The organism is Streptomyces sp. NBC_00057 (assembly GCF_045041165.1).
GTDB lineage: Bacteria > Actinomycetota > Actinomycetes > Streptomycetales > Streptomycetaceae > Streptomyces.
The window spans coordinates 344,706-400,115 of sequence record NZ_CP108256.1 but is presented as its reverse complement, the minus strand read 5'-3'; the positions used below and the strand labels follow the sequence as shown (position 1 = coordinate 400,115).

Sequence of the window (55,410 nt, the reverse complement as noted above, 5' to 3'; positions counted from 1 at the left end):
CAGGCCCGCTGCTCAGCGCTGCTGGACACAGGGTTTACGTGGTTTGCGCGATCGCGAAGGCTCCGCTTCGGCAAGGCCCACGGGGAGTCGAAACACACCGCTTGTCACAATCCGTCAGAGGCTGGCGGTGGCCCTGACAGCCACTCCTTGCCGTCCTGTCGCGTTCGCACTCCTGCTCAGTCCTTGCGAGGGGGATTTCGGCTGGTCACGGCCGCCTCTTTCCTCACCCGAGCTCGGTCAAGGGACCACGCGCCCAGACCCACCAGTACGGCCGCCCCGGCTCCGTACACCGGCAGCCACAGGGTCGTAGTGGCTGACAGGCAGTCGGCAACAGCATCGTGGGTCTGGACCTCCTGCGCGTGAGCCATGGCGGCACTGTCGCGACCAACCAGGTTCGCCAGCGCGGCCTCCGTGCGGATGCCTTCGTACCTGCCGAGCTCAGGGCACCCGCTACGAGTGCCGGGCATCGGAAACAGCCATGCCCAGCGCTGCAGCGCGGGGGCCAGTGTGATCGCTACGCACAGGCCGACAACCAGCGAATACGCGGCCAGATTCCGCATGTACGTGGATCCGAGGCCAGGGATCCACGTCGGCAGTCGGTAAAAGGAGAAAATCAATGCAAGAAGCGTCACTCCGATGTACGTGAAGAACCATTGCCAGGAACCCTGCGCGAGTGCGGCCGTCAGCACGGCGGCGAGCGCAATGCCGATGACCCCCGGCTGACCGGGAGTGTCATGGCCCGCCCTGATCCTCTCCCATCGCAATGGCCTCTCAGTCGAACGCACCAGAACCATCAACCGCATGAGGGCCATGCTCACCAGCATCTTCCCGGAGCTGGAGCGGTCCTTCGATTTCGCCCGATCCGACGGCCCGCTGGTCTTGCTTTCCGGATACCAGACACCAGCAGCCATTCGGCGGATGGGCGAGATCAGGCTCACGGCCTGGCTCGCCAAGCGCGGCGTGAGGAAAGCGGCAACCATCGCAGAGAAGGCAGTGACGGCCGCTAAGGCACAGGACTCAGCTATTGGCGGAGAGGACTTGGCGGCCGAGCTGGTAGCCGAAATGGCCAGAAGATCACGCAGATAAACGTCCGCCTGAAGGAACTGGAAAGCGAGATCAAAGAAATTCTCTCCCTGCACCCCCAGGTGCCCGTTGTCCTTTCCATGCCCGGATTCGGCGAGCTCCTTGCGGCTGAACTTTTCGCAGCGATCGGTGATATTTCCAGATTCCCGAGTGCTGGACGGCTCGCTGTCGCATCAGGAATGGCCCCCGTCTCCAGGGACTCCGGCTCGAATACGGGGAACCGCCAGCGCCCTACCCAGTACAGCCGGCCCCTACAACGGGCCTTCTTCCTGGCCAGCCAGTCCTCGTGCCTGACCGCGGGGACGTGGGAGAGGGAGATGTATCTGCGCAAGTACCAGGGCTACACGCACGACAGGGGCCGTCATAAGAAGGCTGTCATCGCTGTCGCCCGCCAACGAGTCTCCATCCTGTGGGCCATGCTCCGGGATGGCCGGCTCTATGAGAGGGAGTACAACCCCCGCGAGAAGGCGGCCGACGAGGCTCAGGCGGCTTGACTAAACTCATTAAGAGTCGTGGACGTAGGTCACGCCGTGGGTGTGGTGGTAGGTCACCGGGATACCCGGTCGGGTCGGCGCTGCTCGGCCCAGCAGGATCCGCCGGTCGGGCGCAGGCCGAGCGGCCCGAACTCGTCGAACGTGAAAACGCGGTCACGGAAGCGGTTCAGCACGTGCTCGATCCGGTCCAGCTTGGCATCGAGGTCAGGATCGGTGGACTCCTTCCAGGTCTTGGTCCGCCGGAAAGTGACGCCACGTCGGGCGAGTAGACAGCGCAGGACCTCACGACCGAAGCGGATCACCGCCCGTGGACTCTGCGGAGGTAGGCGGCGAGCTCGGCCGGGCGAGTGGTGGTCGTCTGAACCACGAGGTCCTCGGCCTCAGGACTGAACTGGCGGGGACGGCCTCCCGCCCCCCAGCGAGGGTCCAGGCAGGCCAGGCCGATCTCGTTGAAGCGGTGAATGACGCCGCGCACAGTGTCTTCGTCGGCCGCCACCAGCTGGGCGATCGCTGGCACGCGGTTCCCGTCGGCCGAGGCCGACAGCATCATCGCGCGCCGGTAACGCACCGAGTTGGTGCTGCCCCGCCGCGCGATTTGCTGCAGCCGCGGCCCTTCCTGCTCGGCCAGTCTGCGGACCTTGACCGGCTCTGCCACCACGCACCAGATCGGATGTGTCCTCACATCCAACCGGCCCACAGCTCTTGACCGCGAAGCGCAACCCGGTGAAGCATCCCGGTCAGAGCACCAGAAAGCTCTCAGCGAACCCAAACGCGTCGACGTTGCTTTCGCCTTTCTCAGCGCGACCCGTCTGTGCAGCAGGATGCCGAGGCTGTCCATGGCGTCTGTGTAGCCGTTGTTGGCGGCTTGACGCCGGACGGCTTCGGCTTCCTCAGTGCGACCCGTCTCGTGCAGCAGAAGTCCGAGGTTGTTCGCGGCAGCCGGGGGTCCGGTCGGCGGCGCGTCGGCAGTAGGTTTCGGCTAGCCTTCCCAGCAGGGCCGGACCCGCGGCTGTCGCGGGACCGGCCCTGCTGTGCTCCTCAGGCCCGTGGCGGGCCGAAGTATCCGTCCGTGGCGTCAGCCCGCCATCGGCAGGATCCTCCGCGACGGCACCGAGCCCAGTTCCTCCACGGCCACCGCCTCCCCGCTGTCCGCGTCGACATAACTGACACGGACGACCGGGTCGCCACCGGCGGCGCGGCCGGCCGTGGCGTCGAGTGCGAACACCACCGCGACCGGGCGCGCGTTCTCCCGGTCCCCGTACACACCCGAGTACTGGAGAATGCGCCAGCCGTCGTCCTCCCAGCGGTCCGGCAAGGCAGACCGGACCACTGGCGCGGCGGCCTGCCAGGCCAGGGAGTTCTCCAGGAGTTCGACGCTCGCCGCGACCAGCACTTGGTTCCCGGCGGCGGTGCCGAGGAGCGGGTGCCCGAAGACATGTAGTCTCGTCCGACGCAGTGGCAGCAGCCACCACCGGTCGAGGTCCGCCGACAGGGCGACCAGAACCGCCGCCGCCCCGGCCAGGAAGACAAGGGCACCGCCAGGCCGCTCTGAGACTGCCGGCCACCAGGTACCCTGTGCCACCGCCACCGTGGCCCCGCCGTTGAGCACGACCGCCGCCCGCGCGAACGCCCGCCAGGTGATGCGAGTGTCCTCACTTGCCGAGCAGCCGCAGGAGGACTCCGGCTCCACGGCCCGGCCGTAGCCGAGGTAGGCGAGGAAGCCCGCCCCGAGGACCGCGGCGGCGGCCCCCGGTACCGGGTTCGCCGGAATCACCAGCAGACCTGCGGCGATCAGGAGTTCACCTGCGCCGGTCGCGCGCAGCACCGTCGTGGCCCGCTCACTGCTGCGCAGCATCCGGGCCAGCACCGTCTTCGGCGCCAGCTGTGCGGTGCCCCGGCGGAACACCTTGCCCGCTCCGGTCCACCCGAGCAGGCCCGCGAGGACCAGCGGAGCGAGGCTCGTTGTCAGTGACAGCGTCTCTTTCTCTCTCTGTGTCCTTGGGCCTGCATCAGTGCCCGACGGAGATGCGGACGACGTCCACGGAGTTGTCGGACGGCCGCCAGGCACCGAGCACCTGGGCGCGCTGTCCGATGCGCAGCCGGGACAGGTCGGACGTCAGCGCGCGGCCCGCGTAGGAGGCGCTGGCGTACGGGGCGACGTGGCCGACCAGTTCGTGCTGCCCGAGGGCGAGGTGCAGCCGGTTCTTCGCGATGCCGCGGATCTGCGTGTCCAGATTCACGATGTTCACCCACATTGCGTCGCCGGCCACGGTGCCGTCTGGCATCTTGACGCCGCGTGCGTAGAGCCCGTCGCCGACCTCGATCACTTCGGCCGTGGTGGCGCGCACTTTCCACACGCTGGTGACGTTGGTCATCTGCACCCGGGAGTGGCCGCCATTGGATCCGGCCACCTCCAGGATGGTGCCGGTGATGCCCGTGATGCGGCCCTCCACGAAGGTGGACTTGGCTATCGCGGGGTCGAGCGAGGGTTCCGCGGCGAAGGCGGCCTCGGCGTCGAGGCCGTAGAGCGCGGTCGCGCCGCCGAGGGCGGCATTGGTGAGGAAGCGCCGCCGGCGCATGCCGTCGGCCCGGTCGTGTCGTGCGGTCATGTCGGTCCTCCTCACTCGTAGATGTAGACCGGCAGCTTGCCCGAGCTCAGGTTGCCGATCGCCGAGAAGGCGGCCGGGGTCAGGTCGAGGACCCGGTTGGTGCGACAGGTGCCGTTGCAGCAAGTCGCCTCACCACACAAGTCCTTGGTGCGCGGGCCGCAGTCGGTGATCGTGATGCACACCGTCGCGCCGGGGCACTGGTGCTTGACGTTTATCACCGCACCGCAGCCGCGTCCGGGAATGTTCTCGCCACAGAGGTCGGGCCGGGTGATGTTCCAGCACGTCTGTGAGGCGTTGGGCCACGCGCCGTGGTGTGCGCTGGAATGGCAGTTGCCGCAGGCGCTGCCGCCGGCACTGGAGCATGGCCCCCAGGCGTTGCCGTAGCAGAACCAGCTGGTTTCACCGGCCCACAGGCTGGTTGATCCGCAAGCCAGCGTGTTGCCCCTCCTAGGAAATGGCAAGTGCATGACAAGCGCTGCATCGCCCGTCGGCAGGCACATCTGAAGAGGGGACGCCCGTGTTGCGGCTGGGGATGGTTGTGCGAGCGAAGCAACCCAATGATGCGCGTAGACAAGCGGGTTGCATAGATGGCCTCGTTCCGCAGGTCGAGGGCCTCGCTCCGCGTCGATCGATGGTGGCGAACCTGTCCGCTCGGCGCGCCGCCGCTTAACCTCCTGGTCCTGCACGACGGCCCAGGTGGCCGGCGAACCACTCTCTGGCCAGGTCCGCCACCTTCCCGAGAGCACCGGGCTCCTCGAACAGGTGAGTGGCGCCGGGGACCACGGCCAGTCGGCTCTCGCAGCGCAGCAGTGCCTGGGCCTGGCGGTTGAGGTCCAGCACCACCTCGTCATCGCCTCCGACGATGAGTAGCGTGGGCGCGGTCACCGTCGGCAGGCGGGGCCCGGCCAGATCGGGCCTGCCGCCGCGCGAGACGACCGCGACGGCCGGGGAATCCGGCTCTGCGGCCGCCCACAACGCGGCGGCTGCGCCGGTACTGGCGCCGAAGTAGCCGACCGCGAGGCCATGGGTCTCGGACCGCTCGAGCAGCCAGCGGGTGGCGTCGGCCAAGCGGCGGGCCAGCAAAGCGGTGTCGAAGACGTGAGCGCGGTCCAGTTCTTCCTCCGCCGTGAGAAGGTCGAACAGCAGCGTGGCCAGGCCGCCCTTGTTCAGCGAGGTCGAGACGAAGCGGTTGCGCGGGCTGTGCCGGCTGCTGCCGCTGCCGTGGGCGAACACGACGATGCCCGTGGCTCCTTCGGGGACAGACAACTGCCCGTGGAGCCGGACCGGTCCGGCGTGCACGACGACTTCCGAATCCGCGGCCGTCATAGCCGCTCCTCCCACGGTTGCTGGTCTACGTGCTGTTGCTCGATGGCCTCAAGAAGGTGGGCCCTTTTGCTCGACGATGTCCGAAAGCTGCAGGACGGCAATCTTTCATCCCTGCTCTCGGCCTCGACCGGATTTCCTGCCGACCCCTGCACCTACGCCCCACGCTACTCGCGTTCCGCCGAGGCGCGGGAGCCCACCTGGTCGGAGCATGCTCGAAGGTCCGGCGAGTCCGCGTGCTGCCGCCGAACCACGCGGGAGCGGGGAGGAGCCACTCTCGAGGACACCGGCCGCGCACACCCCTCACCGATCAGGCCCTCCGGGAAGCTGCGTCCCTCCCTCCCGCTCCGTGCCGGCTCATCCCTTGACGACGCCCAGCGGCACCAGACGGGCGACCAGCCGGGCGAGTCCGGCGCCCTCGGTGACGGCGGCGACCGCGTCGACGTCCTTGTACGCCTCCGGCGCCTCCTCGGCGAGACCACGCCACGAGGAGGGGCGCACGGCGATGCCCCGGGCCTCCAGCTCGCCGCGAAGCTGCTCCCCACGGACCATGCGCAGCGCGTGGTGGCGGCTCCAGACCCGGCCGGCGCCGTGGCAGGCGGAGTGGAAGGCGTCGTTACCGGGCAGGCCGACCATCACGTACGAGGCGGTGCCCATCGTCCCGGGGACCAGTACCGGCTGGCCCGCCTGGACGAGGTCCTCCGGCAGGCTCGGGTCGCCGGGCGGCAGCGCCCGCGTCGCGCCCTTGCGGTGGACGCACAGTGGACGTGCCACACCGTCCACTTCGTGGGTCTCGAGTTTGGCTGTGTTGTGTGAGATGTCGTAGATCAGCTCCAGACCGACTCCCGCAGCCGTCGTGAAGGCGTGGCGGGTGGCTTCGGACAGCAGCTGGCGGTTGGCCCGGCCGTAGTTGGCGGCCGCCGCCATCGCCCCCAGGTAGGCGTGACCCCGGGGCGAGTCGACCGGTGTGCAGGCCAGCTGCCGGTCCGGGACCTGGATGCGGTGCCGGTGCAGTTCCTGGTCCATCACGCGGACGTGGTCGGTGCACACCTGGTGTCCCAGGCCGCGCGAGCCGCAGTGGATCATGACGCACACCTGGCCCACCCGCAGTCCGAAGGCCGCCGCGGTGGCCGTGTCATAGATCTGATCGACCGCCTGGACCTCCAGGAAGTGATTGCCCGAGCCGAGGCTTCCCACCTGGTGGAGGCCGCGCTCGACGGCCCGCTTGCTCACCTGCCCCGGGGCCGCGCCGTCCAGGACGCCGTAGTCCTCGCAGCGCGCGAGGTCGCGCGGCACACCGTGCCCGTGCTCGACCGCGTACCGAGCGCCGCCGACCAGCAGCTCGTCCATCTCCCCGGCCCCCGACAGCTTCCACAGGCCGCCACGCCCCATGCCGCGCGGGATGGTGCTGTCGAGGATGTCCATCAGCCGCCGCATCCGGTCGTGACCGAGCGACTCGCGGTCGATATCGGCGGCCAGCAGCCGTACGCCGCAGGAGATGTCGAACCCGACGCCGCCGGGGGAGATGACCCCGCCGCGGGAAATGTCGGTGGCGGCCACCCCGCCGATCGGGAAGCCGTAGCCCCAGTGGACGTCGGGCATGGCGAAGGAGGCACGGACGATGCCGGGCAGCGTCGCCACGTTCGCCACCTGCTCCATCGCCTTGTCCCCAGCCGCCTGCGGCAGCAGCGCCCGCGAGGCGAATACCACCCCGGGTACGCGCATCGGCTCCCGCTGCTCTATACGGAAGCGGTACGGGCTCTTCTCCACCAGTGCGATGTCCACGTCCCTCACCTCCAGTCGACCGTCAGTCGTCCGGTCCGATCGGCGACGGCGGTGCCGAACTCGGAGCAGGCGGTGGTGAGCCGCTCGCGGATCCACTCCCGGTCCTCGCCGCGCGCCAGGCGGGTGTGGCAGTAGTCCAGGGCCAGCGGCATCGCCTCCACCCGGACGGGAACCAGGTGCGCGGCATCCGGGCCGTCCAAGGTCACCAGGAAGAGGAGCCCCAGGTCGTTGCGTAGGACCGGATCGACGGCGTAGTCGTCGACGAAGTCGCCCAGGTCGTAGAGGATCCGGTCGGCGATCCCGTGGAAGACATGGGCGGAGTGCCCGGCGATCAGCGTCGCTCCCGCCGCCAGCAGCTCCGGGGCCGCGGCGGAGATGTGGCGCGGCGGCCGGGAGGTCATGTTGGGGCCCCAGTGCGGAGTGACCAGCACGACATCCGCCGCCGCAGCGGCCCGGCTCACGGACTCCGTCAGCCAGCCGGGCACCCCCGCGTGGAGATCGGCCCAGGCCGCACCGGGACTGTCCTCCCCGGCCGCGTACTCCCGTGGATGATCCGTGACGCCCACCACCGCAAGCCGCACACCGCCCGCTTCGAGCACCGCGAACTCCCGGGCCGCGCGTACGTTCGCCCCGGCGCCGACCGCGTGGACGCCCGCCCCGACCAGCAGGGTTCGGGTGTCGGCCATGGCGTCGAACCCGTAGTCCAGGGCGTGGTTGTTGGCGAGCGTCACACAGTTCACCCCCAGTTCGGCGAGCACCTTCGCGGCGGCGGAGGGAGCGCGGAAGAAGAAAGCCTTTCGAGGGTCGGGCCAGCGCCGACCGCGGTCGGAGACACAGCACTCCAGGTTGAGCACGAACAGGTCCGCCTCCGCGAGCACCTTCCTGACCCCCGTGGAGACCAGCGTCCCCGGCACCGGCGAGCGGCGCAGCTCCTCGGCGACGCTTCGCCCGAGCATGGTGTCGCCTGCCAGTGCCACCGTCAGCGTCATGATCCTGTCCTTTCCCCGCCCTGCACTCAGACGTCGAGGGTCACCCGGCAGGTCCAGCCGCCAGGGCCGCCGCGCAGTTGCAGGTCGTGCAGCGAAACGGCCTTCGGTACCGCACCGATCGGCACGGCGGTGCCGGCGTCGGCCATCCGGAAGCGGACTGACAGGCCCCGACCGTCCCCCGCCGACCGGATCGACCCCACCTCAACAGCGAGCGGGATCTCACCGTCGGCATCCATTCGGTAGACGACCTCCTCCAGGACGGACACCAGCAGATCCTCGTCGGATTCCGCCGTGACCACGTATTCGCGTTCACCGACAACCGCGGCCCCGGACGTGTCGGCGAAGCCCTCCAGCACCGCGCGCACCGCCTCGCCGATGCACCCCTCGGCCGTCGGCGACCATGCCTCCACCCGCATGTCCGCGGTGTGTGGCACAGCCCGGTGTCCACTCGCGCCGCGCTGCTTCCCCACAGGTTCCCGACCGTCCACGGTCGGCGCCTCTCCGCCGTCTTTCGGATGCACAGCCTGATGCCGAGTTCTCCGAGCCGCAGCCCATGTCCCCTCCAGAGTCGTCCCGTACACCGCTTCAGGGCAACCTGCACGAGGCGCGACCACCCGTCGGCGGTGCACACACTTTCCCCTCATCGTTACCGCAGACAATCGAAAGGCGACATACAGTAGTTGTCTCGCGGTCGTCGCGAAGGAGTGCACGCATGCGACGCTGAGGGCCGCGTGGGCGGGGGCGGAGGAGGAGTGCGCGGGCGGCTTGTGACTCGGGTGAGTCGGGCACAGGCGATGTGTCAATTTGTTCGGCTCGGCCGGCTTTTCCCAGGGCCGGCGAAGGTCGGTGGCCAGCGGGCGGGCGAGCCGGAGCTGGGCACAGGCGGCGATCACCAGCCAGGTCCACCGGTCGGCCGCCTCCGAGCTGCGAAGCCGGGGCTTGGTCCAGCCGAGCGTCTGCTTGAACAGGCGGAACGTGTGCTCGATGTCGAAGCGGCGGAGGAAGGACTGCCAGCAACGGTCGACATCCGCCTCGGTGGCGCCGGTGCCTGACCACCACAGCCATACCGGCTTGTTCACCCCGCCGCTGGGCAGCTTCTCCACGACCAGGCGGACGATGGTCCCTTCGATGATGGGCAGCGGTCCGTCGTGGTCGAGCCAGGCCGCCCGGCGGGTGAGCCGCGGGTGCAGTCGGTCCCACGCTTGAGCGGTCGCCTTCCCGTAGAGCCGGGTGTCGGTGGTCGTCACGGCCTGTTCGGTGCCCCAGGTGCTGGGATCACCGAAGATGAACTCGCCGCCGTGCTTGGGCGGCCGGCCGCCCTTGGGGTCGTAGACCCGCGGCGGTGTCGGCCGTCGCATCACGCGGTCGGATCGCAGCCGGCCGAGGATCTCGACAGGCAGCCCCGCCAGCAGGTAGGCGATGCGCGGGGCGTCGTATCCGGCGTCCAGCACGACCAGGACCTCCGGGTCACCCGGTTTCCACTGGCCGGCGGCGACGAGCCGTTCGACGACCTCGCGGATCTGCACCGTGGTCACTGCCGCGACGTCGGCGCCGGGCTTCAGGCGGACCGCGTCCAGTACCGCCGTCCAGGACGTGCGGCCGGTCTCCAGCGCGGCCACGACCGAGTACGGCCAGCCGGGCACCATTTGGTGCTTGCCTTCACCTCGGCCGAATGTGTGGCAAAGAGGCCCGGTCGGCACTGGTGTTGGCATCCGGCCGCAGCCACGGCGACACATCCACGGCCAGCACAAGCCTGCCGTCCGCTGCCCTCGGCAATGGCAGCCCGGTCAGGGCTCGACGCAGTCGGCCAACATCGATCCGCCCCTGGTTGAGCCCGCCGTAGAGGGCTCCGTGTCCGCGGCGGTGTTCAGGCGCGAGCGCGAGGTCGACCAGCGTTCGCACCGGCCCGTCCGTGCATAACAGCGCGTCGCATAACTTGAACAACGCGTCGCCCCGCGCGGTCATGCACGCGTACAACTCCGACCGGAAGTGTGACACTTCCGCGAACGCATCCTGCAAGACGCTCTGATGCACCAAACTCACGACCACGGCCTTCGCGCTGTTCCTCGAGGCCCCGTTCGAGTCGGCCTGAGCCGAGAGCCGAACAGCCTGAAACGCCGTTGTTCCTGATCTTCAACGTTGTCATGATCGTGAAATGAGCGGCGATAGAACGAACGACATCCACCAATGGGGGCGATCCCTGTTCGAGCGGCAGCAACACCCAGTGACATGGGCTGGCCACGTCCTTGAGGCGGCTTCGCTGAGCCTGGGAAGGACTACTGAAATCGAAGCAGCCCTGAAGATGGCCGCCGACCAAACCCAGTGGAGTCGTGGCCGCGAATTATTCGACCGCGTCCGCCGAAGCAGTCTGGGCAGCGAAGGCCGACTCGCGGAACATCTGCTCTTCCGGCTCGCTGAGCTGGTCGGCAAGCTCGCACACAACGTTGCGGGGCCCTATCCGTACTTCGACCATCACGCCGGTTGGCAGATCGGGCCCATTGCGTATCGCCTCGCCATCGAAGTGGACGATTCGGCGCTCCAGGACCGGCTCGCTTCCGCGCTGGGAAGCTGGCCAGCGACAGGACCTGGGACCGCACCGTAACTGGCCTGCGACGTTAAACAACAAGTGTACGTCCAGCAGTCCGGACGTCTTCCCAGCTCAGAAGGGATGTGGGGATGTCACCGGACGTCAAGCTCAGGGTAGCCAGCCGGTGTGAGTCCGGTCCGGGGAGACGCCAGGGTCCTCGGTAGCTGACTCCCGGCGTCACTCGAAATGGTGGCGTCGAAGTGGAGTGACAAGCGCCCTTCGGGGGCGTGCAACCGGTCAGTCCGCAACATGAAGTGAAGCCTGCAGCGTCGATATTTAACCCCCGCCCGTGGGCGGGCCAAGGAGGAGCCGAGCCTGTGCTTGTTTGGCGAAGGCCACGGAAGGCGATCTTGGACCTGGAGCGGTCGCCGAGGAACCTCCCGGCGTAAGGGGCGTGGAATGGTCGGAAGGTTGTTCTGGGAACTGGAGAGGGCCTCCTCGGCCCCGGGGATTTGCGGCCCGGGAAGCGTGGCCTGCCTATAACCGGCAGAACCGGGAAATGGCGGGCTGTCGAGAGGCAGTCGGAGGGGGTCGTAGTAGTGCCGATCGGCGGGACAGCACAACCCGTTGGGAGCGAAGGGCCCCTGCTTCATCGATGCGATTCGCGAACAGGGAGGGACCCGGATGAGTGCCGTATCGGCTAGATCCATCCGCCGGGAGGAAGGCGCCGCAGGACCGGGCCGCCGTCCCGAGTGGATCACGCGGCTCGGGGTCTACCGCCTCACCGGAAACGTACGCAGGGCGACTGTGCATGCCAGTCGGTGAACGATGTCGGAAAGCCGTGTGCGGGAGAACTGCATGCACGGTTTGAAGCGGCGGGGACTGGAAACGGAGCATTGGCCACCGCGCCAGTCCCCGACCCTACTTACAGCTTGTTCCGATTCTTCATGGGGTCATTGGAACGGCAGTCGGCTGAGACCGGTGCCGAAGTAACATCGGACCCCAAGTTCCAAGGGGCGTAGCGGTCTTTGTCGGGACCGGTCCCAAGGGCGAATCCGTACGGTGGGATCCAGGACAGCCCGACCATACGAATGGGGACGGAGTTAGGCCGTTGCCCTCGCACTCAACAACAGGCCCCGCAAGAATCTCGGTTGGCAGACACCTGCCGAAGCCCTGAACAAGCATCTACTCTTGATCCAGGAAACCGGTGTTGCGTCGACCGGTTGAGTCTGGGGAATACACCTCCGCCGAACTCCGCCGTGAAATAGGCACATTGCGCATGCGGCAGAGCATGGGAAGGGCCGGATCCTGCTACGACAACGCCGCTGCGGAGAGCTTCTTCGCCGTCCTCAAAGAGGAGATCGGTACCCGGATCCGGCCGGACCGGGCCGCCGCCCGAGCAGAGATCTTCGCCTTCATCGAGGCCTTCTACAACCGCAAGCGGCTACGGAAGCACACCAAATGGGGCTACCTCGCACCGCTCGAAACACGGCAACGACACGAGCAAAGCCACACCCCCGCAGCGTAAGCATCGAGGGTCCAAGATCATGGGGAAACTTCAAGGACACTGGTCCCCCTCTGGCATGGATGTCCGGGTGATGTCACACACCGTCGGTTCGTCGACGGCGTCGCAGCGCCTGGGCAGTCAGGTTTGTGCGGGTGACTCCGCTGTCACGATGTAGAGCGTCACCGCAGCGAAGAATGGACTCCCAGCGAGATGCTCGAGCCAACTGTCGGCCTTCTGACGCGTGAGATAACCGGTGGCCACGGCACGCTCAGTGTTGCGCTGGAGACCGAGGACCTGGTCGGCGGCACTGACGTTCCGGAAGACCGATGTCATCGGGATGACTGACGTGACGGTGAATCCCGCCTGTTCAGCGAGTCGAGCCAGCTGCCGCCCGATGATCGCGTTGCGAACGATCCGGTCGGCAACGTGGCGGGTGTATGCGCGGGCAACGTCCGGATCCGGGTAGTCGACAGCGAGTGAGCCCCAGTCTGGCTCGCCCATGACGAGGCGGCCACCAGGCCGCAGGATCCGCCGTGCCTCCGCCAGAACCTTTGGAACGTCGGCAACATGCTGGAGCAGGCGGTCGGTGCGCAGACGGTCTGCAGAGCATGCGGGAAGCGGCAACGTATGAACGTCGGCCGTCAGCACGTCAGTGTGTGGAAGGCCGGCGCTGCGAGTACGCGCCCGACGGGTCATCTGAGGGTCGGAGTCGATACCAAGGACCCTTCCCGCAGGCGCTGCCGCGCGTGCCAGCATGCCGAGGTCGTTGCCCGGACCGCAGCCTAGATCCAGAACGACGTGGCCTGGCTGGATGGCCAAAGCATTGAGTGCGGCCTGATTGTATGCATGCGCGAGGTCGGTGGCGGCGAGCCGATCCTGGTAGGCGATTTTGTCGGGGACCACCGTCTCGAAGATGCGCCCCGCGACATGCGCAAGGGATTCGATTTCGCCTTTGAGGGCCTCGCGGCCGGCCGGAGTCAGGCGTATGGGGCGTCGTCTGCCCTCTCTGTCCAGGTACTCGATCAGTCCCTTGCCGTGCAGTCGTGCCAGCGCGCTGGACAGGCTGCCACGCCCGAGCCTCGCGCCGGTCATCCGCTCGATTGCGGCGTTGACGGCGTATCCGTGCAGTGGGCCGTCCGCCAGTGCAGACAGGGCAAGCATCTGGGCGTCGTTGGTGCGCACTGGTGTTCCCTGGGGCGTTGACGGCGGATTTCTACAATGACACGCGGTGCGTGCTAATACTCCGTAGTATGCACGCCGTGGCGGGTCGGCGCCCGCTGGATCCTCCAACTTCGAAAGGCTGCGACGTGCGCGTCACTGACCCCTTCTACGCCCTGTACACCCGTCGGCTTCGCCGGCAACTCCAGGGCGGGGAGTTGCCCAGGCACATCGGGCTGATCATGGATGGCAATCGTCGATGGGCGCGTGGGCGAGGCATCGGGAACCCGAGCCTTGGCCATAAGTACGGTGCCGAGCACGTGGAAGATGTGCTGTCCTGGTGCGAGGCCCTCCACATCAGGCACGTGTCGGTGTTCGTCTGCTCCGCCGAGAACCTTCAGCGACGCGGCGACGCTGAGGTCGCCTTTCTGATGCAGGTGATTGAAGAGGTCCTGACCACACACCTCGCCAGGCCGCGACCGCGCTGGCAGGTGCACATCGCTGGAGCTCTGGACACGCTGCCCGACACCACTGCCCGCGCCCTCAAAGAGGCCGTCGAGTCCACGCGGGAGTGCACCACCGGGGCGCACGTGACCCTCGCCGTCGGCTACGGGGGCCGCCAGGAACTCGTAGACGCCATGCGGGATCTGCTGTACGAGCAGGCGGATACCGGTAGGTCGATGCGGGACCTTGCCACCGACCTGACCGCGGACGACATTGCCCGCCACCTGTACACCGCTGGACAGCCGGACCCCGACCTGGTCATCCGCACCAGCGGAGAGCAGCGCATGTCGAACTTCCTGCTGTGGCAGAGTGCGTACTCGGAGCTGTACTTCTGTGAGGCGTATTGGCCGGCGTTCCGCGAAGTCGACTTCCTGCGGGCCGTACGCGCATACGCCGCCCGCCAGCGCCGCTACGGCGCCTGACACGCTGGACAAGCCCCTGACCGCTCCACCCAACTCGGGCATACGCGCTGAAACCCGTCCCGGCGGTGGTCGGCTCGATAGGTCCTATAAGGGTTGAGTCACGTCCTCTGGTTCTCGCTGCGGATCACCCGTCGGAGGGTGGCGCGGGCCGCGCTCAGGTTGTCCTCGCTCTCGGTCGGCTGGTGTTGGATTGCGTGAATGAGCGTCTGAGCTCGTCGAGTTCACCACGCAAAGCGCGGTTCTGGCATGTGAGTTCCTCCACGCGGTCGGCGAGGTCGGCAGCGCCCAGCTGGTCCAGCTGATTGTCCCAGCTGGCGTTGGATGGTCCTTCGGAGGGTGGCGACTTCGGCTCGCAACCGCTGGTTGTCGGCCTTCGTGATCTCCAGGTCGGTAGCCAGGCTTGCCTGACTGCGCGCCAGTCCGGCCTGATCGTCGCGGTGGCTTCGCATGGCCTGCTGGCTGCGAGCCTGTTCAATGTGCTCGCGGACTCCGTCTGCGTAGACCAGCTGCACGCCTTTGTTCGTGCCGAGGTGCTCGGCGACGTAAGCCTGCAGGTCGTCACGGACGTCGTCGGCCTCCCAGCGGCTCCGGGAGAGCAGGTGCTGCAGCCCGTCGGGGGTGCCATGACCGGCATATTCGGCCAGCTGCCAGCCGTTCTTGCGGCCCACGGGGCCAAGGAGCCCACGGACGTAGTCTCGCATCCGGCGCCGGGGCTCCACGCGGGCGAAACGGCCCCCGATCCGCAAGAGCAGATCGCCAAGTCGCTCTTCCCATACGGTTGTTGGTGCATCATTCACTCGGGCGAACTGACCGGAACGTTGCCACTACACACGGCGCGGTCACACCTTCGTGGGACGGCCCGGCAACGACCGCCCCACCCCCATTCCGGCCCGCTACACTCTCCACGCCCAAGCCGTTGACCAGCACGAATGAAGAAGTCCGGCTGGAGTATCAGGAGTCCCCGCTGTCCTCGACGTTGGCGACCATCCTGCGCAGCACCTTGAGTGCGGCCACGTACTCTTCATCGCTGATGCCCTCGTGGACCACGGCGCGCAGCTCGGTCACCAGCTCGCGCAGCCGCACCCTGGCAGCCTCCCCGGCATCGGTAAGCTGCAGGCGATGCCCGGCTTCGATCCGGAGCCAGCCGCGGTGGAACAGCTGGTCGATGACACGAGCGATCTCATGCGGCCCGTCCGCGAGGGGTGTCAGCTGGATGACGACCTCCTCGCGGCTCGGCGCCGCGGGCCCGCCGTTGACCCGGTTGAGCACCCAGTACTGCGGCTGCGTGACGTCGATCCTGGCCATAGCGTCACGCAGATGCCGGGTGACGGCCACGTGGGCGAGACCGCTCCAGTAGCCGATGGGCTGGGTGGCCAGCATGTCGTCGGTGGCGGCCGGATCAGCCGGCGCCTGGTCGGTGGTGGTGTCAGTCAGCGGTCTCATGATCGCGACGCTATATCCCCCATGGCACCGCCAGCGCAACGGGCCTGCCCGCAACGCTCACACGCCCCCATCCGAGGGACGAATAGTTGTACCGGACAGGGAGGTCAACTGTCCGCGCACAATGATCTGAGATGTCCGCTCACCCGGACGGCCCGCTGTCCGTTGACATCTGGCCGATACCAGGAGCCGGGTGACCACCGACGCCCGCGGGATCGGTGCGACGGGCCGGGTCAGCCGGCGACTGTCCTGACCACGCCACTGGGCACCGGCCGATCAGCACCCTGGCGCTGGTGGCGGGCGGGCCGCCAAGTGGTGACCAGGGCTGCGGCGAGGAGGAGTTCGGCGATGTCGCCGCCGTAGTACATGATCTCCGCGCCGCCTTGGACCTGGTCGATGGGTGCGTGAACGTTGATGAGGAAGCCGCCGTAGATCAGCTGGGAGATCGTGGCGTGCGCCACGACGGCGATCCCGAGGACGACGAGCCGGGTGGGGACGCCGGGCCGGGTCGGGGCGGGGTCGGGGCCGGTGATGACCCAGGCGAACAGGCAGCCGGACAAGAGGAAGTGGGCGTGCATCAGCCAGTGCAGTACGGGCTGGTTCATGGTCGCGTTGTACAGCGGGGTGAAGTACAGGAGCGCGAGGATGCCGGTGCTCAGGACCAGGGCGGTGACCGGGTGGGCGAGCACTCTGGCCGGGCGGCTGCGCAGAACGCCCATCAGCGCGCGAGCGCGGGCGGCGGGCAGGGTGCGCAGCAGCAGGGTGACCGGCGTGCCGAGCACCAGGGCCAGGGGTGCGTACATGCCGATGAGCATGTGCTGGGCCATGTGCCCGCGGAAGTCGCCGTGAGCGAAGGGGGCCAGCGGTGGCAGCAGTGCTCCGGCGAGCAGGGCGCATCCGGTCAGGAAACTCGCCGTCCGCCGGCGTCCCCAGCCCTGGACGGGATTGCGGTGCCGGGCCCGGCCTGCGAGGAGAAGGTAGGCGGCGGCGAGCAGGATGACTGCGGCTGGGGGCAGCAGCGTCTCCCACAGACCGCTACCTGCGCCATGGTCGTGCATGTGGTGATGCATGTCGACGTCCATCAGGCGTGCCGGGCGGGCCGCTCGGAGGCGTCGGGGTCGAAGGGCCGGCCGCTGCGCTGGAGCAGGTAGCCGCCGGTGATCAGGAGGAGGCCCAGGAGCAGGAAGCCCATGTCCCACCAGATCTGGTGGGGACCGCCGTGGACGTGGTGGATGCCGAGGATCTGATGGTCCAGGAGACCCTCGACGATGTTGAACAGGCCCCACCCGACCAGGATCCACCCCCACAGCACCCGGGAGGTCCACACCCGGCGACGCTGGTGAGTGACCCGGGAGTACAGGATGCCCAGGCCCAGGATGACCGCGACCCAGCAGATGGCGTGGAAGATGCCGTCCCACATGGTGTTCATCTCCAGACCGGAGACCGTGTTCGCGGGGTAGTACTTCACGCCGATGCGGTCGTGGTTGGTGCTGGTGAGCATGTGGTGCCACTGGAGGAGCTGGTGGAGCAGGATGCCATCGACGAATCCGCCGAGCCCCACCCCCAGCACGATTCCTGGCAACTGGATGCTCCTGGGCAGCCTGCCCTCTTGCGTCTGACCGGTGGTGGTGGCCATCGCCTGTCCCGTCTGATCTGTCCTTCGGATACGTGAGCCTGAACCAATACGTCTTCCCGCCCTGATCCGCCCATCACGAACGGGCGTCCTTTTGGCCGAATGACACCGCCATTCGAGGAACGGCGCGCTCGGGTCGTGCTTGTGGGCGAGGCCAGCGGTGCCGAGCATCCGATCCCGGCCGCGGTCCGTGAGCTTCGCCCAGGCCCTGGTCGAGGTCGTCGGCATGGTCGCCTACGTCCGGCTCATCCCGTACTTGGTGCCTGGGAGCAGCCCGCGAACCAGCCGGCCATGCCGTGAGCGCCACCGGGGCAGCTTCGCCGTGCGCTCGGGATGGGCGGCGCCGGCGTAGTGCATGGCGGTCTTTTCCGTGATGCCGAACAGGCGCATCAGCTTCAGCGGATCGCCGGTCTCGAACGCCTCGTTCAGGATCCGGTCCTGTCGCAGGCCGTCCAGCGGCACACCCTTGGGCAGGGCCCTGTGGAGCGTGGTCATGCTGACCGGAGGGTGGTCGGGGTCGAGCGCGGTGCGCTGGCTGACGAGCAGGTGGGGGTTGGTCGAGGCCGGCCAGCGACGGTGGCGGTAGGTGAGCCACTCGGAGGCGGCGCGGACGCCGGAGAGGTAGGCGACCTTGGTCATCAGGTAGTCGCGGCAGGCGACCAGGTACTTCCGCGCGTTGGGCAGGTCCTCGCGCCACCGGCCGAGGAAGTCCCACATCGCCGTCTGCGACGGCGGGATCCGCAGGCCGAAGTCCCTGCGGTGCCGCGGCCGGTTGAACGGGTCGATCGGCGACTCGACGGCGGCGCCGAAACGCCGCGTGATCTCTCCGGCGCAGCGCTGCTCCAGGAACGCGAAATACGCGTCGATCTTGTTGATCTCGCCGCGCAGCGTCGATGGCGCCCGCTTACCCGGTCCGGTGAAGTAGCGGTCGACCTCACGAGGGGAGAGCTGCCACGGCACGGTGCCGTAGTACTCGCAGACCTCCACCACCGGCTTGAGCAGGCCGTCGAGCGTCGCCGGCGCCAAACCGGCCGCGGTCCCGGGCCCACTGGTACTCCGAGAGCGTGTCGAGGAAGAAGCTCTCCTCGTCGACGGCGGACATGCGGGCCTGCCGACGGCCCTGCAGCGTGACGACATCCGCCAACCCCGGCTCCACCGACACCGCAGCCGGGTCCAGAAGCTCCGACACCAAGGCTGGCGAAGCACGCACGTAGCGGTCCAGGAGCCGCATCTCCGCCGCGATAGCCGGCTGAACGGCCCGCTCGCTCTCGTCTGCCATGCACGAACCCTACGGACACCCCTCGCCCCGTCACAGCGAATAGTTGACGCGTATCGATGGTCACGCAATTCCCCCTTCACACGGTTTGAGCGTCACGTAATTCCCCACCCCGCGGTCACGAATCCTCATGGGGACGGTGACCGTGGACGGCTGCGCACTGGTCGAGCGATCTCCCCTGTTTCGTACGGTTTTAGCTGCGGTTGCGAACCCTCCGGGGTTCCCATGGGCACGTCGGTGCCGGTTGAAGGCCCTGACCATCTCGGAGTCGTAGTCGTCTCGGCGGAGAGGTCGACGTGCGCACCGGATGGCGTGCAGATGCTGTTCAGTTTGGGAGTTTCGACGCATAGATCCAGTCGAGACCGTCGTATCCGGCTCCGCCAAGGTGCTGCGCCCGGGCCAGGCCGGCCCGGATCGCCACGCGTTGGGAAGCGATGTTGGCCGGCCGAACCCTGGCAATCAGGGGGAGGTCGGGAACGTGGCGGGACACCCAGGCCGTGACTTTGGTGGCGGCTTCGCCGGCGAAACCCTGACCCCATGCTGAGGTGGCGAAGCGGTAGAAGAGGTTGAGGACCTGCGTCCCGTGCAGGTCCATCGGCTTAGCTTGGCGTTTAACCTTGCTGCGCTTTGTGTTCCTTGATCGACGCGGCGCGTTTGACCGTCTTGCCGACGTCGTGGCGCTTGGCTCGGTGCTTGTTCTTCGAGCCGGGTGGCCTGCCGGGCCCTGGCCGGGACGGGTTTGGTGCGGCTGCCGGGCGGGCTGTGGCCGCGTGGACGTTGCGAAACCCGCGACGGACCCGGGCGGAGGTGAGGCGGCGGGGTTCGGCGGGCCGTTCCCAGGGGCGGCGGAGGTCCTCGGCGCGGGGGCGTGCGAGGCGGAGTTGGGTGTGGGCCGCGACGATCAGCCAGGTCCACAGGTCGGCGGTGTCCGCGTGGCGGACCTTCGGAGCGGTCCAGCCGAGGGTCTGCTTCATCAGCCGAAAGGTGTGTTCGAGATCGAACCTGCGGAGGAACGACTGCCACCAGCGGTCCACGTCCGCCGGTGTGGCGGTGGTGGCCGAGCACCACAGCCAGACTGGTTTGGGGTCGCGATCGCCCGGCAGGTGCTCGACCTTGAGTCGAATCAACGTGCCTTGCAATACTGGGAGTTCATCTTTTGCGTGGTTCAGCCAGGGGCCACGATGGGTGAGCCGGGGGTGCATATGGTCCCAGGCCATCGTCTCAGCGGTGCCATAGCGGGTGGTGTCCGTGGACGTGGTCACCTCGGGGTTGTGCCAGGTCTCGGGCCGGGCCAGGGCGAGGGCGCCGCCGTGCCGGCGCGGACGCCCGCCCCTGGGCCCAGAGCGGGCCTCGCCCGGGTCGCGGAGCATGACACGGTCCGAGCGCAGACGCCCGAGCAGCACGACGGGCAGGTCCTTCAGTGGGAGAGGTAGGTGACGTCGTAGCCCGAGTCCATGACGATCAGGATCTCGGGATCCCCGGGCTCCCACTGTCCGACTTGCATCAACCGCTCGACGGCGCCGCGGAGTTGGCTGGCCGTGACCACGGTCGCGTCGTCGGCGGGACCAAGGCGCACGGCGTCCAGCAGAGCGACCCAGGAGGTGCGGCCGGTCTCCAGAGCGGCCACGAAGGAATACGGCCAGCCCGGCACGAACTGGTCCTTGCTGCGGGCGCCACGCCCGTAGACGTGGCAGAACAGGCGGTCGTCGCTGGTCGGGGCGTCGGGACGGAGCCAGTTGCTCACGTCCACGGCCAGCACGATCCGCCCGTCGGCCGCCTTCGGCAGCGGCAGGCCCGCCAGTGTCCGCCGTAACCGGGCCGGCTCGGCCCAGCCCCGGTCCAACGCTGCGTACAGAGCACCATGCCCACGCCGGTACTCGAGGGCCAGCGACAGTTCGACCAGGGTCTTCACCGGCCCGTCCGCGCACAGCACCGCGTCCGTGAGCTCGAAGAGTGCATCCGCGCGGGCGTAAAGGCACTCGTAGAACTCGACCCGAAAGCGGGACAAGACATCCAACGCCTCGCCTGCGGGCCCTGGGAGAGGGAGACTCATACGCAGCGGCCGTTCTCTCGTGCTTCGTGACTCGACTTCTCGAAGCGTGGAGAACGGCCGCCTCCGCTGTCCCGGGAAGAACCGCAGATCAGCAGGTTGGGTGACAGGCGAGGATAAACGTCAAGCTTGTGGTCGACGCTCGAAGTCCTTCGGGGGTTGACTCCCGCTGTTGTTGTGTGTGAGGTCCGGTCAGATCTCGGGGGCGGCCAAGTAGAGGCCGCAGGCGCAGTCTGGGGTGGTTTCTACCGGGGTTCCGCCGAAACTGTGAGAGCTCGGGCATGACTCTCCCGATGAGGCATCAGGAGGTTGCGGTCGGCCCCGGACTGGCCGCGGATGGCTCTGCCTCCGCGCGACCGCGCACGGGGGTCGCTCCGATGTCGTCGGGCTGAAGGAGCCCGGTTAGCACGCGGGTGAGGATGCGGTTGAAGAGCGACTCCGATGAATCCTCGGCCTCGGGCGGCTGCCCGGTCAGGGCGGTGGCGAGGTGCGGGTGGTGGCCCGCCATGGCGACCTGGGTGAGATATTCCGCCTGGTCCTGCTGCCACTGCGGGATGGTCTGCCCGGCGAGACGCTGGGTCACCTCGGCCCGGGTCAGAGTGGAGACGACGGCATTGAGGATCGCGATGGCCTCCAGCTTGGTCCGGGGACTGACGTCGAGGTCCGCCAGCGCGGCCAGGGCGTGTTCCAGGTAGGTGACCGCGTGCGGCCCCAGCGGGGTCCTCGTCGCGGTCGCGTCGAGCAGCCATGGGTGCGCGAGGTAGACGCCCCTGCTCTGCCGGGCCAGGGCGAGCAGGTCGTCGAGCCAGTGCCCGGAGCCGAGTGTGGCGTAGGAGATCTCGCCATTGACCTGGTCAATCATCAGTTCCAGCAGTTCGTCGCGGGTGGCCACATAGCGGTAGAGGGATGCCGGTCCGGCCCCGAGGGCGACCGCCACGGCCCGCATGGTGACGGCGGGCAGGCCGTCCGCGTCGGCTAGGGCGATCCCGGCGGCGGCGATGCGGTCGCGGTCGAACGTGGGCGTCGGGCCGCGTCCGGAGCGTTCGGGGCGCAGCCAGATGCTGTGGGCGGACGACTCGGTCATGGCCCCTCCTGTTCTGCGAACGGCGTATGCAGTACCTTAGGCCATATGAACTGCGAACATGGATCGCAGTAAATGAAAGAGAGTCGACATGCCCCAGATGCAGCCGCAGCAGGAGTGGACGCCGACCCGATACGCGCACAACGGCGACGTACAGGTGGCCTTCGACCAACTGAAGGGCTCCGAGGGCGAACCGCTGCTGCTCATCATGGGGTTGGCCACCGCCCGGTTCTGGTGGCCGGCCGGACTGTGCCGGGCATTCGCCGACGCCGGGTTCGCCGTGGCCCGCTACGACCAGCGCGACGCCGGCCAGTCGACCCGGATGCCGGACACCGCCACCGCCAACCCCTTCAAGGCCCTGTTCGCCAAGCGTGGGGACTCCTACACCTCCGAGGACATGACCGACGACGCCATCGCCGTGATGGACGAACTCGGCTGGGAGCGGGCCCATGTCTTCGGCCACTCCCTGGGCGGCGCGATCGCCCAGCGGGTCGCGCTGCGACACCCCGACCGGGTGCTCAGCGTCACCTCCTCGGCGGCCCTGCCCAGCGACGTCTCCGGCCTGGGGGTCCTGCGCTACCTGCGGTTCGGCCTGCTCGCCAAGCTCGCCCGGACCAAGTTCCCCGAGGGCCGCGAAGGCGACATCGAGGCCGCCCTCACCGTATGGCGCGGCATCGCCTCACCTGGCTACCCCTTCGACGAAGCCGCGGCCCGCGCCTGGGTCGAGGCCGACGTGGACAGCGGCCCGCGCGACAACAAGGCACAGAGCCGCCAGATCGGCGCCCAGTGGCACGGACCCAGGCTCAAAGAGCTGCGCCGACCCACCCTGGTCCTGCACGGCGAGCAGGACCCCATCCTGCGCGTCAGCGCGGGCCGCGCCACCGCCCAAGCCATCGACGGCGCCCGCCTGGTGACCTACCCGGGCGTCGGCCACGACCTCCCCGCCGCCCTGTGGCCCGACATCGCCCACCAGGTCAGCGACCTGGCGGTCCGTCAGTTGCGATCGGGCGGTGCGGGCGTGTTCGGACAGCCGCGGGGGGAGTGACAGCCGGGTGCACTCCGGCGGCGTGGGCACGGTGGCCATCTTGCCGGATCGTTGAGGCGCCGGACGCGGCAGTATGCCCGTCGTGATCCACTTCTCCCGATCGGCCCGTCTGCCATGCCCGTTACCCCGGCCCGCCCGATCGTTGCGACAACGGCCGAGTGCGAGCGGTTGAAGAAGATGGCCTACGGCCACAAGACCCCGTACCGGTTACGGCGGCGGGCCGAGATCGTCCTGCACGCAGCTCGGGGGCGCTCCAACGCGCGAATCGCCCGCGAGACGGGCCTGCATCTGGACACGGTCCGCGCCTGGCGCGACCGGTTCGCCCACGGCGGGCTGCCGGCCCTGGCCGACCGCAAGCGCACCGGGCGTCCCGCCCGCTTCAACCCCGTTCAGGTCGCCGAGGCCAAGGCCCTGGCCTGCCAACTCCCGGCCGAGACAGGGGTGCCGCTGTCGCGCTGGTCGTGCCCGGAACTTGCCGCCGAGCTGACCGCGCGCGGAATCACCGACAGCATCTCCGCGTCCACGGTGCGCCGTTGGTTACGCCAGGACGCGATCAAGCCCTGGCAGTACCGGTCCTGGATCTTCATCCGAGACCCGAACTTCCGCGCCAGGGCACAGCGGGTCCTGGACCTTTACGCCCGCACCTTCGAAGGCGCCCCGCTCGGCGAGGACGAGTACGTCCTGTCCAGCGACGAGAAGACCTCGATCCAGGCCCGCTGCCGCTGCCACCCCACTCTGGCCCCGGGGCAGGCCAGGGCGATGCGCGTCAACCACGAGTACGGACGCGGCGGCGCCCTGGCCTACCTGGCCGCCTACGACGTTCACCAGGCGAAAGCCTTCGGCCGCTGCGAGGCCACCACCGGCATCGTGCCGTTCATGGCCCTGGTCGAACAGGTCATGACGCAGGAGCCCTACGCCAGCGCGAAACGCGTCTTCTGGATCGTCGACAACGGCTCCTCGCACCGTGGCATGCGGGCCATCGACCGCATGGCCGCCCGATTTCCGAACGCCGTCCTGGTCCACACCCCGGTCCACGCCTCCTGGGTGAACCAGATCGAGATCTTCTTCTCCATCGTGCAGCGAAAGGTCGTGACACCCAACGACTTCACGGACCTCGACCAGGTCCGGGACCGGCTCCGAGGGTTCGAAGACCGCTACAACGCCACGGCACAGCCGTTCCAGTGGAGGTTCACCACCACCGACCTGGACGATCTGCTGGCCCGACTCGACCAGCACACACCCGCCGACCGACAAGAAAAATCCTCCATCAGACTGACAGCCTGATCAACCCCCGAAGGACTTCGGAAGCCGACCACTTAGCTTTTTGTTTAACCTCGCCGGGTCACCCGACCTGTTGATCTTGGCTTCTTCGTGAGACAACAGGACGGCCGTTCTTCACGCTTCGAGGTGTCGAGCAACGTCGCGTGAAGGACGGCCGCTGTGAAGAGTCTGACTCCTGCGGGTCCCGTGGACGCCGCGTTGGGCGTGCTGTCCCACTTTCGTGTCGAGTTCTACGACTGCCTCTACAAGCGGGCGGACGCGCTCTTCGAGCTGACCGACGCGGTGCTGTGCGCGGACGGCCCGGTGACGTCGTTGGTCGAGCTCACGCTGACGGCCGAGCACCGGCGCGGGCACGGGGCGATGTACGACGCGGTCAACCACGGCTGGCTGGAACCCCGCCGCCTACGCAGACTCCTCGCCGCAACACCCCTGCCGCGTGCGGCCGACGGACGGATCGTCCTCGCGGTCGATGTGAGCAACTGGCTGCGGCCCGACGCACCGACCAGCCCGGACCTGCTGTTCTGCCACGTCTACGGCCGCGGCCGCAGCGCCGACCAGTTCATCCCGGGATGGCCCTACTCCTTCGTCGCCGCCCTGGAGACCGGACGCACCTCATGGACCGCCCTCCTCGACGCGATCCGGCTGGGGCCGGCCGACGATGCCACCGCGGTGACCGCCACCCAGCTCCGCGACGTCGTCACCCGCCTCATCCACGCCAGGCAGTGGAAACCCGGCGACCAGGACATTCTCATCGTGATGGACGCCGGCTACGACGTCACCCGCCTCGCCTTCGTCCTGTCAGATCTGCCCGTCGAACTGATCGGCCGGCTCCGCTCGGACCGGGTCATGCTCCGCGACGCCGGCCCCCGCCGCTCCACCCCGCGCGGTGGGCAGCCCCGCAAGCACGGCGGCGTCCTGACCTTCTCCAAGCCAGACTCCTGGCACACCCCCGACCAGACCACCGCCTGCGACACCACCCACTACGGGAAGGCCGAGACACTCGCCTGGGACCGGATGCACCCCCGCCTGACCGCCCGCGGCCCCTGGCTCGACCACTGCGGTGAACTCCCCCTGGTCCACGGCACGTTGATCCGACTACAGGTGGCACACCTGCCCGGTGACCGTGATCCGAAGCCGGTATGGCTGTGGTCCTCGCGCACCGGGATGACCGCCGCCGACATCGACCTGCGCTGGCAGGCGTTCCTGCGGCGCTTCGATCTGGAACACACCTTCCGGCTGTTCAAGCAGACCCTCGGCTGGACCGCCCCGAAGGTACGTGACCCGCACACCGCCGACCTGTGGACCTGGCTCATCATCGCCGCCCACACCCAACTCCGCCTCGCCCGCCCGCTCGCCGAGGACCTCCGCCGCCCCTGGGAACGGGCCACCGAGCCCCGCCGGCTCACCCCGGCCCGGGTCCGCCGGGGGTTCCGCCACCTCCACGCGAAGGCAGCCCGTCCCGCCGGAGTGCCCAAACCCTCCAAATCCGGCACCGGACGCCCACCCGGCTCCAAAAACCGCAGACCGGCACCACGACACGAACCCGGAAAGACCGTGAAACGAGCAGAAACCCTCACCGAACACGTCCGCCTGAAACAGCAGCGAGGATAAACGTCAAGCTTAGTAGCCGTTTCTTTTTCGAATCTGTTGTGTGAGTTTCCGTAGGTCAGGCGTGGTGCCGTCGTTTTTGAGGCAGGCTTTGGTCGTCTTGTTCGTCCCGGGTGACGTGGAGGTGGCGGATGCCGTCGTTGCGGGCAGTGCTCGAGAGCCGTGAGAAGGCTGCTCTGGTGCGGGTGGAGGAACTGCGGGCGGAGTTCGAGCGGGTGGGGGCAGCTCTCGCGGAGGCGGAAGAGGTCCTGCATCATCGGGTGATCGGTCTGGAACAGCATCTGGAAGCACTGGCCGAGCAGGACGCGCTCGCCGTGACGGAAGTTGCCGGACCTGCTGCGGCCGAGGCCGTGGTGGAGGTGCCGGCGCAGGTGCCGGGGCCGCGGCGGACGGTGGCCCGGCGTGAGAACGGGGTGCCGGTGGAGGTCCTCGGCACGGACTACCGGCGGATCATGGCCGCTTTCGGGGAGGCGGGCGGTGACAGTCTGACTGCGCGGCAGGCGGCGGTGGCTCTGGGCTGGGACACTGCCGTTCCGGCCCGGGTGGAGGGTGCGCGGGGAAGGCTTAAGCGGCTGGTGGAGCGGGGCTGGCTGGTCGAGGGCAGGCCGGGCCGGTTCACGCTGCCCGCGCCGGTGTCCGCTGCTGCCGCGTAGCCGTTTTCCGGCGGGCGAGGCGGCGGCTCATCACCATGGTCATCGACCAGAGGATCACAGCCTTGCTGCTGGCCGGCTCTGTTTCGTAGTCGCGGGCCAGGCGTCGGTTCCGTATCAGTCAGGCGAACGACCTTTCGACGACCCAACGGCGGGGCAGCACGCGAAAATGACCAGCACGTCCAGGAGCAGGCCGAGGCAGTCCGTGATGAGGTGCCGCTTGCGGCCGTTGACCTTCTTCCCGCCGTCGTAGCCGCGTGAGGCGTTCTTGACGGTGGCGTCGGCCTTCACCAACTGCGAGTCCACGATGGCCGCCGTCGGCTCCGTCTCCCGGCCTTCTGCCCGGCGGACACGCTCACGGAGCCGGTCATGCAGTTCCTGGATCAGGTCGTGGTCGCGCCAGCGGCGGAAGAACGCGTAGACGCGGGGCCAGGGCGGGAAGTCGACAGGCAGGGAACGCCACTTGATCCCGTTGTCGCAATGCCGTTGCTTGATAGGTGCACGTAGTCCCTCTCCCTGGCACGGTGACCGTCGGGGAAACGCCAAGCCCCGTCCCCTATCGAGCCGGTTCATGGTCTACTTCGTGCTTGCTCTGGCGCTGTTCCAGCAGGACTCCTACGACGATGTCGCGGAGAACCTGGTCGGGGCCCTGGCCGAGATGGACCAGTCGGTCCCGAACAAGTCGTCGTTCACCAGGGCCCGGCAGCACCTTGGGGCTGAGGTTCCCCCGCAGCTCGGGAATGGCTGACTAGCTGGTCAGAGCGGGTTGACGTGGTTTCAGGTTCACTTGTTCGGTCGCTGCCTGGTCGGCGTAGTACTTCTCCTCGAACTCGATCGGGCTGAGGTAGCCCAGCCGTTTCTGGATGCGGCGGGGGTTGTAGAAGCCGTCGATGTACTCGAAGAGCGCGAGGTTCGCTTCGGCTCTGGTGGCGAAGACGCGGCCGCGGATGCACTCGGTCTTGATGACCATCCACAGGTTCTCCGCCAGGGCATTGTCGAACGAGTCGCCGACCGAGCCCATGGACGCCTGGATACCGGCCCTGACCAGGCGTGTTGTGAGCTTCACGGACGTGTATTGACCAGGTTCAACCAGTGGATGCAACACCGGCTTGGGCAGGTGGACAGTGCCGGTCGGCCCATCGGGTTCCCGCAGGCCAGAGTGGTGACGCTGACCGAGACCGGTACGCACGCGACGATCGACGCGCGGATAGGCAGTTTCAAGGGCGGTGGTGGCGAGCCCGCCCTGGCGACAGAGATGGCCGGCAGTGCCGCCGGCATGCTGGTGATCATGGACCGGGCCTTCCCCGGCGTCGCACTGTGGAAGGCCTACACGCAGGCCGGAGCACACTTGCTGATCAGAGCCCGCACCTTCGTCGCCGCGAAGCCCATGGAGGTCTTGCCTGACGGGACCTATCTGACCCGGATGAATCTCGCCGGGCAGCGGCACTCCCATCCGGGCCGGGGCCGGCTGTTGAGCGTGGCAGCGACCGCCTCGATATCCTCAGCCGCCCATCGAGAAAGGTCAGTTCCCTTCGGGAAGTATTGGCGCAACAGGCCGTTCGTGTTCTCGTTGGTGCCGCGCTGCCAGGGGCTGTGCGGGTCGGCGAAGTAGACCGGGATGCCGGTCTCGATCGTGAACTGGGCGTGTGCCGACAGCTCCTTGCCGCGGTCCCAGGTCAGCGACCGCCATAGTTGCCCGGGCAGGGTGCCGACCGTTGCTGCCAGCGCGTTCTTCATCGTCACCGCTCCGTAGCCGGCCAGCGGTGATCGACTACCAGGTCGACGGCGGCGAGAAAACCAGGCTGCTGACCGACCTGCTCGACCCCGAGGCCTGGCCCGCCGAGGAGCTGGCAGCCCTGTATCACGAGCGCTGGGAGATCGAATCCGCCTACCGGCAGCTGAAGACCTTTCAGCGGGGGAGGGCCGAGGTGCTGCGGTCGGTGTCGCCGGAACTGGTGCGGCAGGAGATCTGGGCTCACCTGACCCTCCATCACTGTCTGAACCGGATCATCATGCGGCTGGCCGACGGCGAAGGTCTGGACCCCGACCGGATCTCGTTCGTCAAGGTCCTTAAACACACACGACGCAGTGTTGTTCTCCAGGTAGGCCGGTCGGCCCGCCGTCTGCGGCAGTTTATGAAACGGATGGCCACGAAAGTCGTACGCAAGCTCGACAACGGTCTCCGACGGCTACGCGAGGCGGACCGCTACACCCGCCATCCGGTCTCGCAGTACATCGTGCGCAAGAAAGACCAGGTCAGGCGAGGCACACGACGGGTTCCGGAGAAGGGCATCACCCTTACGCCCGCGATACTTCAGTAGCTCAAGCAACGGCATTGCCCGTTGTCGACCAGGTAGCGGACCGCGTCGAGCATCTGGCGGTGGCAGTAGCCCTCGGGCCGGCCACCCCGGCTCTCCATCCACGCCGGCGTCGGAAAAGCCTGCCGGACCACCGCCCACTCCGCATCACTCATGTCCGAGTCGTAACAGCGCTCCCGGCCGGGCTGATCGGCCGCGTTCCCGAACTTGTGGGCGAGACAGTCACACGCTGGGGTGGACGAGCTGGACTCCACCAAGCTGACCACGCAAGACTGCAACAACAAGGGCCTCCCTGTCGCTCTGGCTTCAACAACCGCGAGCTACCAGGAGGCCCTTCCTTCATGCGTGCACAGCGGCGAACTCACCCGATCCAGCACTCTGTTCGATCCAGAACGACCGCACGATCGGAAAGACAACAGCTTGTTAGACCGACCGACAATTGGGGGTGCCTCTATGTCCTTCGTCAAGCGTGGGCAGGTTCGGTCCCGGCTCGATCTTCGCCGTGGGGCATGAGACTGTCTGGTCGTGTCGGAGATGATGAGTGGGGTGGAGGTGGCTTTGGCTGGGGCCTCGTCTCCTTCGTGGTCGCAACGTGTTCGTGCCGGGCATGACCTTGCTTCCTTCCCTGATGGTCCTGAGGCTGCGGAAGCGTTGGTGGGGCTGCTGCTGGACGTCGAGGACACGGCAGTGACCCGTCAGACGGCAGAGGCCCTGGCCCGGGTGGGGACGGTGGCTGCGGTGCGACTCATTGCTCTGGCGCTCGCCGAAGCCGACGACAGCCATGCCGACTGGATGCAGACCGGGGTGCATGACGTCCTGGCGGGACCGGACAGCGTGCCTGACGTCGCGGCAGTCTGCGTGCAGCTCGCTCGGGACGGGGAGGCGGCTGTCCGTCAGGGCGCCGCGGAGATCTTGGCGTGGGCGGGCGGCGTAACACACTGACGACGGCTCTGACGGCTGCTGAATCGTTGTGCTGGCGAGTCGGGCTGTTGATGGGCTGGTCATGCGACGGCTGCTTCGGAGGCTCGTGATTCGTAGAAGGTGCCGTCGCGGAGCATGGCGAACAGGACGCTGATGCGTTGGCGTGCGAGGCGGAGGAGGGCTTGGGTGTGGGTCTTTCCGCGGGCGCGTTGTTTGTCGTAGTAGGTGCGGGAGGCGGGATCGGCGTTCATGCAGGCGAAGGCAGAGAGGAACATGGCACGTTTGAGCTGCCGGTTTCCGCCTCGGGGTGCGTGTTCGCCGTGGATCGAGGTGCCGGACTGTCTGGTGGTCGGGGCGAGTCCGGCGTAGGAGGTGCGCGGCGCTCGGGAACGAGCTGCCGTCGCCGACGGTGGTCAGCAGGACTGCGGCGGTCCTGACTCCGACGCCGGGCATCGAGGTCAGGACCTGGGAAAGAGGGTGGGCCTCCAGCAGGGTGCTGATCTGGGCTTCCAGGGCCCGGCGTTGTTCGTGGACGGCTCCCAGCGAGCGGGCCAGGGATGGGATCACGGTGTCGAGGGTGCCGGTCCCCGGGACGATGACGGTTTGCTCGTCCAGGGCAGTAAAGACGTCGTCGATCAGCCGGGCGGCCATGCGTGGCGCCTTGGGTCGGATCGCCTCGACGAGCCGGCGACGGCCCGCCTTCCGCAGCGATGCCGGGGAGCCGTAGCGTTCCAGCAGCCAGGTGACGGCCTGGTGGTCCAGGCGTGGCCCGAGGACGCGTTCGAGGCTGGGGTGGAACTGGGTGAGCAAGCCGCGTATCCGGTTGGAGGTGCGGGCGGCGTCTGCGATGACCGCGGCGTCCTTCGCGTCGGTCTTGGCCTCGCCCGGGTAGAGGTCGGCGATCCTGCGCATCGCCAGGCCGGGCAGGTAGGCGACCTTGCAGCCGGCGTCCCGGGCGACGGTCGGGGGCAGAGCTCCGATGGAGGCGGGCTGGTCCACGATCACCAGCACGGTGCCGAACTTCGCGGTCAGCTTGTCGAAGACGGCCCGCAGTCTGGGCTCACTGTTGGGCATCGGCTTGTCGAAGACCTTCTTCCCCGCCGGGGTCAGCCCGTGCCCGTGATGGGCGCTCTTGCCGACGTCCAGGCCCAGGAAGACGCCCACCTCGGTCGTGTCGAACATCGTTACTCCCTCTCCCCAGGGGGTGTTCACGGTGCCGGCCTCGGCGTCGGTGTCGTGCTCGCGCATCCACGTTATGCAGACCTGCCGCCCGCAAGCCGCCCGGCGTTGCGTCGGACCAGGCGGTGGCCGGACCTCTCATCAGCGTCTGTGACGACACCTTCCGGGCCCGGTGACACCACCCCCCAGGTCATGTCTTCGACAGGGGGCAACAGTCATGCCGGGCCCGGAGGCCAGCGGCCCCGTTGCAGGACCACGAAAAACATAACGGGGCGGATTCCCGGGGCTGGGGCACGCACCTCGCGGCGTTGTCGTCAATCACCATGTTCCCCGAGCTCTCGGCTTCGCTCGAGCAGGGGAGGCCCCATTCGCCATGGCTCGATCCTCCGCCTTGCGATGCACGCACCCCAGCCCCGCTCCTTCACCCACCCCCCAATTGCCGGTCGGTCTTAATCCCGCAGAAGCCCAGCTGCTGATCGGAGCCGTGGCGCCGGACGACCCAGTACCCGTATCCGCACACTGATCGACGGCATCGCGCACTGACTCCCGTCCGAAGTACCGGATATCTCACCGGACTCAAGACCGCTGTTGCAGGCCGCGTACGGGATCCAGCTTCGGGCTCCGGATGCAGCGGCGATCTCCTGGCTGCGCGGGTGCCGGGGAGCGGTCCGATTCCTGAGGGGCTGAGGGGCGGTCTTGCTGAAGTCGGCCGGGCCGGAGTGGACGAGGCCCACGAAGAGACCCATGCCGTCCTGGGACGATAGGTGCCGGGTCGGGCCCAGGTTGGCTATCGCCCTGCACGTCCTTCCTTGGACGTCGCTGTAGGAGGACCTGAACCAAGAGACTCCTCGACCACTCCAGATGCCGTCTCTGGACTGCACAGGTCGAAGGGCGATACCGGTCCTGCTGCTCCCGGCCCCGTGGAGAAGGACGGCGTTGAAGGCGCTGCCAGTCGGAACGTGCAGACACGTCTCGAAGACGGCTGAAATGGTGACCCGTAACGGCGTGTGAGTTCTGATGACTGCCGCAACATCCAGTACTTGGGTCGGGCGCCCGCATAGGATGCGGCCCATGATTCGCGCAGTGGTGTTCGACATCGGAGAAACCCTCACCCGAGACGACCGCTACTGGGCATCCTGGGCCGACTGGCTCGGCGTCCCACGACACACCGTCAGTGCCCTCGTCGGCGCCGTCGTCACCCAAGGTCGCGACAACGCAGAGGCGTTGCGTATAATCCGTCCGGACATCGACATCGCCGCCGAGTACGCTGCCCGCGAAGCAGCCGGCCAAGGTGAGCACCTCGACGAGACGGACCTCTACCCAGATGTCCACCTTGCTCTCGAAGGACTTCGCAAACTCGGCATCCGCGTGATTGTCGCCGGGAACCAGACCGGCAAGGCCGGTGAGATGCTCCGCGCGCTCGACCTTCCTGCCGACCTCGTCGCCACCTCAGCGGAGTGGGGTGTCGCCAAGCCGGATGCGGAATTCTTCCGACGCGTACTCGCTGCGTCAGGAGCCGCCCCCCCCACGAGACCGTCTACGTGGGCGATCACCCGGCGAACGACGTCTTCCCTGCCAAGGCTGCAGGACTGCGGCCCGCCCACATTCGCCGCGGACCGTGGGGACACTGGTGGGCCGACGACCCCGACGTCGTTGCCACCACGGACTGGTCGATCACTTCGCTCACGGACCTGACCAGCATCGTCAACGAGTGACACAGCCAGACGACCCCCGCTTGAACTCAAGCTCTCGGGCGGAACCGTATGCGTACCTTTGAGATGAAGATCCCGGTAGGGCCCGAAGCGGAGGCCTTGAACGGAGCATGCATGCCGCCGTCCTCAACTGGTGTGGCAGGCCGACGTATTGCGTACTACCACAGCCTCGGCCGCCCGAGAATGACTCAGCGGAAACTGGCCAGCGCCGCGTGCGTAGCCCTTGGCACGATCCGAAAGATCGAGCGGGGCGAGCGAGGCGATACCGACGACACTCTCGATGTCGCAGCCCTCGGTGTGGACCCGTCCGGGCTCATCGTCGACGGAGAGCATGCGTCGACCCGGACGTGTGACGCACTGTCCGCCCTGTCGGCGGCAATCGCCGCCTATGGCGTCGCGGACGATGGGCCGGTCCGGTTGGTCGCCTGAGTTGAGGTCCGCGCTCGCCCAGACCACAGCCTGGCGCCTGTCTGCCCAGTATCTGCGGATCGCCCGGACCGTATGTGACCTCCTGGCCGAACTCGCGCGCGCAACACAGAACGCGGCCGGCACCGACAGGCGTGACCTTGCCATGCTCCTTGTCGCGGCGTAACGCTGCGACGACTCCATAGTCTACAAAATACCGAGCCACGACTTGTCCGCACGACTCATCGAGATGATGCCCTGGGCTCCCTCGGGCTCGGACGATCTCCTCTTGGACTCCGCGGTCAGCTATGTCCGAATCGAGGTCTTCTTCGCTGCCCGAGCCCATGCATCAGGCCTGCGCGCACCGGAGCGCGCAATCGATGCCTGCCCACCCCTGTCGGCCATGAGGCCATCGCCGCCCGCGGGGCACTCCACATGAGGGCTGCAGTTATCGCGGGGCGGGCCGGCCGCCATGACGCGGCCGACGAACACCCTCGACGAAGGGTGGGCCATGGGGGACCGCGTGCCGGACGGCGTGTAACGAGGTACGGCGTTCGAACCGGGCAGCGTACGCATCCATGAAGTAAGCGTCGCAGTCAGCCTTGGCAACGAACACGTTCAGCTGCCTTCGATGTGGCCCGCGAGTGCAAGCCGCCGAGCGACCTGCCGGTTGAGCGACGGTCCGGATTTTACATCGAGCCGGCCCGCGCACAGCCGTGGGGCCGGCTCATGGATGACATCTTCGAGTTGCTGAAGGTTGACCGCCGGATCGCGCCCCAGCACACCCGCGAGCATCCATGGGTGCGCGAGGACGCCGGGACCCGGCGGCGCCTGAAGCGCGCGGAGGCCGAGACGCTGACAAACTTCTCCGAATGGTGCCACGCCGTCTGACCATCGCCGAGATACCCCTTACTGGGGCACTTGTGCATGTCGCCGCAGCCCATGCTCTGCCGTGTCAGAACGATCGTGCAAATAGGACCACCATGGGCGAGCCAGCACCCGGACCACCCACCATCGTCGACGAGCCGGTGAGCCTTGCGGGGTTACACGGCGAAGCATGCTTCTACTGCGGCTCCGTACACAAAACCATGCATGCTGCCGGGGCAGTCACCCTCGTCGGCCACGACCGCGTCCGGCTGATCGTCACCTGAGGCTGCCGGCAAACATCGGTCGGGCGTCCAACACGATCGACGCGTAGGACTGTGCGGTTGAGGACCACCTGCGGTTCTGTACGGCGGAGGGCACGAAGCCGCTGTACGCGAAGGCGGACACGTGGCGGAAGGCGGCTCCACCGACCACGCGACTAGCGCCTCACGCAGCGTCGAACCACGGCTTGTTCGCGGCCCAGTGCTCGACCCATCCTGCGAACCCCGGGGCGCCAGTAGTGAACCCGAACTCTGCTCCGAACGGAGCAGCTCCTTCGCCGCTGATGTTCCAGACGTGACCTCGGTGAGGCCCGGTCACGATGAGGTGCCAGTTCATTGCGCAGCCATCAGTACCGAGCACGATCGAGCCGTGATCGAAGACCTGGTCGAGGATCGGATCGATCTCCTCACAGGGTCTGGGGTCTTCTTCCCACAGCCACATCTTGGTCAGGGGGAAGGGCCGGCTCAGGTCGCGCTCCGGTCGGTCGTCTCCCCAGTCATCCGGCAGTTCAGCCAGTGATTCGAGACCGTAGTCAGGTGGCCCGGAGTAAGACCCGTCGGTTATCTCCGCGACGAACGTTCGATAGGGCTCACGCAGGACGATGCCGTGCTCAGCCTCGAAGGCGTGCACCGTCTCCCAGCCCAGTGCCGATGCGCCACCATCGTCCACATCGAAGGCCGCGCGCAGAGCGGCAAGGTCGTCAGGGGCAGCGTGCTCAGTGTCCATACGGCTCATATGTACCACCCACCGGTTCCGGATCAGGATCGTTGGCGCGCCGCGGGACAGCGACCCTCGTGATGGCGAACTGCACCAGTCGACTCGCGAAGGTGCCACGTTCGCGGCCACTCAGTCGAGACAGAACTCGTTGCCCTCGATGTCCTGCATCACGAGGCACGACTCGTTGACTCCATCGGCAAGCAGTAGTCGCACGCGTACCGCGCCGAGCGGGACCAGTCGTGCGCACTCGGCCTCAAGTGCGGCCAGGCGCTCTTCACCCACGAGCCCGGTGCCGACCCGCACGTCAAGATGGAGCCGATTCTTGACGGCCTTGCCTTCGGGAACGCGCTGGAAGAACATTCGCGGGCCCAGACCTGAGGGATCAATGCAGACGAACGCCGAACCCTGACGCTCAGCCGGCAGAGAGCGATCGAAATCGTCCCAAGTGGCAAACCCCTCCGGTGGCGGCGGTACGACGTACCCCAACACCTCGCACCAGAAACGAGCGACGCGCTCAGGTTCTGCGCAGTCGAAGGTGATTTGGAACTTCTTGATCGACGTCATCGGCCCATCGTAGAGGCGGGCGGGGTCTTTCGTCGTCTCCACGGGCCCGCCCCTGGCTGGGTTGTGGCGCATGCGGCTGACTCGTGGCGATGAGTGGGACCTTGAGCCGTGGGATGACGATCCTGACAGTGTCCCCACTGGAGGAGGTCCTGGCGGACTTCGGGAACGTCGCATGCACGCAGGTGAGTTGTAGCCGCGCCCCATTACAACGAAGGAGCGTACGGGAGGCAACCCGCCCGTGCTCAGCGTCGGCGGTCGCCCGGCGCGAGCAGGCTGATGACTTCGGCGATCGCCTCCGGGGAGGGGTGGAAGTACTTCCGTACGTTCTCCGCCTTCTTGTGCCGGGACTTCGCCATCCGCATGAGCAGGCTCGTCCCACCCTCGCCGAGGTGGGTCAGGCCGGAGTGCCGCCACTCATGCAGATCCCAGCCCGTGCTTGGCTTGCCGCCCAGGGCCGTGTGCTCGTCCAGAAGCATCCGGGCCTGCCCGTAGGAGAGGCGGGCGAGCCCGGCGTCCGGGCAGATGTCGCGCGGACTGACGACCTTGCCGGGACCTGGCTTGCGGCGGGTGACGAACACCGGGCCACGCGTACGCCCCTTGAGCAGGCGGGGCAACAGCCGGGCAGTACCAGCGTCCCAGTAGACCGTCTCCAGGACGAAGTCCTCGCGGACAGCGCCGCGGCGACGCGTACGAGGACGAGCGCCCTTGGCCTTCACCGGGGCCCGGCGCCCGGCGAGGTCGAGCTCCTCGATGTTGACGCCCAGGATCTCCTCGGCGCGGGCGACGGTCTCGTAGAGCATCCGCCACAGCGTCTTCTCCCGCAGGTGCACCTCGCGCCGCGCGATCAGCCGGTCGATCGTCATCTTCGAGCGCGCCGGGGTCTCGGAGTCCGGCGGGGCAAGCCGCTTCGCCCAGGCCGGGACCGCCGGGCCGTCGTACCCGCGCTCATCGCACCAGCCCAGCCACGAGAGCACCGACGCACGCCGGGCGCTCCAGGTGTTCACCGCGGAGCTGACCCACAGAAGTTCCAGGACCTCGCCGATCTCGTCGTCCGCGACGGACGCCAGTGGCCGGCTCTCGCCGAGCCGTTCGGCGGTCTTGCCCACCCCGATCCCGTAGTTGCGGACCGTGTTCGGGTTGCCGAGCGAGTCAAGGAAGACGTCGGCCGCCGCGCGGACGGTCAGTGCCTTTCCGGCGGGCAGTTGTACGACGGCGCCGCTTCCCCCTTGCCGCAGATAACGGGGCCGCTTCATATACGGCCTGGCGGCCGTTCCCGCAGGTCGCGGTCAGCCGTGTTGGTAAGGACGGCTGTTGGTGAGGGGTGAGTAGCCCTCGGGGGTGTTGTAGCGGGGTGCAACAATCCGTCCGTGTCCGAGGAGCTCTCGCGTTGGTATCGGGGCTGCCTGGTGGGCGGTCCGTTCAGGCCGTTCGGCCCGGGCGAGTGCGCCGTGCTCGAACGGGAGATCGGGCTGCCTCTGCCACCCGCGTACCGTTCGTTCCTGGAAGCCGCCGGCGGGGAGAAGCTGGACTACTCGGTCCGCCTCCCGGCCTGTGAACCAGAACCGGTCCAGGGCTTCGACGACCTCTACCAGTTGGGCCGTGACGACGCCGGTGAGTACGGCCGGGGAACTCTCCTGGGCGAGTATCTGCGCAGTCGCGATGGGTGGCTCGCTGAGAACGTGCCCCTGACCGGCCTGCTGCCCATCGCCCGCAATGGCGGAAGCGACACCCTCTTCCTGGACCTGAACCCGGCCACTCATGGCCGGCTCCACGCGTTCGTCCATGCCATCGCCTGGCCGGGGTATCTGGGCAGCCATGTCTTCACAAAGGTCGCCGACGACTTTGACGCCTACCTCGACAGTTTGTTCATCGACCCCGACATGGCCGAGGACGCCTGGGCCGATGTCGCCGACAGTGATCCTTCGGATCCTTGGCGGAGGACCGTCGAGGAGTGGCTGGACAAGGAACTGCCAGCCTGGCGTACGGAAGCTTGGGCAGCCGCCTCTTGACCCTCGGCGCAGCAGATGCGTTCTGGGCCTCCGTTGTCAGTGGACGGTCGTAGTTTGTCCCCCACGAACTCGGAGGGGAGAAACGATGGGGTTCTCGGGAGAGCTGGTTTTCGGTCGCAGCGGCCGTCCCTTGCTCGGTGCGCCGGTTTTCGACGGGATCGATCAGAGCAGGGTCACAGTTCACGTCAATTGGCCGCGTGCAGGAGGCTGGCAGACGCTGCAGTTCGGCGGGGACGTCATCAAGAAGCCGGAAGCAACGCTGCGGGCGCTGGTGGAGTGGACGGGTTCTCCGGCCTGTGTGGTTTCCGTATATGACAGCGACGTGGCGATGGCGATGGGCCTGGGGCCGGACGTGGAGCTCTGGGAGGCGTGCCTGAACCTGGAGAAGGCAGCGGGATTGTGGGCGGAAGTTCCCGATGATGTCGATGACATGAGCGAGTGGATCAGCATGCCGATGTTCGCCGAGGCCGTTGACCGTAAGCGCGCAGAACTGGACGCGCATGTGCCTGGCGATGCCCAGGGGGCACTGAATTGGGCCCGTTCCACGGGATTTGGGCACTCGGTCACTGCGGCTTCGATCCAAGAGGTCCTCCGCTCAGGGGAGGTCTTCGCGGAGGAGCTGTTCGATACGCTGCTCGACCGGCTTGGCTTCCCGGAGGTTGTTGATCCTGAAAGCCAGCGCTGATGTCGTCTCCAGTCATTCCTCTTGGAACCGGGGGAGGTTTGCGTATCCCAGGTAGTCCATTCCTGCTTGCTCGGCGTAACGCATCGCCGTCTTGGGGATCACGCCAAGGGCGCCTGCCAGGACGGCCGGCGGTGCTTCTCGGACCATCTGGATCCAGACTCTGGAGCGGGTGGCCATGGCCGGGATGCCGGCTTCACGGAGAATCGTCGCAGCGCTGTAGACGTGCATGGTCCGCCCGGGCATGCGCCCGGGGAAGGCCAACGGGCAATCCGGGTTCGCGGCGGTGCTGATGCCGGGGCGGGAAGCGAGATGGACCCGGATCACGCCCGCTGCCACCTCCGGAACGTCGATCCAGTCTCTGCCGAGCTTCACCACCATCCCGTTCGGGCCTTCACGGAAGGCGTCCATGCGCATCGTCACGACTCTGGCGAGGGGTTGCCCGAAGAGGACGAGCATGATGCCGATGGCCCGGTGTGCTGCCGGCAGGGTCTGGTGGAGAAGCAGAGCGCGGAGCGCGTCGATGTGGTCCTTCTCGCTCGCGAGTGGGCCGTTGCCGTGACGTGCCCAGGGAATTGCGAGCTTGCTGACCAGCCGCTGCTTGACGGCCCAGTAGAGAAAGTTGTTCGCGTCTCCGCGCGTGCTGGTGCCGTTGCCGAACCAGGTATCGACGTCATGCTGACTGCACTCGTCCAAGGTCGGGGCTTCCCCCGGGAGGATGCCCACGTGACCGCAGGCAGCACAGGTTCCCTGGCAGTTACGCGCCTCGCGCACGCAGTAGAAGCAGACGATGCCCTCGGGCCAGTGCCGACTGGCGGGGTAGCAGGAGCCACAGCGCACACAGGCTGGGTACTTGCTCGGATCGGAGGTGTACTTCCGGGGTGCGGGCATGTTCGGTCCTCGATGATGCGAGCGCGCTCGGGACGGAAGTCGGCATTGATCTCGATGACGGCCGCCTCGCCGGCGGTGCGCTTGCGCCGATCTGCTTCGACATACGGTTCGATGAGGTCGGCGGGCGAACAGGCGAGGATGTCGCAGAGCGCGGCCAGGACCGGCAGAGAGAGGCGCTCGGGCCGGTCGGTGACCAGGCGGTGGACCTGCGCGGTGGACAGGTTGATGCCTCGCTCGCGCACGAGGGGGATGAGTTCGGTGGTCTTCCAGATGTTGTGCGCGGCCATGATCCGTCGCAGGTGCCAGTGGTAGCCGAGTCGCCTGATCATCGCGGTCCTTCCCCGGTCGCAGTGCTGGTCGCTCGGCCGATCGTGCCGTCCAGGACTTTGCGCAGCGTGCGGGTGCGAAAGTCCGACGACACGGAGGTGTGGAGCGCGGTGGTGGACGCGTAGGAGTGCCCCACCTGCTGCTGGACGAACAGCGGGTCGTAGCCGGCTTCGATCAGGTGCGTCACGTAGGCGTGCCTTGTGTCCGCAGAGGCCGTGTGCAGTCGGAGTCGTGTCGTGACTGGGAAGACGAGTTTTGACGCCGCGTTCGCGACGATGGGGGCAGTGTGTGTTGCATTCCAGCCTCGCTGGTGTGATGCAGTTCACTGTGTTGGTCGCGGGCGAGTGGGCGGGACGCCGTTGCGGGAGCCCCGCGCCATCGGTCAGCTCCAGACCATGCAGATCCGGCGTGCGAAGTTGACGTATCCGATGCGCTGGAAAGCGTTCGCCATGGGGGTGTTGCCGAGATCCGTGGCTGCCCGGATGCGGGGGACATCCTGCGCGCCGAGGATCCGGGTGCCTTCGGCAAGGATCTCGTCGATGTAGCCGTTGCCCCGATGTTCGGGGAGTACGGCGAGGTAGCCGATGACGGGGTTGTAGTCGTTGCGGGCCGGGGTGACGAACCCCACCGGCTCGCCGTCCGGCAGTGTCGCGATCCGCCACCAGTCCTGCGGGCTCCGGAAGTGCGCGAGCTCCTCCTCATAGTGTCTGGCCGCCGCTTCGCGGGGGGACATCCGGGTCAGGTCGTCCCTGCTGTGCGCGTCCAGCGTTCCGTCCAGGACCTGAGTCATCAGGCCGAGGATTTCCTCGGTGCCGCGGACCGGCCGGAACGCCAGGCGCCCCCTCGGCTCGGGGAGTGGCGTCCCGGGACGCCACTCCAGAAGCAGCCGTTCGACGAACTGCCGGGCGCCGGTCCGTTCTAGGGCAAGCATGCGGTCCTCGACGATGCGCCCGGTCACTCCGCCCTCGCGCCAATCGGGTGGGACGGCTCGGTTGTACTCGGGTGGACGGGCGCCGGCTGGGACCACTGCGGCCGTGGCAGCCCGCAGCAGCCGCACGCCGATGTCCACGCGATCACGATCCGCGCTGCTGTCGTCGATGTCGAAAATATCCAAAAGGAATGGTGTGTCGTCTCCGGCCCGACCCCACCATGCGACCCTGGCCAGTAGCCGCTCGCCGCGAAGGGCGACCCACATCCATTCCGGACGTCGGCGGCCGGCGGCAAGGTCGTCCGCCAATTCCCCGTTGAGGGTGTAAGGCAGTTGGGAGAAGAGGTCGAGTTCTTCGCGTCCGGTGATCGGACGCATGGTCAGGTCGTTCTGTTTCACGGTCAAAGCACGCTCCGGTGAAGGCGCCCGTCCTCTCCGAGGTCAGATGTGGTCCGCACCCCGGGAGGACACAAGCGCGGTGATCACGGCGATCACGGGCTCATCCCTCCTCTCGCTTTCGTGGCCCCTCACCCTCATGGTGGGGGTTCCGCCGTAAGGTCTAGCCAAGCGCCGCCCCGTCCGCAAACCCTTTTCGATCGCCCCGCGTCCGGCAGTTCCCTGTGAATCCCGGTGTGTCAGCTGCACGTTCCGATCACTGTGGTTCGCGGTGCGGGAAGGCGGCTCACGCGGCTTGTCCCGAGGGCGGCTTCACGGAGTCGGACGATCTCTTCGTGCTGGGCGGCGAGCCGTGCCAGAGCCTGGGCGCGGAAGTCCATAAGCTCGTTGATCGTCTGCTCGGATCGGGGCAGCCGTTCCCTGAGCTTGGCGCTCTCCGCCTTGAGTCGGACGATCTGAGCTTCACGGGGGTCGGGGATGTCTCCGGTCTGCTGCAGGGCCTGGCGGCGACGCTCGAACTCGGCACGGAGCTGGGAGTAGGGACGGGTGCCATAGAAGGCCGTGCGGTCGACGCCCGCTTCACGGGCGAGGGTCTTGATGTCGCACTTTCCGCCGGGCGGGAGCTCGCCGCGCAGGAGGCGGTCCATGGCGGCCCGGATACGTTTCTCGTTCTCAGCCCGCACGGCCTGGCACGGGCGGTGGAGAAGGCGGCAGCGGCCCACAGCGGCTGCTGGGCGAAAGCCGGCCCGAAGCGCCAGACACTGACCCGCGAGCGCACCACCCTGGAACGCTGGCACGCCGTCCACGACCTGATCGACAACGGTGTCGGCCTCCTCGACTGCGCACGACGGCTCAACCTGGCGCTCAACACGGTCAAACGCTACGCTCGCGCGCCCGAGCCCGACCGGCTTCGTCGCCCGCCCCAGTACCGGACCTGCCTGGTCGACCCCTACCGCGAGCACCTGCGCCGACGCCGTACCGAGGAGTCTGGGGTCCCGGTCAAGCACCTCTTCGAGGAGATCCGTGCTCTCGGCTACACCGGCAGTCTCAACCTCCTGCACAAGTACCTCAACCAGGGCCGCCACGAGAGCGAACGGATCACGCCCTTCCTGCGCCGCCTCACCTCCTGGATCACGACCCGGCCCGGGAACCTGTCCGACAAGCGGCGTGAGCATCTGGGTGAACTCATCGCGTTCTGCCCCGAGATGACCGCCCTGGCCCGACTCGTGCACGACTTCGCCCAGCTCACGTGCGAGCGCCGCGGAGGCGACCTCGACGCCTGGATCGCCGACGTCCGGAAGGCCCAGCTGCCCGAGCTGGCACCCTTCCTCACCGGCCTCGAGCAAGACCACGACGCGGCCGTGGCGTGGCTCACGCTTCCGTATAACAACGGTCCGACCGAGGGCGTGAACGCCAAAACGAAGTTGATCGCGAGGCAGATGTACGGCAGAGCGGGATTCGACCTCCTCCGTCACCACCGAATGCGAGACAGGGCCAAACGAACGGCGCATCCAGGGTGGTTGGGATGGACCGGGTTCATCACAGGACGGGCACGCCCACTTCCCGGCCTCCTGTCGGCGCTGTTCCTCGTGTGAGTGTGTCAACTTAACGGCTGATTTCGGTTCTTGAGGTGTCAGTGGCTGGCAGGGGTCATGCGGCCTTCGAAGGCGATCTGGAAGGCGTTCAGGGGTGCCTTCCATCGCATGGTCCACGGCTTGCGGCCCTTCCCGGTCGGGTCCAGGCTCATCGGCGCCATGTAGACGCACTTCAACGCGGCGGCCCCCGAGGGGAAATGACCGCGGGCCCGGACGGCCTTGCGTACGCGGGCGTTCACGCTCTCAGGCAGAACCCCGCTGACCTTCCTCACGGAATGTGTGCCAGAACCTGAGTTGGTTCTGGCGCACATTCCGCGAAGCTGCGCGATCCTTGCGTGGGACGAGGCCACTGAGATGGGTCGGTTAGTTCAGTTCTCCTTGATCAGGGGGTCAATCATCTTATGCAGTTTGTTGTCATCGATTGAACCGAGTGCCCTGGCTGCTATCTTTCCATTTCGGTCCAGAATGACAGTGGATGGAAGGGACTGAGGGTTCAGTGTGCCCTTGGGGAATCCTGACAGGAGCAGTTTTCCAGTCGGATCGTACAGGCTCGGGTATGCCATATCGAAGTCGTCTTCAAATGCCTTGGATAGGCTCTTGTCGCCGTCGCGGGCGTTGATGCCAACGAATTCGACCCCCTTGGTCTTCATTTCCTTGGCGACCTTGTTGAAGTACGGGACTTCGGCCCGGCATGGCGGGCACCAGGAACCCCAGGCATTGATCACGACGACCTTGCCCTGGAAGTCGGCGACGTCGAGGTGCTTGCCTTGAAGGGTCTCGCCCTTGATCGGGCCGACAGGCTTCCGCTCTCCCTTGGCAACCGTTGAGATGCCACCCGTGCTCGTCACGTAGTTCGTCTGACCGCCGCCTCCGGACTTGCCGCTGCCGCAGGCGGACAGAGAGAGCGAGCCAAGAGTGACGATCGCGGTCAGTGCGACTGCACGGGAGACGGGCCTGAGAATCATGTGATGAGTTTCCCATGAGCCCGTGAAGAGAAAGTCACCCCCGCCATCGCCTTCAACGAGCCTTCGGCGGCTGGACCAAGACGTTCACGGATCCCCGGCTTTGCGCCGCCATCGTCGACCGTCTCACCTTCAACGGCACCATCATCGAGACCGGCACCGACTCCTACCGACTCGCAAGCACCCGGGCCCGAGCCGAGGAACCTGCCAAGATCGGCTGACCTACGCAGGCCCGCACCTCATGAACCGTTCTGGGTTCGGTAGAGACTCTAGATTGTGGCTGTGACCTGCGGATTTTGCTGCTGTTGGTAGTGGACGGCTTCGTATTCGACGGGCGGGACGTGGCCTATCTCACCGTGGAGTCGGCTGTGGTCGTACCGGTCGACCCACTCGGCTGTGGCCAACTCGACGTTGCCGAGGGCTTTCCAGGGCCGCTGGGCTTGATGAGTTCCGTTTTGTACAGGCCGATGGCCGATTCCATCAGAGCGTTGTCGAGGGCGTCGCCGACGGTGCCGATGGAAGCGGCGATCTGCTCGGATGCCAGGTGAGTGGCGAGACGGAAGCTGGTGTACCGGGCTGCGAGCCGGCATCGGAGTGATGAATCAACTCCCCTGGAATCACCGGGGTGTTCGCGCGGTCGCGTTGCCACAGGCCCATTTCGAGTGCGGACAGCACGAGCGGTGTCTGCTTGTTCGTCGCGGCGGACCAGCCGACGATCCGGCGGGAAAAAGTGTCCACGACGAACGCGACATAGACGGTGCCGGACCAGGTGGCCACGTAGGTGAAGTCAGCGACCCACACCCGGTTCGGGGCGGACGCCACGAACTGCCGGCCCAGCCGGTCCGGGGCCCGCTCGGCCTCCTTGTCCGCCACTGTGGTGACGATTTTCCTGCCGCGCACCGCTCCCGCGAGGCCCTCGGCTCTCATCAGGCGCTCCACGGTGCACCGGGCCACCTGATGACCTTGCCTTTTCGGTTCGGCCCAGATCTTGCGAGCTCCATAGACGCTGTAGTCGTCCCGGTAGATCTTGCTGATCAGCGGTGCCAGTTCCGCGTCCCGCAGGGTACGGGCCGATGGCGGGCGCTTCTTGTGCGCGTAATAGGTGGACGGGTGGATGCTGCAGTCATGCTCGGTGAGCGTCCTGCAGATCGGCTCGACTCCGCCGAAGCGGTCCCGATGCTCGTCGATGAACGCTACGAGCGTGTGTGTGGCCGGTCGAGCTCGGCCGCGAAGAAACTTGCCGCAGCCTTCAAGATCTCGTTCGCCCGCTTCAGCTCGGCGACCTCCTTCTTGAGGGCCTTGAGCTGTGCGGATTCCTCCGTCGTGGTCCCGGTCCGGGCACCGGCGTCGACCTCGGCCTGACGCACCCAGTTCCGCAGGGACTCCGGCCCGATACCGAGCTTCGCCCCGATCGACCGGATCGCCGCGGACTCGGTCCTGCACTGATCACGAGTCTCCAGGACCAGACGCACGGCCCGCTCCTTGAGCTCCTTCGGCTATTGCTTCGCCATAACGGACTCGATCCTTCCAAAAGATCAAGCCTCGATCAAACCCGGAACGGTTCAACCAAGGACTGTCCCGTAACTGATCTGCGAGTCGAAGCGGACGCACCAGGGCGTGGTGTACGGCGATGAGCCCGACCGGAGAGCCGGGTGGTGGTGCTGCGGGCACGCCAGGCGAAGGGCCTGGAGTTCGACGAGGTGCCGATCGCCGATCCGACGGAGATCCTGGCCGGTCGGAGCGCGGCCTGGACGACCTGTATGCGGTACTGACCCGGGCGACACAAAGGGGCTCGTGAGCCGGAGCTGTCAGGGGATAGTGAGCCGGACCCGTTCCGTCACGACCGCCAGGTCTTCCTCGATTGCGGCAGCTGCCGCCGTGAGCGCGGGCAGCACCGCCCGCCGCACATCGTCCAGGGTGCCCCGGCTGGCGTGGGTGGAGACGTTCACGGCGGCGGCCACCCGGCCGGTACGGTCGTGCACCGGGACCGCGATCGACCGCAGGCCCTCCTCCAGCTCCTGGTCCACCAGGGCGTGACCGTCCCGTCGCGCCTGCGCCACGGCCTCGGCGAGATCGGCGGCATCGACCTGGGTGAATGGGGTCAGCGACCGAACCGAGGCGTGGGCCAGCCGCTCGGCCGCCTCCTGTTCGGGCAGACCGGCCAGCAGCACTCGGCCCATGGAGGTGGCGTACGCGGGGAAGCGGGTGCCGACCGTGATATTGACGCTCATGATGCGCACGGTGTGCACTCGGGCGACGTACATGATGTCGTCGTCGGCCAGCACCGCGACGGACGCCGAGTCGTGCACCTGCTCCACCAGCCGGGCCAGATGGGGCTGCGCGATCTCCGCGAAGGTCAGCCGGGAGAGCCGGGCATAGCCCAGTTCCAGCACCGCGGGCAGCAGCGTGAAGCGGCGCCCCTCACCGGCCGGGGCCGCGTACCCCAGCTGCTGGAGGGAGAGCAGTGCCCGGCGGGCGGTGGCGCGGGCCAGGCCGGTGGCCTCGGCAGCGCCGGACAGGGTGAGCCCACCGGGTGTCGATCCGAGGGCGGTGAGCACGGCCAGCCCCCGGGTCAGCGACTGCAGGAATTCCGGACCCAGCTCTGCCTTGGCGGCGCGTGAGGTGTCCGGGCCGCCGGGTGCGTGCGGCGTGGCCGCCGGTGCGGGGGAGGCCAGGGCCGCCTCCATCCGCGCCGCGTACTCCAGCAGCCGGGGCAGGGCGTGCTCGGCCAGCGACCGAGCGCTGTGCCTGCTGGTGTGACTGACCACGCTGAGCGCACATACGGTGCTGCCGTCGGGCGCGTGGACGGGGACTGCGACGGCGACCAGACCGGGCTCGATCAGCTGGTCGTCGGTGGCCCAGCCGGCGTCCCGGGCGGCGGCCACCCGCTGCCGGAAGGCCGACTCCACCTCGTCGGGGGCCGGTGGCACCGGGCGGGGAGGAACAGCGGTGAAGCCGGTGTCGCGGGGGTCCTCGCGCAGCCGGGTGCGCCAGGTCGCTTGCTGCTCGGGGCTCCAGTCGGCGGCGAAGAGTGCGCCCGGGGCGCAGCGCTCGGCGGGCAGCAGGTCGCCGATCCGGAAGGCCAGCGCCATGGTGCGCCGCCGGGTGGACTGGCTGATGAACCGCACCCCGGCGCCGTCCGGTACCGCGAGGGAGACCGACTCGTCCAGCTCGTCGGCCAACGCGACGGCGAGCGGTTCCAGGGCGTCGGGGAGACCGGAGCAGGCGAGGTAGGCATTGCCCAGCTCCATCAGGCGCGGCGCGAGCAGCACGTCGCGGTCGTCCTCGATGCGCAGATATCCCAGGTGGGTGAGGGTGGTGACGATGCGGTCGACGGTGGACCGGGCCAGGCCGGTGGCGCGGACCAGGTCGCCGGGGCGCATCCGCGGTCCGGGGTGGGCGGCCAGGGCGCGCAGCACGGCCAGACCGCGCTCCAGCGGTCCGACCGGGTCGCCGCCGGGTTCTGCGGCGTCCGCCTTGGATGCGGTCGCGGCATGCGGCATGCGGTCCTCCTCGTCGAGCCTCCGGGGTGTGCGCAAACCGTACCCGGCGGACCCTTCGGCCGCGCGGGGCGGTCGGGCACTGCGCGCCCGCTTCGCCTGCGCCGACGGGATGACCGGTGCCCGGCCCCGGGCAACGCCTGCGGTGCGTGGCCCTCTTCGGGCCCCGCACCGCCGCTGCGTCAGCAGGAGTTCAACCGATATGCAGGCCCGCGTAGTTCTCGGCCAGCTCCGCGGCCGCGTGCCGGGACGACGAGACGCGGTCCAGCTGGGAGACCTGGAGCCGGGTCTCGAATGCGCTCTGACCCGGGTCGGTGTGCAAGGTCGTCGTCATGAAGTACGAGAAGTGCTCCGCGCGCCACACCCGGCGCAGACAGGTGTCCGAGTACGCGTCGAGCAGCTCGGCGGAGCCGCTGTCCTTCAGATGGGCGAAGGCCCGGGCGAGCACGACGACGTCGGAGACAGCGAGGTTGAGCCCCTTGGCACCGGTGGGCGGCACGATGTGCGCGGCGTCGCCGGCCAGGAAGACCCGGCCCCAGCGCATGGGCTCGGTGACGAAGCTGCGCATCGGCAGCACGGCCTTGGAGGTGATCGGGCCGCGGGCGAGCCGCCAGTCGCCGTCGATCGCGAAACGGGCGTCGAACTCGTCCCATATGCGGTCGTCCGGCCAGTCGGCCGGGTCGGTGCCGTTCGGGACCTGCAGATACAGCCGGCTGACCGTGGGGGAGCGCATGCTGTGCAGGGCGAAGCCGCGGGGTGAATGGGCGTAGATCAGCTCGTCGCAGGACGGCGGGACATCGGCCAGTATGCCGAACCACGAGTAGGGGTAGACCCGCTCGAAGGTGCTCATGACACCGTCCGGAACCGCCCTGCGGGTCACGCCGTGGAACCCGTCGCAGCCCACGACGTAGTCGCAACTGAGAGTCCTGTCCTGGCCCTGGTGGGTGTAGTGGATGACGGGCCGGTCCGTGTCGGCTCCGGCGACCGAGTTCACCTGGGCCTGGAACAACAGCGGGGCTCCGTCGGCCACCTGAAGGGCGATCAGGTCCTTGACGACCTCGGTCTGGGCGTACACCCACACCTTGCGGCCGCCGGTGAGCGACGGGAAGTCGATGCGCTGTGACCGGCGGTCCCAGCGCAGCTCGATGCCATCGTGGACGAGACCCTCGCGGTCCAGCCGCTCGCCCGCGCCCGACTCCCGCAGCACGTCGACCGTGCTCTGCTCGAGGATGCCGGCGCGCTGGCGCTGCTCGACGTAGGTACGGTCACGGCTCTCCAGAACGACGCAGTCGACGCCGGAGTTGTGCAGGAGCCGGGCGAGCAGCAGGCCCGCGGGGCCGCCGCCGATGATGCCGACGGTGGTGTGGTTCATGGCGGTCAGTTCTCCTCTTCGAGAATGCGGTTGGCGATGGCGAAAGCGGCGTTCGCTGCGGGCACGCCGCAGTACACGGCCGACTGGAGCAGGACTTCCTCGATCTCTGCGGGGGTGAGACCGTTGCGCCGTGCGGCCCGCACATGCATGGCCAGCTCCTCGTGGTGGCCATGGGCCACCAGCGCGGTGAGGGTGATGCAGCTGCGGGTTCGGCGGCTCAGTCCGGGCCGGGTCCAGATCTCGCCCCATGCGTAGCGGGTGATGAAGTCCTGAAAACCGGCGGTGAAGTCGGTGGTGCGGCTGATGGCCCGGTCGACGTGCTCGTCGCCGAGCACGGCGCGGCGCACGGCCATACCGGCGCCGTGCCGGGAGGCGTCGTCGGCGGCTGGGGCGGCATCGGCCGCGAAGTGTCCCAGCAGGGCGGCCAGGACGGGCACCGGGCGCTCGACGTTCGCGAGGTGCGCGGCGTGCGCCACCTCGGTCAGGGCCGCGCCGGGGATGCCGTCGGCCAGCTCGCGGGCGTGCGCGACGGGCGTCGCGGGGTCCTCGCGGCCCGCAACGACCAGGGTGGGTGCGGTGATACGAGGCAGCTCGGCGCGCAGGTCGAAGCCGGCGAGTGCGTCGCAGAGCCCGGCGTAGGCCTCGGGGGCGGCGGCGGCCAAGTCGTCGACCACTGCTCTGGCGGCAGGGGAGGCCGCGAAGGACGGGGTGAACCAGCGGGCGGGGGCGGTCTCCGCGACCGGGCCGGTGCCCTCGGCGCGTACCAGCGCCGCGCGGTCGGACCAGCCGTCCGGCTCACCGAAGCGGGCCGAGGAGCAGAGGATCGCGAGCGAGACGACCCGCTCGGGGTGGTGCACGGCGAGCCAGGTGCCGACGGCGCCGCCGAGCGAGATGCCGGCGTAGCCGAACTCCTCGATGCCGAGCGCGTCGGCGAGACCGAGGACCAGCTGCCCGAGGTCGGCGACGGTGGCGCCGTCGCGCAGCAGGCCGGCCGGGGAGCCGCCGTGGCCGGGCAGGTCCCAGCGCACCACCCGGTGGGTCCGGGCCAGCGACGGGGTCTGGGGGTCCCACACGGCCAGCGAGGTGCCGAGCGAAGGGCCCAGAATCAGCGGCGGGGCGGAGTCCCGGCCGTCCACGCGGTGGTGCAGCAGACGCTGCGCGGGGGCAGAAGTGCTCATGCGGTCTCCTCGTGCTGGTGGTGTGGGACCGCCCGGCGGGCGGTGGGGCGCGGACGTCCGGCGGCCGCCGGTCGGTGCGGTGGGGCAGGGGGCTTCCCGGCGCCGTCGATGTCCGACGCTGTATCAGATCGGGTCCTGAGCAGAGCCGACGCCGCGTCAGATCGGGTCCTGGGCAGCGCCGGTGCGGTGTCAGGTCGGGTCCTGGGCGGCGCCGGTGCGGCGCAGGGCGCGGTCCACGAGGGCGCCCGCGGAGCCCGCGTACTGTGTCGGGTCGGTCAGTTCGCGCAGCCGGTCCTGCGGGAGGACGGCGGCGATGCCGGGCTCCTGCCGGAGGGCCTCGTCGAGTTCCATGCCCTGCTCGACGGCGCGGCGGGAGGCCCGGGAGAGCGCCTGCCTGGCCTCGCCCCGGCCGATCAGAGCCGCCAGCACCGCGGCGAGCCGCTCACTGATGATCAGGCCGTCGGTGGCGTCGAGGTTGTCCCGCATCCGGCGCGGATGGACGCGCAGGCCCTCGGTCAGTTCGGCGGCGTCGCGGGCGGCTCCGCCGACGAGACGCAGGGCCTGGCGCAGGGGCTGCCACTCGGCGTGCCAGGCGCCGGCCGGGCGCTCGTCCTCGGCGGCGAGCCCGGCGTAGAGCACGGACACGAGGGCGGGGACCTGTCGGGCCGTGGCGGCGATCAGCGTGGCGCGGACCGGGTTGGCCTTGTGCGGCATGGCGGAGGATCTGCCGCCGCTGCCCTCGCCGAGTTCGCCGATCTCCGTACGGGACAGCAGTAGGACGTCGGCGGCGAGCTTGCCGAGTGCCCCGGCGGTGAGGGCGAGGGCGCCGACCAGGTCGGCGACGGGGGTGCGCAGGGTGTGCCAGGGCAGCGTGGGCTCGGCCAGCCCGGTCTCGGCGGCGTAGCCGGCGAGCAGCCGCAGGCCCAGGTCCGGGTCGGCGGTCGCGCCGTCGGCCTCGGCGAACGCGTGGAAGGCCGCCAGGGTGCCGGCCGCTCCGCCGAGCTGTGCGGGCAGCGCTGCCCGGACAGCCGCGAGGCGTTCGTGGGCGTCGAGCATCAGCGAGCGCCAGCCGACTGCCTTGAGGCCGAAGGTGGTGGGCACGGCGTGCTGGGTGAGTGTGCGTCCGGCGATCGGTGTGTCGCGGTGCTCGGCGGCGAGGCGCGCCAGGGCGTCGGCCGCGCTTCCGAGGTCGGCGAGGACGGGTTCCAGGGCACGGGCGGCGACCAGCATGGTCGCCGTGTCCAGGATGTCCTGGCTGGTGGCGCCGCGGTGCACATGGGCGGCGGCCTGCCGGTCGCGCTCGGCGACGGCCGCGGTCAGGTCGGCGACGAGCGGGATGACGGGGTTGCCGCTGGAGCGGGCGCGCAGCGCGAGATCCCGGACGTCGTAGCGGGCGGTCTCGGCGGCTGCCGCTGTGACGGCCTGCGCCGCCGCGGCGGGGGCGAGGCCCAGCGCGGCCTGTGCGCGGGTCAGCGCGGCTTCGGCATCAAGCATCGCGCGGACGTAGGCGGCGTCGCCGGTGGCGGCCTCGACCGGTGACCCGGCCTGCCCCGGGGAGAGCAGGCCGAGGTCCTCGGCGGCGTCAGTCGAAGGCAAGGAAGACCGTCTCCTCGTGTTCACCGTCACCCTGCAGCCGGATGTCGAAGCGGAGCAGTCGCTCCCCCTGGGCGACGGCGAGGAGTGTGGCGCGGCGCTCGGGTTCCAGACCGGCCAGCAGCGGGTCGGCCGCGGCGTCGGTCGGGCCGGGCAGGTAGATCCGGGTGTGGAGATGGTGCAGCAGACCGCGGGCGAAGACGATCACGGAGAGGTAGGGGACGCCGCCGGGCGGCAGCGTACGCAGCTCGTAGTGGCCGTCCGCGTCGGTCCCGACGCGGCCGAAGCCGGTGAAGCCGACGTCGCCCCGGCCGATGACGGCTCCGGTGACGGGGTCGCGGCGCAGCGAGCCGGGCGCACCGCGGCGTGAGCCGTCGGGTGCGGGCTGCCAGATCTCGATGAGGGCGTCGGGGACGGGAGCCCCGGCGCCGTCGTAGACATAGCCGTGGACGGTGAGGGCGTCGGGGTGTCCGGCGGGGGCGATCTCGCCGCCCTTTGCGAACGGCAGCGCGTAGCCGTAGAACGGGCCCACGGTCTGCGACGGGGTGGTGGACATCAGCGGCCCTCCTCGATCCAGGTGGCGGCCGGACCGTCGAGGACGATGTCCCAGCGGTAGCCGAGCGACCATTCGGGGGTGGACAGGTCGTGGTCGTACGTCGCGACGAGCCGCCGGCGCGCGGAGTCGTCGGTGACGGACTGGAGGATGGGGTCGTAGGCGAAGAGCGGGTCCCCGGGAAAGTACATCTGGGTGATCAGACGCTGGGTGAAGGCGTTGCCGAAGAGCGAGAAGTGGATGTGGGCAGGACGCCAGGCGTTGACGTGGTTGCGCCAGGGGTAGGCGCCCGGCTTGACGGTGACGAACTCGTACGCGCCCTGACCGTCGGTCAGGCAGCGGCCCACGCCGGTGAAGTTGGGGTCGAGCGGGGCGGGATGGTCGTCGCGCTGGTGGGCGTAGCGGCCCGAGGCGTTGGCCTGCCAGACCTCGACCAGCTGGCCGCGCACGGGGCGGCCGTCGCGGTCCAGCACCCGGCCGGTGACCCTGATCCGCTCGCCGAGCGGCTCGCCCTGGTGCCGGCGGGTCAGGTCGTGGTCGAGGGCGGTGACATCGGTGACACCGAAGACCGGGCCGGAGAGCTCCACGGCCTCGGGGTCGTTCAGGGCGACCAACGGCTTGCCGGGGTGGCGCAGGACGCTGCTGCGGTACGGGGCGTAACCGCGGCCGGGGTGGCTGCGCTCGGGCGCGCCGGCGGTCACGGCCTCGGCGTAGGACTCGCGCCGCTCGGCTATCTCCTCGGAGATGCGACCTTGGGTCAGAGGGGTGGTCATACGGGGGTTTCCTACCTTTCCAGGACCAGGGCGAGGCCCTGTCCGACGCCGATACACAGGGCGGCGAGGCCGGTTCCGGAGCCCGCGGCGGCGAGCTGGTGGGCGACGGCTCCGGCGATACGGGCACCGGAGGCACCGAGCGGGTGACCGATGGCGATGGCTCCGCCGCGCGGGTTGACGACTGCGGGGTCGAGACCGGGCCATTCGGCCAGACAGCCCAGGGACTGGGCGGCGAAGGCCTCGTTGAGTTCGAACGTGGTGAGGTCACCGAAGCCGCGGCCGGCCCTGGTCAGGGCCTTCCTGACGGCCTCGACGGGGCCGAGACCGAAGTGCTGCGGCTCGACGGCGGTGACGGCCGAGGCGCGGACGAGGGCCAGCGGCTCACGGCCTGTGGCCTTCAGGCCTTCCTCGTCCATCAGCAGCAGCGCGGCGGCGCCGTCGTTGAGCGGCGAGGCGTTGCCGGCGGTGACCGTACCGTCCGGGCGGAAGACGGGCTTCAGCCCGGACAGCGACTGTGGCGAGGTGTTGTCCCGAATGGTCTCGTCGCGGGTGAGGCCGACGCCCTCGACGGGTACGACCTCGCCGTCGTACAGGCCGTTCTTCCAGGCGCGGGCGGCCTTCTCGTGGCTCGCCACGGCGAAGGCGTCCTGCTGCTCACGGGTGATGCCGTACCGGTCGGCGATCAGTTCGGCGCCCTCACCGAGCGGGACGGTCCACTGCGGCTCCAGGCGCTTGTTGGCCATGCGCCAGCCGATCGTGGTGGAGAACAGCTCCTGGTTGCCGACCGGGAAGGCACGCGAGGGCTTGGGCAGCACCCAGGGGGCGCGGCTCATCGACTCCACGCCGCCCGCGACGGCGACGGAGGCGTCGCCGACCGCGATGGCGCGGGCGGCCTGGATCACGGATTCGAGACCGGAGGCGCACAGCCGGTTGACGGTGCTGCCGGGGACGGTGACGGGCAGTCCGGCGAGCAGCACGGCCATCCGGGCGACGTTGCGGTTCTCCTCACCGGCACCGTTGGCATTGCCGAAGAAGACGTCGTCGATCCGGGCCGGGTCGAGGTCCGGCGTACGGCTCAGCAGGGACCGCAGCACGCCGGCGGCGAGGTCGTCGGGGCGCACCCCGGACAGGGCGCCCCCGTACTTGCCGACCGGGGTGCGGACGGCGTCGACGATGTAGACGTCGCGCAGCTGACGGGTCATCGCGCGCTCCCTTCGAGGGTTGCGGCGATCCGGACCGGGGCGGCGGTCAGGCGCTGGATCTCCTCGGCGGTGACGCCCGGGGCTCTCTCCACCAGGACGAGGCCGTCTTGGGTGACGTCCAGGACGCCGAGGTCGGTGATGAGGCGGTCGACGCAGGTCCGGCCGGTGAGCGGCAGCGTGCACTCCTCGACGATCTTCGGGCTGCCGTCCTTGGCGGTGTGAGTCATCGTCACGATGACCCGCCGGGCCCCGTGCACCAGGTCCATGGCCCCGCCGATGCCGGTGACCAGCTTGCCGGGAACGGCCCAGTTGGCGAGGTCGCCGTGGGCGGAGACCTGCATGGCGCCCAGCACGGCGGTGTCGATGTGGCCGCCGCGGATCATCCCGAAGGAGAGCGCCGAGTCGAAGAATGAGGCACCGGGCAGGACGGTGACGGTCTCCTTGCCGGCGTTGATCAGGTCCGGGTCGACCTCGTTCTCGTAGGGGAACGGGCCTGTGCCGAGGATGCCGTTCTCCGACTCCAGGACGACCTGGACACCGGCGGGGAGGTGGTTGGGGATCAGCGTGGGCAGCCCGATGCCGAGGTTCACGTACTCGCCGTCGCCCAGCTCGCGGGCCGCGCGGGCGGCCATCTCGTCTCGCGTCCAGGCCATCAGGCCGACACCTCCCGGGTCGTGCGCTTCTCGATCTTCTTGTCCACGGCCTGTTCGGGAGTGAGGGCCACCACCCGCTGGACGAAGATGCCCGGCAGATGGACCTGGTCCGGGTCGATCCCGCCCGGCTCGACCAGTTCCTCGACCTCGGCGATCGTGGTCCGGCCCGCCATGGCGGCGAGGGGGTTGAAGTTGCGGGACGACTTGTTGAAGACCAGGTTGCCGTGCCGGTCCCCCCTGGCGGCCCGGACCAGTGCGAAGTCGGTGGTGATACCCCGCTCCAGCACGTACTCGACACCGTCGAACGCGCGGGTCTCCTTGCGCGGTGATGCCACCGAGACCCCGCCCGTGTCGTCATAGCACCAGGGCAGTCCGCCGTCGGCGACCTGTGTGCCGACGCCGGCCGGTGTGAAGAAGGCGGGGATGCCGCAACCGCCGGCGCGCAGCCGCTCGGCCAGGGTGCCCTGGGGGATGAGCTCGACCTCCAGCTCACCGGCGAGGTACTGCCGGGCGAATTCCTTGTTCGCGCCGATGTAGCTGCCCGTGACCCGGGCGATCCGGCCCGCCGAAAGCAGGACCGCGAGACCGGAGTCCATCGCGCCGCAGTTGTTGGAGACCACGCCCAGTCCGCCGACTCCGGTGTCGAACACTGCCTGGATCAGCGTGTTCGGTACGCCGCTGAGGCCGAAGCCGCCGACCGCGAACGACGCTCCGTCGTGGACATCTGCCACGGCCTCTGCGGCCGAGGCGACCACCTTGTCCATCCATCCGCCTTCTATTACGTGTTCGCCAGATGAACTTAAGTTCATATCGCTATTCATTCTGATCCTCGGCACCCGGTTCGTCAACGGCTCGGGACGTTGCGGTTTCCAGGTGCACCCGCCGCATCACACGGACGCGCCCGCGGAACGCCCGGCGTCGGCCGGGCTTTCGCGAGCGCGTCCGATCGCGTCAGTCACTCGCGAGGTGGGGTGGGGCGTCAGTGGATCGCACCGGACAGTGCCGAGGTCTGCTGCGCAGCAGACCCGCGCCGGGTGCGACGTGCCATCGGCACCAGGCAGATCGCGACCGCGCCCAGTACGGCGGTGACGGCGAAGGTGGTGAATCCGAGGCCGGCGTTGCCGCCCTCGATGACGGCGCCGCCGAGCCAGGGGCCGACGACCGCGCCGGTACGGCCGATGCCGGTGACCCAGCCCAGGCCGGTGGCCCGCTGGGCGGGCGCGTACACGGTGGAGGTGGCCGAATACACCATGGCCTGGGCGCTGAAGAGCCAGATGCCGGTCATGAAGACGACCGTGTAGGCGACGCCGAGCGGCATGTGTGCCCTGAGCAGGAAGGTGCCGCAGGCGGTCAGGACGAACCAGATCGC

At 68.4% G+C, this 55,410-nt stretch carries 50 protein-coding genes and 15 pseudogenes (1 of these 65 cut by a window edge); 19 read left to right on the top strand and 46 right to left on the bottom strand.

Annotated elements, in window-relative coordinates; genetic code table 11:
* Positions 1–176: 176 nt before the first annotated feature.
* Positions 177–980, bottom strand: a complete 804-nt coding sequence (locus OG953_RS02010) for a hypothetical protein (protein ID WP_405682112.1) — start codon at positions 978–980, stop codon at positions 177–179.
* Positions 981–1,163: 183 nt separating this feature from the next.
* On the opposite strand from OG953_RS02010, the pseudogene OG953_RS02005 reads away from it, so the two are divergent.
* Together OG953_RS02005 and OG953_RS02000 are read left to right on the top strand one after the other, a co-directional pair.
* A pseudogene (locus OG953_RS02005) lies at positions 1,164–1,391 on the top strand (transposase); the annotation flags it as partial.
* A 9-nt stretch (positions 1,392–1,400) separates the two neighbouring features.
* Positions 1,401–1,577: a hypothetical protein gene (locus OG953_RS02000; protein WP_307519953.1), complete on the top strand. Its 177-nt coding sequence runs from the start codon at positions 1,401–1,403 to the stop codon at positions 1,575–1,577.
* Between the two features lie 18 nt (positions 1,578–1,595).
* Here the strand turns inward: OG953_RS02000 and OG953_RS01995 are convergent.
* From OG953_RS01995 to OG953_RS01955, 9 genes and pseudogenes are all read right to left on the bottom strand, one after another.
* Positions 1,596–2,232 (bottom strand): annotated as a pseudogene (locus OG953_RS01995) (helix-turn-helix domain-containing protein); the annotation flags it as partial.
* Between the two features lie 420 nt (positions 2,233–2,652).
* A complete protein-coding gene (locus tag OG953_RS01990; RefSeq protein ID WP_405691568.1) occupies positions 2,653–3,546 on the bottom strand; it encodes a MauE/DoxX family redox-associated membrane protein in 894 nt (297 codons plus the stop codon).
* Positions 3,547–3,586: 40 nt separating this feature from the next.
* On the bottom strand, positions 3,587–4,186 hold the full coding sequence (locus tag OG953_RS01985) for a cell wall protein (protein ID WP_405682111.1): 600 nt from the start codon (positions 4,184–4,186) through the stop codon (positions 3,587–3,589).
* A gap of 11 nt (positions 4,187–4,197) precedes the next feature.
* On the bottom strand, positions 4,198–4,686 hold the full coding sequence (locus OG953_RS01980; protein WP_405682110.1) for a hypothetical protein: 489 nt from the start codon (positions 4,684–4,686) through the stop codon (positions 4,198–4,200).
* A gap of 166 nt (positions 4,687–4,852) precedes the next feature.
* Positions 4,853–5,515: pseudogene (locus OG953_RS01975) on the bottom strand (dienelactone hydrolase family protein); the annotation flags it as partial.
* Between the two features lie 351 nt (positions 5,516–5,866).
* Positions 5,867–7,294 (bottom strand): RtcB family protein, encoded by a 1,428-nt coding sequence (locus OG953_RS01970; RefSeq protein ID WP_405682109.1) that lies wholly within the window; start codon positions 7,292–7,294, stop codon positions 5,867–5,869.
* Between the two features lie 5 nt (positions 7,295–7,299).
* On the bottom strand, positions 7,300–8,283 hold the full coding sequence (locus OG953_RS01965) for a CapA family protein (RefSeq protein ID WP_405682108.1): 984 nt from the start codon (positions 8,281–8,283) through the stop codon (positions 7,300–7,302).
* A 26-nt stretch (positions 8,284–8,309) separates the two neighbouring features.
* Positions 8,310–8,708, bottom strand: a pseudogene (locus OG953_RS01960) (archease); the annotation flags it as partial.
* A gap of 309 nt (positions 8,709–9,017) precedes the next feature.
* Positions 9,018–10,326: pseudogene (locus tag OG953_RS01955) on the bottom strand (NF041680 family putative transposase); the annotation flags it as partial.
* Positions 10,327–10,438: 112 nt separating this feature from the next.
* On the opposite strand from OG953_RS01955, the gene OG953_RS01950 reads away from it, so the two are divergent.
* Together OG953_RS01950 and OG953_RS01945 are read left to right on the top strand one after the other, a co-directional pair.
* Positions 10,439–10,885, top strand: coding sequence for a hypothetical protein (locus OG953_RS01950; protein ID WP_405682107.1), 447 nt, complete (start codon positions 10,439–10,441; stop codon positions 10,883–10,885).
* 1,204 nt (positions 10,886–12,089) lie between these two features.
* Positions 12,090–12,338, top strand: a complete 249-nt coding sequence (locus tag OG953_RS01945) for an integrase core domain-containing protein (protein ID WP_405682106.1) — start codon at positions 12,090–12,092, stop codon at positions 12,336–12,338.
* Between the two features lie 117 nt (positions 12,339–12,455).
* Here OG953_RS01945 and OG953_RS01940 read toward each other — a convergent pair whose 3' ends face one another.
* On the bottom strand, positions 12,456–13,499 hold the full coding sequence (locus OG953_RS01940; protein ID WP_405682105.1) for a methyltransferase domain-containing protein: 1,044 nt from the start codon (positions 13,497–13,499) through the stop codon (positions 12,456–12,458).
* Positions 13,500–13,567: 68 nt separating this feature from the next.
* On the opposite strand from OG953_RS01940, the gene uppS reads away from it, so the two are divergent.
* Entirely contained in the window at positions 13,568–14,401 is an 834-nt protein-coding gene (uppS, locus tag OG953_RS01935) for a polyprenyl diphosphate synthase (RefSeq protein WP_405682103.1), read from the top strand.
* Between the two features lie 221 nt (positions 14,402–14,622).
* Here the strand turns inward: uppS and OG953_RS01930 are convergent, their stop codons facing one another.
* From OG953_RS01930 to OG953_RS01890, 9 genes and pseudogenes are all read right to left on the bottom strand, one after another.
* Positions 14,623–15,120: a transposase gene (locus OG953_RS01930; protein WP_405691566.1), complete on the bottom strand. Its 498-nt coding sequence runs from the start codon at positions 15,118–15,120 to the stop codon at positions 14,623–14,625.
* A gap of 232 nt (positions 15,121–15,352) precedes the next feature.
* Positions 15,353–15,844 (bottom strand): MarR family winged helix-turn-helix transcriptional regulator, encoded by a 492-nt coding sequence (locus tag OG953_RS01925; protein WP_405682101.1) that lies wholly within the window; start codon positions 15,842–15,844, stop codon positions 15,353–15,355.
* A gap of 230 nt (positions 15,845–16,074) precedes the next feature.
* Entirely contained in the window at positions 16,075–16,911 is an 837-nt protein-coding gene (locus tag OG953_RS01920) for a cytochrome c oxidase assembly protein (protein ID WP_405682100.1), read from the bottom strand.
* A gap of 11 nt (positions 16,912–16,922) precedes the next feature.
* Entirely contained in the window at positions 16,923–17,477 is a 555-nt protein-coding gene (locus OG953_RS01915; RefSeq protein WP_405682099.1) for a DUF2243 domain-containing protein, read from the bottom strand.
* 303 nt (positions 17,478–17,780) lie between these two features.
* Positions 17,781–18,083: pseudogene (locus OG953_RS01910) on the bottom strand (hypothetical protein); the annotation flags it as partial.
* Positions 18,075–18,651: pseudogene (locus OG953_RS01905) on the bottom strand (site-specific integrase); the annotation flags it as partial. The pseudogenes OG953_RS01905 and OG953_RS01910, both read right to left, overlap by 9 nt.
* 424 nt (positions 18,652–19,075) lie before the next feature.
* Positions 19,076–19,345: a GNAT family N-acetyltransferase; N-acetyltransferase gene (locus tag OG953_RS01900; protein ID WP_405682097.1), complete on the bottom strand. Its 270-nt coding sequence runs from the start codon at positions 19,343–19,345 to the stop codon at positions 19,076–19,078.
* 16 nt (positions 19,346–19,361) lie between these two features.
* A pseudogene (locus OG953_RS01895) lies at positions 19,362–20,803 on the bottom strand (NF041680 family putative transposase).
* A 298-nt stretch (positions 20,804–21,101) separates the two neighbouring features.
* A complete protein-coding gene (locus OG953_RS01890; RefSeq protein WP_405682095.1) occupies positions 21,102–21,884 on the bottom strand; it encodes a TetR/AcrR family transcriptional regulator in 783 nt (260 codons plus the stop codon).
* Between the two features lie 88 nt (positions 21,885–21,972).
* Between OG953_RS01890 and OG953_RS01885 the strand changes: the two genes are divergently transcribed.
* The 4 genes from OG953_RS01885 to OG953_RS01870 all read left to right on the top strand — a co-directional run bounded on the left by OG953_RS01885 (position 21,973) and on the right by OG953_RS01870 (position 26,468).
* Positions 21,973–22,926: an alpha/beta fold hydrolase gene (locus tag OG953_RS01885; RefSeq protein WP_405682093.1), complete on the top strand. Its 954-nt coding sequence runs from the start codon at positions 21,973–21,975 to the stop codon at positions 22,924–22,926.
* Positions 22,927–23,040: 114 nt separating this feature from the next.
* Positions 23,041–24,210 carry an IS630 family transposase gene (locus OG953_RS01880; protein ID WP_405682092.1) on the top strand — a complete coding sequence of 390 codons (1,170 nt, stop codon included), beginning with the start codon at positions 23,041–23,043 and terminating at the stop codon, positions 24,208–24,210.
* Positions 24,211–24,366: 156 nt separating this feature from the next.
* Entirely contained in the window at positions 24,367–25,818 is a 1,452-nt protein-coding gene (locus OG953_RS01875; RefSeq protein ID WP_405682091.1) for an NF041680 family putative transposase, read from the top strand.
* A gap of 128 nt (positions 25,819–25,946) precedes the next feature.
* Positions 25,947–26,468, top strand: coding sequence for a hypothetical protein (locus OG953_RS01870; protein WP_405682090.1), 522 nt, complete (start codon positions 25,947–25,949; stop codon positions 26,466–26,468).
* 114 nt (positions 26,469–26,582) lie between these two features.
* On the opposite strand, the gene OG953_RS01865 is transcribed toward OG953_RS01870, so the two are convergent.
* Positions 26,583–27,011: a transposase gene (locus OG953_RS01865; RefSeq protein WP_405682089.1), complete on the bottom strand. Its 429-nt coding sequence runs from the start codon at positions 27,009–27,011 to the stop codon at positions 26,583–26,585.
* A gap of 25 nt (positions 27,012–27,036) precedes the next feature.
* Here OG953_RS01865 and OG953_RS01860 point away from each other — a divergent pair, with 25 nt between their 5' ends.
* Complete coding sequence (locus OG953_RS01860) at positions 27,037–27,213, top strand: transposase domain-containing protein (protein ID WP_405682088.1); 177 nt, start codon at positions 27,037–27,039, stop codon at positions 27,211–27,213.
* Here the strand turns inward: OG953_RS01860 and OG953_RS01855 are convergent, their stop codons facing one another.
* Both OG953_RS01855 and OG953_RS01850 read right to left on the bottom strand, forming a co-directional pair.
* Entirely contained in the window at positions 27,214–27,531 is a 318-nt protein-coding gene (locus tag OG953_RS01855; RefSeq protein ID WP_405682086.1) for an IS3 family transposase, read from the bottom strand.
* 344 nt (positions 27,532–27,875) lie between these two features.
* Positions 27,876–28,226 (bottom strand): annotated as a pseudogene (locus OG953_RS01850) (IS30 family transposase); the annotation flags it as partial.
* 2 nt (positions 28,227–28,228) lie between these two features.
* Here OG953_RS01850 and OG953_RS01845 point away from each other — a divergent pair.
* Positions 28,229–28,786 (top strand): transposase, encoded by a 558-nt coding sequence (locus OG953_RS01845; RefSeq protein ID WP_405682085.1) that lies wholly within the window; start codon positions 28,229–28,231, stop codon positions 28,784–28,786.
* Here the strand turns inward: OG953_RS01845 and OG953_RS01840 are convergent.
* A complete protein-coding gene (locus OG953_RS01840; RefSeq protein ID WP_405682084.1) occupies positions 28,780–28,938 on the bottom strand; it encodes a transposase in 159 nt (52 codons plus the stop codon). The genes OG953_RS01845 and OG953_RS01840 overlap by 7 nt on opposite strands.
* A gap of 499 nt (positions 28,939–29,437) precedes the next feature.
* Here OG953_RS01840 and OG953_RS01835 point away from each other — a divergent pair, with 499 nt between their 5' ends.
* Positions 29,438–29,725, top strand: a complete 288-nt coding sequence (locus OG953_RS01835) for a hypothetical protein (RefSeq protein WP_405682083.1) — start codon at positions 29,438–29,440, stop codon at positions 29,723–29,725.
* Between the two features lie 59 nt (positions 29,726–29,784).
* On the opposite strand, the pseudogene OG953_RS01830 reads toward OG953_RS01835, so the two are convergent.
* A pseudogene (locus tag OG953_RS01830) lies at positions 29,785–30,886 on the bottom strand (IS110 family transposase).
* A 1,068-nt stretch (positions 30,887–31,954) separates the two neighbouring features.
* On the opposite strand from OG953_RS01830, the pseudogene OG953_RS01825 reads away from it, so the two are divergent.
* From OG953_RS01825 to OG953_RS01815, 3 genes and pseudogenes are all read left to right on the top strand, one after another.
* Positions 31,955–32,598, top strand: a pseudogene (locus tag OG953_RS01825) (HAD family hydrolase).
* A gap of 180 nt (positions 32,599–32,778) precedes the next feature.
* Positions 32,779–33,024, top strand: a complete 246-nt coding sequence (locus OG953_RS01820; RefSeq protein ID WP_405682082.1) for a helix-turn-helix domain-containing protein — start codon at positions 32,779–32,781, stop codon at positions 33,022–33,024.
* 705 nt (positions 33,025–33,729) lie between these two features.
* On the top strand, positions 33,730–33,891 hold the full coding sequence (locus OG953_RS01815; RefSeq protein WP_405682081.1) for a hypothetical protein: 162 nt from the start codon (positions 33,730–33,732) through the stop codon (positions 33,889–33,891).
* A gap of 420 nt (positions 33,892–34,311) precedes the next feature.
* Here the strand turns inward: OG953_RS01815 and OG953_RS01810 are convergent, their stop codons facing one another.
* From OG953_RS01810 to OG953_RS01800, 3 genes are all read right to left on the bottom strand, one after another.
* The gene (locus OG953_RS01810; RefSeq protein ID WP_405682080.1) at positions 34,312–34,872 is read right to left on the bottom strand and encodes an SMI1/KNR4 family protein; all 561 of its coding nucleotides are present in this window, start codon (positions 34,870–34,872) and stop codon (positions 34,312–34,314) included.
* A gap of 120 nt (positions 34,873–34,992) precedes the next feature.
* Complete coding sequence (locus tag OG953_RS01805; RefSeq protein ID WP_405682079.1) at positions 34,993–35,427, bottom strand: VOC family protein; 435 nt, start codon at positions 35,425–35,427, stop codon at positions 34,993–34,995.
* Positions 35,428–35,669: 242 nt separating this feature from the next.
* The gene (locus OG953_RS01800; protein WP_405682078.1) at positions 35,670–36,680 is read right to left on the bottom strand and encodes a site-specific integrase; all 1,011 of its coding nucleotides are present in this window, start codon (positions 36,678–36,680) and stop codon (positions 35,670–35,672) included.
* A 114-nt stretch (positions 36,681–36,794) separates the two neighbouring features.
* Between OG953_RS01800 and OG953_RS01795 the strand changes: the two genes are divergently transcribed.
* Positions 36,795–37,436, top strand: a complete 642-nt coding sequence (locus OG953_RS01795; protein WP_405682077.1) for an SMI1/KNR4 family protein — start codon at positions 36,795–36,797, stop codon at positions 37,434–37,436.
* Between the two features lie 85 nt (positions 37,437–37,521).
* Positions 37,522–38,121, top strand: a complete 600-nt coding sequence (locus OG953_RS01790; RefSeq protein ID WP_405682075.1) for a hypothetical protein — start codon at positions 37,522–37,524, stop codon at positions 38,119–38,121.
* A 12-nt stretch (positions 38,122–38,133) separates the two neighbouring features.
* Here OG953_RS01790 and OG953_RS01785 read toward each other — a convergent pair whose 3' ends face one another.
* The 5 genes and pseudogenes from OG953_RS01785 to OG953_RS01765 all read right to left on the bottom strand — a co-directional run bounded on the left by OG953_RS01785 (position 38,134) and on the right by OG953_RS01765 (position 41,307).
* Positions 38,134–39,009: a hypothetical protein gene (locus tag OG953_RS01785; RefSeq protein ID WP_405692440.1), complete on the bottom strand. Its 876-nt coding sequence runs from the start codon at positions 39,007–39,009 to the stop codon at positions 38,134–38,136.
* A 164-nt stretch (positions 39,010–39,173) separates the two neighbouring features.
* A pseudogene (locus OG953_RS01780) lies at positions 39,174–39,296 on the bottom strand (helix-turn-helix domain-containing protein); the annotation flags it as partial.
* A 38-nt stretch (positions 39,297–39,334) separates the two neighbouring features.
* Entirely contained in the window at positions 39,335–39,523 is a 189-nt protein-coding gene (locus tag OG953_RS01775; RefSeq protein ID WP_405682074.1) for a hypothetical protein, read from the bottom strand.
* Between the two features lie 195 nt (positions 39,524–39,718).
* Positions 39,719–40,642, bottom strand: coding sequence for a GNAT family N-acetyltransferase (locus OG953_RS01770; protein WP_405691564.1), 924 nt, complete (start codon positions 40,640–40,642; stop codon positions 39,719–39,721).
* 257 nt (positions 40,643–40,899) lie between these two features.
* Complete coding sequence (locus tag OG953_RS01765; protein ID WP_405682073.1) at positions 40,900–41,307, bottom strand: hypothetical protein; 408 nt, start codon at positions 41,305–41,307, stop codon at positions 40,900–40,902.
* 51 nt (positions 41,308–41,358) lie between these two features.
* Here OG953_RS01765 and OG953_RS01760 point away from each other — a divergent pair, with 51 nt between their 5' ends.
* Positions 41,359–42,255, top strand: a complete 897-nt coding sequence (locus OG953_RS01760; RefSeq protein WP_405682072.1) for a transposase — start codon at positions 41,359–41,361, stop codon at positions 42,253–42,255.
* Positions 42,256–42,293: 38 nt separating this feature from the next.
* On the opposite strand, the pseudogene OG953_RS01755 reads toward OG953_RS01760, so the two are convergent.
* Together OG953_RS01755 and OG953_RS01750 are read right to left on the bottom strand one after the other, a co-directional pair.
* Positions 42,294–42,500: pseudogene (locus OG953_RS01755) on the bottom strand (IS256 family transposase); the annotation flags it as partial.
* Positions 42,501–42,623: 123 nt separating this feature from the next.
* On the bottom strand, positions 42,624–43,220 hold the full coding sequence (locus tag OG953_RS01750) for a TlpA family protein disulfide reductase (RefSeq protein WP_405682071.1): 597 nt from the start codon (positions 43,218–43,220) through the stop codon (positions 42,624–42,626).
* A gap of 21 nt (positions 43,221–43,241) precedes the next feature.
* On the opposite strand from OG953_RS01750, the pseudogene OG953_RS01745 reads away from it, so the two are divergent.
* Positions 43,242–43,438 (top strand): annotated as a pseudogene (locus OG953_RS01745) (ATP-binding protein); the annotation flags it as partial.
* 48 nt (positions 43,439–43,486) lie between these two features.
* Here OG953_RS01745 and OG953_RS01740 read toward each other — a convergent pair.
* From OG953_RS01740 to OG953_RS01690, 11 genes and pseudogenes are all read right to left on the bottom strand, one after another.
* A pseudogene (locus OG953_RS01740) lies at positions 43,487–44,707 on the bottom strand (IS3 family transposase); the annotation flags it as partial.
* Positions 44,708–45,025: 318 nt separating this feature from the next.
* The gene (locus tag OG953_RS01735) at positions 45,026–46,720 is read right to left on the bottom strand and encodes an IclR family transcriptional regulator C-terminal domain-containing protein (RefSeq protein ID WP_405682070.1); all 1,695 of its coding nucleotides are present in this window, start codon (positions 46,718–46,720) and stop codon (positions 45,026–45,028) included.
* Between the two features lie 190 nt (positions 46,721–46,910).
* On the bottom strand, positions 46,911–48,089 hold the full coding sequence (locus OG953_RS01730) for a 4-hydroxybenzoate 3-monooxygenase (RefSeq protein ID WP_405682068.1): 1,179 nt from the start codon (positions 48,087–48,089) through the stop codon (positions 46,911–46,913).
* Between the two features lie 5 nt (positions 48,090–48,094).
* Positions 48,095–49,267, bottom strand: coding sequence for a 3-oxoadipate enol-lactonase (pcaD, locus tag OG953_RS01725; RefSeq protein ID WP_405682067.1), 1,173 nt, complete (start codon positions 49,265–49,267; stop codon positions 48,095–48,097).
* Between the two features lie 189 nt (positions 49,268–49,456).
* On the bottom strand, positions 49,457–50,863 hold the full coding sequence (gene pcaB, locus OG953_RS01720) for a 3-carboxy-cis,cis-muconate cycloisomerase (protein ID WP_405682065.1): 1,407 nt from the start codon (positions 50,861–50,863) through the stop codon (positions 49,457–49,459).
* A complete protein-coding gene (gene pcaG, locus OG953_RS01715) occupies positions 50,850–51,416 on the bottom strand; it encodes a protocatechuate 3,4-dioxygenase subunit alpha (protein ID WP_405682064.1) in 567 nt (188 codons plus the stop codon). The genes pcaB and pcaG overlap by 14 nt, the downstream gene beginning before the upstream one ends.
* Positions 51,416–52,186, bottom strand: coding sequence for a protocatechuate 3,4-dioxygenase subunit beta (pcaH, locus tag OG953_RS01710; RefSeq protein WP_405682063.1), 771 nt, complete (start codon positions 52,184–52,186; stop codon positions 51,416–51,418). The genes pcaG and pcaH overlap by 1 nt, the downstream gene beginning before the upstream one ends.
* Before the next feature lie 11 nt (positions 52,187–52,197).
* Positions 52,198–53,388: a thiolase family protein gene (locus OG953_RS01705; protein ID WP_405682062.1), complete on the bottom strand. Its 1,191-nt coding sequence runs from the start codon at positions 53,386–53,388 to the stop codon at positions 52,198–52,200.
* Positions 53,385–54,041, bottom strand: a complete 657-nt coding sequence (locus OG953_RS01700; protein ID WP_405682061.1) for a CoA transferase subunit B — start codon at positions 54,039–54,041, stop codon at positions 53,385–53,387. The genes OG953_RS01705 and OG953_RS01700 overlap by 4 nt, the downstream gene beginning before the upstream one ends.
* A complete protein-coding gene (locus OG953_RS01695) occupies positions 54,041–54,805 on the bottom strand; it encodes a CoA transferase subunit A (RefSeq protein ID WP_405682060.1) in 765 nt (254 codons plus the stop codon). Before OG953_RS01695 ends, OG953_RS01700 begins: the two co-directional genes overlap by 1 nt.
* Before the next feature lie 215 nt (positions 54,806–55,020).
* On the bottom strand, positions 55,021–55,410 hold the 3' portion of the coding sequence (locus OG953_RS01690) for an MFS transporter (RefSeq protein WP_405682059.1). The gene runs 951 nt beyond the window's last position; the window shows 390 of its 1,341 coding nt (coding positions 952–1,341); the start codon falls outside the window, past its right edge — the gene reads right to left on this strand; the stop codon is at positions 55,021–55,023.

Excerpts from the sequence above, each read along its gene's own strand:
- OG953_RS02010 (WP_405682112.1), bottom strand. The coding sequence starts at position 980 with ATGGTTGCCGCTTTCCTCACGCCGCGCTTGGCGAGCCAGGCCGTGAGC.
- OG953_RS02000 (WP_307519953.1), top strand. The coding sequence starts at position 1,401 with ATGTATCTGCGCAAGTACCAGGGCTACACGCACGACAGGGGCCGTCAT.
- OG953_RS01985 (WP_405682111.1), bottom strand. The coding sequence starts at position 4,186 with ATGACCGCACGACACGACCGGGCCGACGGCATGCGCCGGCGGCGCTTC.
- OG953_RS01980 (WP_405682110.1), bottom strand. The coding sequence starts at position 4,686 with ATGTGCCTGCCGACGGGCGATGCAGCGCTTGTCATGCACTTGCCATTT.
- OG953_RS01965 (WP_405682108.1), bottom strand. The coding sequence starts at position 8,283 with ATGACGCTGACGGTGGCACTGGCAGGCGACACCATGCTCGGGCGAAGC.
- OG953_RS01950 (WP_405682107.1), top strand. The coding sequence starts at position 10,439 with ATGAGCGGCGATAGAACGAACGACATCCACCAATGGGGGCGATCCCTG.
- OG953_RS01945 (WP_405682106.1), top strand. The coding sequence starts at position 12,090 with ATGCGGCAGAGCATGGGAAGGGCCGGATCCTGCTACGACAACGCCGCT.
- uppS (WP_405682103.1), top strand. The coding sequence starts at position 13,568 with ATGCACGCCGTGGCGGGTCGGCGCCCGCTGGATCCTCCAACTTCGAAA.
- OG953_RS01925 (WP_405682101.1), bottom strand. The coding sequence starts at position 15,844 with ATGAGACCGCTGACTGACACCACCACCGACCAGGCGCCGGCTGATCCG.
- OG953_RS01920 (WP_405682100.1), bottom strand. The coding sequence starts at position 16,911 with ATGCATCACCACATGCACGACCATGGCGCAGGTAGCGGTCTGTGGGAG.
- OG953_RS01915 (WP_405682099.1), bottom strand. The coding sequence starts at position 17,477 with ATGGCCACCACCACCGGTCAGACGCAAGAGGGCAGGCTGCCCAGGAGC.
- OG953_RS01900 (WP_405682097.1), bottom strand. The coding sequence starts at position 19,345 with ATGGACCTGCACGGGACGCAGGTCCTCAACCTCTTCTACCGCTTCGCC.
- OG953_RS01890 (WP_405682095.1), bottom strand. The coding sequence starts at position 21,884 with ATGACCGAGTCGTCCGCCCACAGCATCTGGCTGCGCCCCGAACGCTCC.
- OG953_RS01885 (WP_405682093.1), top strand. The coding sequence starts at position 21,973 with ATGCCCCAGATGCAGCCGCAGCAGGAGTGGACGCCGACCCGATACGCG.
- OG953_RS01880 (WP_405682092.1), top strand. The coding sequence starts at position 23,041 with ATGCCCGTTACCCCGGCCCGCCCGATCGTTGCGACAACGGCCGAGTGC.
- OG953_RS01870 (WP_405682090.1), top strand. The coding sequence starts at position 25,947 with ATGCCGTCGTTGCGGGCAGTGCTCGAGAGCCGTGAGAAGGCTGCTCTG.
- OG953_RS01860 (WP_405682088.1), top strand. The coding sequence starts at position 27,037 with ATGGTCTACTTCGTGCTTGCTCTGGCGCTGTTCCAGCAGGACTCCTAC.
- OG953_RS01840 (WP_405682084.1), bottom strand. The coding sequence starts at position 28,938 with ATGAGTGATGCGGAGTGGGCGGTGGTCCGGCAGGCTTTTCCGACGCCG.
- OG953_RS01820 (WP_405682082.1), top strand. The coding sequence starts at position 32,779 with ATGACTCAGCGGAAACTGGCCAGCGCCGCGTGCGTAGCCCTTGGCACG.
- OG953_RS01815 (WP_405682081.1), top strand. The coding sequence starts at position 33,730 with ATGGATGACATCTTCGAGTTGCTGAAGGTTGACCGCCGGATCGCGCCC.
- OG953_RS01810 (WP_405682080.1), bottom strand. The coding sequence starts at position 34,872 with ATGGACACTGAGCACGCTGCCCCTGACGACCTTGCCGCTCTGCGCGCG.
- OG953_RS01805 (WP_405682079.1), bottom strand. The coding sequence starts at position 35,427 with ATGACGTCGATCAAGAAGTTCCAAATCACCTTCGACTGCGCAGAACCT.
- OG953_RS01800 (WP_405682078.1), bottom strand. The coding sequence starts at position 36,680 with ATGAAGCGGCCCCGTTATCTGCGGCAAGGGGGAAGCGGCGCCGTCGTA.
- OG953_RS01790 (WP_405682075.1), top strand. The coding sequence starts at position 37,522 with ATGGGGTTCTCGGGAGAGCTGGTTTTCGGTCGCAGCGGCCGTCCCTTG.
- OG953_RS01785 (WP_405692440.1), bottom strand. The coding sequence starts at position 39,009 with ATGCCCGCACCCCGGAAGTACACCTCCGATCCGAGCAAGTACCCAGCC.
- OG953_RS01770 (WP_405691564.1), bottom strand. The coding sequence starts at position 40,642 with ATGCGTCCGATCACCGGACGCGAAGAACTCGACCTCTTCTCCCAACTG.
- OG953_RS01765 (WP_405682073.1), bottom strand. The coding sequence starts at position 41,307 with ATGGACCGCCTCCTGCGCGGCGAGCTCCCGCCCGGCGGAAAGTGCGAC.
- OG953_RS01750 (WP_405682071.1), bottom strand. The coding sequence starts at position 43,220 with ATGATTCTCAGGCCCGTCTCCCGTGCAGTCGCACTGACCGCGATCGTC.
- OG953_RS01735 (WP_405682070.1), bottom strand. The coding sequence starts at position 46,720 with ATGCCGCATGCCGCGACCGCATCCAAGGCGGACGCCGCAGAACCCGGC.
- OG953_RS01730 (WP_405682068.1), bottom strand. The coding sequence starts at position 48,089 with ATGAACCACACCACCGTCGGCATCATCGGCGGCGGCCCCGCGGGCCTG.
- pcaD (WP_405682067.1), bottom strand. The coding sequence starts at position 49,267 with ATGAGCACTTCTGCCCCCGCGCAGCGTCTGCTGCACCACCGCGTGGAC.
- pcaG (WP_405682064.1), bottom strand. The coding sequence starts at position 51,416 with ATGTCCACCACCCCGTCGCAGACCGTGGGCCCGTTCTACGGCTACGCG.
- pcaH (WP_405682063.1), bottom strand. The coding sequence starts at position 52,186 with ATGACCACCCCTCTGACCCAAGGTCGCATCTCCGAGGAGATAGCCGAG.
- OG953_RS01705 (WP_405682062.1), bottom strand. The coding sequence starts at position 53,388 with ATGACCCGTCAGCTGCGCGACGTCTACATCGTCGACGCCGTCCGCACC.
- OG953_RS01700 (WP_405682061.1), bottom strand. The coding sequence starts at position 54,041 with ATGGCCTGGACGCGAGACGAGATGGCCGCCCGCGCGGCCCGCGAGCTG.
- OG953_RS01695 (WP_405682060.1), bottom strand. The coding sequence starts at position 54,805 with ATGGACAAGGTGGTCGCCTCGGCCGCAGAGGCCGTGGCAGATGTCCAC.